The 57,671-nt window shown below is 35.8% G+C and carries 53 protein-coding genes (2 of these 53 only partly in view); 27 read left to right on the forward strand and 26 right to left on the reverse strand.

All coding sequences use genetic code 11. The features are described from left to right. Window positions 1-1,110, forward strand: the 3' portion of a protein-coding gene (locus DBR39_RS10620) for an ATP-dependent Clp protease ATP-binding subunit (protein ID WP_124532892.1). Its footprint begins 1,428 nt before the window's first position; only the last 1,110 of its 2,538 coding nucleotides appear in the window; the start codon falls outside the window, past its left edge; it ends in the stop codon at window positions 1,108-1,110. Window positions 1,111-1,255: 145 nt separating this feature from the next. On the opposite strand, the gene DBR39_RS10625 is transcribed toward DBR39_RS10620, so the two are convergent. Beyond that, window positions 1,256-1,783 (reverse strand): hypothetical protein, encoded by a 528-nt coding sequence (locus DBR39_RS10625; RefSeq protein WP_124532894.1) that lies wholly within the window; start codon window positions 1,781-1,783, stop codon window positions 1,256-1,258. A gap of 189 nt (window positions 1,784-1,972) precedes the next feature. Here DBR39_RS10625 and mnmA point away from each other — a divergent pair, with 189 nt between their 5' ends. Beyond that, window positions 1,973-3,160: a tRNA 2-thiouridine(34) synthase MnmA gene (gene mnmA, locus DBR39_RS10630; RefSeq protein ID WP_124532896.1), complete on the forward strand. Its 1,188-nt coding sequence runs from the start codon at window positions 1,973-1,975 to the stop codon at window positions 3,158-3,160. Between the two features lie 134 nt (window positions 3,161-3,294). After that, window positions 3,295-3,504: a hypothetical protein gene (locus DBR39_RS10635; protein WP_124532898.1), complete on the forward strand. Its 210-nt coding sequence runs from the start codon at window positions 3,295-3,297 to the stop codon at window positions 3,502-3,504. Window positions 3,505-3,566: 62 nt separating this feature from the next. On the opposite strand, the gene DBR39_RS10640 is transcribed toward DBR39_RS10635, so the two are convergent. From DBR39_RS10640 to DBR39_RS10650, 3 genes are all read right to left on the reverse strand, one after another. Further along, entirely contained in the window at window positions 3,567-3,917 is a 351-nt protein-coding gene (locus tag DBR39_RS10640) for a hypothetical protein (RefSeq protein ID WP_124532900.1), read from the reverse strand. Between the two features lie 13 nt (window positions 3,918-3,930). Further along, the gene (locus tag DBR39_RS10645) at window positions 3,931-4,668 is read right to left on the reverse strand and encodes a glycine-rich domain-containing protein (RefSeq protein WP_124532902.1); all 738 of its coding nucleotides are present in this window, start codon (window positions 4,666-4,668) and stop codon (window positions 3,931-3,933) included. A gap of 174 nt (window positions 4,669-4,842) precedes the next feature. Then, window positions 4,843-6,690, reverse strand: a complete 1,848-nt coding sequence (locus DBR39_RS10650) for an SPFH domain-containing protein (RefSeq protein ID WP_124532903.1) — start codon at window positions 6,688-6,690, stop codon at window positions 4,843-4,845. A gap of 112 nt (window positions 6,691-6,802) precedes the next feature. Between DBR39_RS10650 and DBR39_RS10655 the strand changes: the two genes are divergently transcribed. Both DBR39_RS10655 and DBR39_RS10660 read left to right on the forward strand, forming a co-directional pair. Then, window positions 6,803-7,699, forward strand: a complete 897-nt coding sequence (locus DBR39_RS10655; RefSeq protein ID WP_124532905.1) for a hypothetical protein — start codon at window positions 6,803-6,805, stop codon at window positions 7,697-7,699. A gap of 248 nt (window positions 7,700-7,947) precedes the next feature. Further along, window positions 7,948-9,174, forward strand: a complete 1,227-nt coding sequence (locus DBR39_RS10660) for a DUF6051 family protein (RefSeq protein ID WP_124532907.1) — start codon at window positions 7,948-7,950, stop codon at window positions 9,172-9,174. A 110-nt stretch (window positions 9,175-9,284) separates the two neighbouring features. Here the strand turns inward: DBR39_RS10660 and DBR39_RS10665 are convergent, their stop codons facing one another. From DBR39_RS10665 to DBR39_RS10710, 10 genes are all read right to left on the reverse strand, one after another. Then, window positions 9,285-10,028, reverse strand: coding sequence for a LytR/AlgR family response regulator transcription factor (locus DBR39_RS10665; RefSeq protein WP_124532909.1), 744 nt, complete (start codon window positions 10,026-10,028; stop codon window positions 9,285-9,287). Window positions 10,029-10,089: 61 nt separating this feature from the next. Then, complete coding sequence (locus DBR39_RS10670; RefSeq protein WP_124532911.1) at window positions 10,090-10,365, reverse strand: 2TM domain-containing protein; 276 nt, start codon at window positions 10,363-10,365, stop codon at window positions 10,090-10,092. 31 nt (window positions 10,366-10,396) lie between these two features. Then, entirely contained in the window at window positions 10,397-10,693 is a 297-nt protein-coding gene (locus DBR39_RS10675; RefSeq protein ID WP_124532913.1) for a 2TM domain-containing protein, read from the reverse strand. Between the two features lie 122 nt (window positions 10,694-10,815). Next, the gene (locus DBR39_RS10680) at window positions 10,816-11,385 is read right to left on the reverse strand and encodes a methyltransferase family protein (protein WP_124532916.1); all 570 of its coding nucleotides are present in this window, start codon (window positions 11,383-11,385) and stop codon (window positions 10,816-10,818) included. 64 nt (window positions 11,386-11,449) lie between these two features. Next, window positions 11,450-11,755, reverse strand: coding sequence for a 2TM domain-containing protein (locus tag DBR39_RS10685; protein ID WP_124532918.1), 306 nt, complete (start codon window positions 11,753-11,755; stop codon window positions 11,450-11,452). Window positions 11,756-11,759: 4 nt separating this feature from the next. Further along, on the reverse strand, window positions 11,760-13,073 hold the full coding sequence (locus DBR39_RS10690) for a 2TM domain-containing protein (RefSeq protein WP_124532920.1): 1,314 nt from the start codon (window positions 13,071-13,073) through the stop codon (window positions 11,760-11,762). Window positions 13,074-13,219: 146 nt separating this feature from the next. Next, window positions 13,220-13,879: a hypothetical protein gene (locus DBR39_RS10695; RefSeq protein ID WP_124532922.1), complete on the reverse strand. Its 660-nt coding sequence runs from the start codon at window positions 13,877-13,879 to the stop codon at window positions 13,220-13,222. A 51-nt stretch (window positions 13,880-13,930) separates the two neighbouring features. Then, window positions 13,931-16,177 (reverse strand): TonB-dependent receptor, encoded by a 2,247-nt coding sequence (locus DBR39_RS10700; RefSeq protein ID WP_124532924.1) that lies wholly within the window; start codon window positions 16,175-16,177, stop codon window positions 13,931-13,933. Between the two features lie 91 nt (window positions 16,178-16,268). Then, window positions 16,269-17,171: a GyrI-like domain-containing protein gene (locus DBR39_RS10705; protein ID WP_124532926.1), complete on the reverse strand. Its 903-nt coding sequence runs from the start codon at window positions 17,169-17,171 to the stop codon at window positions 16,269-16,271. Window positions 17,172-17,259: 88 nt separating this feature from the next. Beyond that, window positions 17,260-17,910 carry a 4'-phosphopantetheinyl transferase family protein gene (locus DBR39_RS10710; protein ID WP_124532927.1) on the reverse strand — a complete coding sequence of 217 codons (651 nt, stop codon included), beginning with the start codon at window positions 17,908-17,910 and terminating at the stop codon, window positions 17,260-17,262. Between the two features lie 239 nt (window positions 17,911-18,149). On the opposite strand from DBR39_RS10710, the gene DBR39_RS10715 reads away from it, so the two are divergent. Further along, on the forward strand, window positions 18,150-18,653 hold the full coding sequence (locus DBR39_RS10715; RefSeq protein WP_103231828.1) for a superoxide dismutase family protein: 504 nt from the start codon (window positions 18,150-18,152) through the stop codon (window positions 18,651-18,653). Between the two features lie 52 nt (window positions 18,654-18,705). On the opposite strand, the gene DBR39_RS10720 is transcribed toward DBR39_RS10715, so the two are convergent. Then, the gene (locus DBR39_RS10720) at window positions 18,706-20,835 is read right to left on the reverse strand and encodes a carboxy terminal-processing peptidase (RefSeq protein ID WP_124532929.1); all 2,130 of its coding nucleotides are present in this window, start codon (window positions 20,833-20,835) and stop codon (window positions 18,706-18,708) included. 345 nt (window positions 20,836-21,180) lie between these two features. Between DBR39_RS10720 and DBR39_RS10725 the strand changes: the two genes are divergently transcribed. The 3 genes from DBR39_RS10725 to DBR39_RS10735 all read left to right on the forward strand — a co-directional run bounded on the left by DBR39_RS10725 (window position 21,181) and on the right by DBR39_RS10735 (window position 23,760). Then, on the forward strand, window positions 21,181-21,351 hold the full coding sequence (locus DBR39_RS10725; RefSeq protein ID WP_103231853.1) for a lmo0937 family membrane protein: 171 nt from the start codon (window positions 21,181-21,183) through the stop codon (window positions 21,349-21,351). A 380-nt stretch (window positions 21,352-21,731) separates the two neighbouring features. Next, on the forward strand, window positions 21,732-22,520 hold the full coding sequence (surE, locus tag DBR39_RS10730) for a 5'/3'-nucleotidase SurE (protein ID WP_124532931.1): 789 nt from the start codon (window positions 21,732-21,734) through the stop codon (window positions 22,518-22,520). Window positions 22,521-22,719: 199 nt separating this feature from the next. Beyond that, the gene (locus tag DBR39_RS10735; protein ID WP_124532933.1) at window positions 22,720-23,760 is read left to right on the forward strand and encodes a GMP reductase; all 1,041 of its coding nucleotides are present in this window, start codon (window positions 22,720-22,722) and stop codon (window positions 23,758-23,760) included. Between the two features lie 39 nt (window positions 23,761-23,799). On the opposite strand, the gene DBR39_RS10740 is transcribed toward DBR39_RS10735, so the two are convergent. The 5 genes from DBR39_RS10740 to DBR39_RS10760 all read right to left on the reverse strand — a co-directional run bounded on the left by DBR39_RS10740 (window position 23,800) and on the right by DBR39_RS10760 (window position 29,712). After that, on the reverse strand, window positions 23,800-25,119 hold the full coding sequence (locus tag DBR39_RS10740; protein WP_124532935.1) for a DUF6056 family protein: 1,320 nt from the start codon (window positions 25,117-25,119) through the stop codon (window positions 23,800-23,802). Window positions 25,120-25,122: 3 nt separating this feature from the next. Further along, a complete protein-coding gene (gene fabG, locus DBR39_RS10745) occupies window positions 25,123-25,866 on the reverse strand; it encodes a 3-oxoacyl-[acyl-carrier-protein] reductase (protein WP_103233756.1) in 744 nt (247 codons plus the stop codon). Between the two features lie 172 nt (window positions 25,867-26,038). Next, on the reverse strand, window positions 26,039-27,550 hold the full coding sequence (locus DBR39_RS10750; RefSeq protein ID WP_124532937.1) for a WG repeat-containing protein: 1,512 nt from the start codon (window positions 27,548-27,550) through the stop codon (window positions 26,039-26,041). Window positions 27,551-27,556: 6 nt separating this feature from the next. Further along, window positions 27,557-28,231, reverse strand: a complete 675-nt coding sequence (gene rsmI / locus DBR39_RS10755; RefSeq protein ID WP_103233754.1) for a 16S rRNA (cytidine(1402)-2'-O)-methyltransferase — start codon at window positions 28,229-28,231, stop codon at window positions 27,557-27,559. Window positions 28,232-28,233: 2 nt separating this feature from the next. Next, window positions 28,234-29,712: a hypothetical protein gene (locus DBR39_RS10760; RefSeq protein WP_124532940.1), complete on the reverse strand. Its 1,479-nt coding sequence runs from the start codon at window positions 29,710-29,712 to the stop codon at window positions 28,234-28,236. A gap of 61 nt (window positions 29,713-29,773) precedes the next feature. Here DBR39_RS10760 and DBR39_RS10765 point away from each other — a divergent pair, with 61 nt between their 5' ends. The 6 genes from DBR39_RS10765 to DBR39_RS10790 all read left to right on the forward strand — a co-directional run bounded on the left by DBR39_RS10765 (window position 29,774) and on the right by DBR39_RS10790 (window position 38,529). After that, window positions 29,774-30,361 (forward strand): thymidine kinase, encoded by a 588-nt coding sequence (locus DBR39_RS10765; protein ID WP_124532942.1) that lies wholly within the window; start codon window positions 29,774-29,776, stop codon window positions 30,359-30,361. Between the two features lie 185 nt (window positions 30,362-30,546). Continuing rightward, window positions 30,547-32,994 (forward strand): bifunctional UDP-N-acetylmuramoyl-tripeptide:D-alanyl-D-alanine ligase/alanine racemase, encoded by a 2,448-nt coding sequence (locus DBR39_RS10770; RefSeq protein WP_124532944.1) that lies wholly within the window; start codon window positions 30,547-30,549, stop codon window positions 32,992-32,994. 2 nt (window positions 32,995-32,996) lie between these two features. Beyond that, a complete protein-coding gene (locus DBR39_RS10775; RefSeq protein WP_124532946.1) occupies window positions 32,997-35,156 on the forward strand; it encodes a patatin-like phospholipase family protein in 2,160 nt (719 codons plus the stop codon). A gap of 4 nt (window positions 35,157-35,160) precedes the next feature. Further along, on the forward strand, window positions 35,161-35,580 hold the full coding sequence (gene ybeY / locus DBR39_RS10780) for an rRNA maturation RNase YbeY (protein WP_124532948.1): 420 nt from the start codon (window positions 35,161-35,163) through the stop codon (window positions 35,578-35,580). Between the two features lie 147 nt (window positions 35,581-35,727). Then, the gene (gene mnmG, locus DBR39_RS10785) at window positions 35,728-37,590 is read left to right on the forward strand and encodes a tRNA uridine-5-carboxymethylaminomethyl(34) synthesis enzyme MnmG (protein WP_124532950.1); all 1,863 of its coding nucleotides are present in this window, start codon (window positions 35,728-35,730) and stop codon (window positions 37,588-37,590) included. A gap of 117 nt (window positions 37,591-37,707) precedes the next feature. Further along, window positions 37,708-38,529 (forward strand): class I SAM-dependent methyltransferase, encoded by an 822-nt coding sequence (locus DBR39_RS10790; RefSeq protein ID WP_124532952.1) that lies wholly within the window; start codon window positions 37,708-37,710, stop codon window positions 38,527-38,529. A gap of 499 nt (window positions 38,530-39,028) precedes the next feature. Here the strand turns inward: DBR39_RS10790 and DBR39_RS10795 are convergent, their stop codons facing one another. Continuing rightward, window positions 39,029-40,927, reverse strand: coding sequence for a hypothetical protein (locus tag DBR39_RS10795; protein ID WP_124532955.1), 1,899 nt, complete (start codon window positions 40,925-40,927; stop codon window positions 39,029-39,031). Window positions 40,928-41,192: 265 nt separating this feature from the next. Then, on the reverse strand, window positions 41,193-42,383 hold the full coding sequence (locus DBR39_RS10800) for a phosphoglycerate kinase (RefSeq protein WP_124532956.1): 1,191 nt from the start codon (window positions 42,381-42,383) through the stop codon (window positions 41,193-41,195). Between the two features lie 643 nt (window positions 42,384-43,026). On the opposite strand from DBR39_RS10800, the gene rpiB reads away from it, so the two are divergent. The 8 genes from rpiB (at window position 43,027) to tsaB (ending at window position 50,287) form a co-directional block, all read left to right on the forward strand. After that, complete coding sequence (gene rpiB, locus DBR39_RS10805; protein ID WP_103234702.1) at window positions 43,027-43,461, forward strand: ribose 5-phosphate isomerase B; 435 nt, start codon at window positions 43,027-43,029, stop codon at window positions 43,459-43,461. Window positions 43,462-43,796: 335 nt separating this feature from the next. After that, window positions 43,797-45,965, forward strand: a complete 2,169-nt coding sequence (rnr, locus tag DBR39_RS10810) for a ribonuclease R (protein WP_124532958.1) — start codon at window positions 43,797-43,799, stop codon at window positions 45,963-45,965. Then, a complete protein-coding gene (locus DBR39_RS10815) occupies window positions 45,949-46,461 on the forward strand; it encodes a hypothetical protein (RefSeq protein ID WP_124532960.1) in 513 nt (170 codons plus the stop codon). Before rnr ends, DBR39_RS10815 begins: the two co-directional genes overlap by 17 nt. A 282-nt stretch (window positions 46,462-46,743) precedes the next feature. After that, window positions 46,744-47,430, forward strand: a complete 687-nt coding sequence (locus DBR39_RS10820) for a LysE family translocator (RefSeq protein WP_103233417.1) — start codon at window positions 46,744-46,746, stop codon at window positions 47,428-47,430. Next, window positions 47,427-48,356 carry an LD-carboxypeptidase gene (locus DBR39_RS10825; RefSeq protein ID WP_124532962.1) on the forward strand — a complete coding sequence of 310 codons (930 nt, stop codon included), beginning with the start codon at window positions 47,427-47,429 and terminating at the stop codon, window positions 48,354-48,356. Before DBR39_RS10820 ends, DBR39_RS10825 begins: the two co-directional genes overlap by 4 nt. A gap of 42 nt (window positions 48,357-48,398) precedes the next feature. Beyond that, window positions 48,399-48,770 carry a YraN family protein gene (locus tag DBR39_RS10830; RefSeq protein WP_124532964.1) on the forward strand — a complete coding sequence of 124 codons (372 nt, stop codon included), beginning with the start codon at window positions 48,399-48,401 and terminating at the stop codon, window positions 48,768-48,770. Between the two features lie 12 nt (window positions 48,771-48,782). Further along, the gene (locus DBR39_RS10835; RefSeq protein WP_124532965.1) at window positions 48,783-49,532 is read left to right on the forward strand and encodes an SDR family NAD(P)-dependent oxidoreductase; all 750 of its coding nucleotides are present in this window, start codon (window positions 48,783-48,785) and stop codon (window positions 49,530-49,532) included. A gap of 80 nt (window positions 49,533-49,612) precedes the next feature. After that, complete coding sequence (gene tsaB, locus DBR39_RS10840; RefSeq protein ID WP_124532967.1) at window positions 49,613-50,287, forward strand: tRNA (adenosine(37)-N6)-threonylcarbamoyltransferase complex dimerization subunit type 1 TsaB; 675 nt, start codon at window positions 49,613-49,615, stop codon at window positions 50,285-50,287. Window positions 50,288-50,354: 67 nt separating this feature from the next. Here the strand turns inward: tsaB and DBR39_RS10845 are convergent, their stop codons facing one another. The 4 genes from DBR39_RS10845 to DBR39_RS10860 all read right to left on the reverse strand — a co-directional run bounded on the left by DBR39_RS10845 (window position 50,355) and on the right by DBR39_RS10860 (window position 54,910). Continuing rightward, on the reverse strand, window positions 50,355-52,934 hold the full coding sequence (locus DBR39_RS10845; protein ID WP_124532969.1) for a tetratricopeptide repeat protein: 2,580 nt from the start codon (window positions 52,932-52,934) through the stop codon (window positions 50,355-50,357). A 149-nt stretch (window positions 52,935-53,083) separates the two neighbouring features. Further along, a complete protein-coding gene (locus tag DBR39_RS10850; RefSeq protein ID WP_124532971.1) occupies window positions 53,084-53,647 on the reverse strand; it encodes a Maf family protein in 564 nt (187 codons plus the stop codon). A 5-nt stretch (window positions 53,648-53,652) separates the two neighbouring features. Beyond that, entirely contained in the window at window positions 53,653-54,171 is a 519-nt protein-coding gene (locus DBR39_RS10855) for a KdsC family phosphatase (RefSeq protein ID WP_109737871.1), read from the reverse strand. After that, window positions 54,161-54,910 (reverse strand): Rossmann-like and DUF2520 domain-containing protein, encoded by a 750-nt coding sequence (locus DBR39_RS10860; RefSeq protein ID WP_124532973.1) that lies wholly within the window; start codon window positions 54,908-54,910, stop codon window positions 54,161-54,163. Before DBR39_RS10860 ends, DBR39_RS10855 begins: the two co-directional genes overlap by 11 nt. Before the next feature lie 182 nt (window positions 54,911-55,092). On the opposite strand from DBR39_RS10860, the gene DBR39_RS10865 reads away from it, so the two are divergent. The 4 genes from DBR39_RS10865 to DBR39_RS10880 form a co-directional block, all read left to right on the forward strand. Continuing rightward, window positions 55,093-55,644, forward strand: coding sequence for an RNA polymerase sigma factor (locus DBR39_RS10865; protein WP_103233409.1), 552 nt, complete (start codon window positions 55,093-55,095; stop codon window positions 55,642-55,644). Between the two features lie 17 nt (window positions 55,645-55,661). Beyond that, window positions 55,662-56,204, forward strand: coding sequence for a hypothetical protein (locus DBR39_RS10870; protein WP_124532975.1), 543 nt, complete (start codon window positions 55,662-55,664; stop codon window positions 56,202-56,204). Between the two features lie 6 nt (window positions 56,205-56,210). After that, window positions 56,211-56,720: a hypothetical protein gene (locus DBR39_RS10875; protein WP_124532977.1), complete on the forward strand. Its 510-nt coding sequence runs from the start codon at window positions 56,211-56,213 to the stop codon at window positions 56,718-56,720. 100 nt (window positions 56,721-56,820) lie between these two features. Then, window positions 56,821-57,671, forward strand: the 5' portion of a protein-coding gene (locus DBR39_RS10880) for a hypothetical protein (protein WP_124532979.1). The gene runs 169 nt beyond the window's last position; the window shows 851 of its 1,020 coding nt (coding positions 1-851); it begins with the start codon at window positions 56,821-56,823; the stop codon falls past the right edge of the window.

The raw sequence follows: 57,671 nt of genomic DNA on the forward strand, positions 1-57,671 counted from the left end.
TCTGCTCAGGAAAAATGGGATAAGGATGTAAAAGAGAAAAAAGAAACCGTAACGGAAGAAAATGTAGCAGAAGTGGTTTCTATGATGAGTGGTGTTCCGGTAACGAAAGTTGGTAAGAACGAGCTTGACAAACTTGCCCAGATGGATGAAAAGCTGAACGGAAAAGTGATTGGTCAGGAAGATGCTGTGAAAAAAGTCGTTAAGGCTATTCAAAGAAACAGAGCAGGTCTTAAAGATCCGAACCGCCCGATTGGTACATTTATTTTCCTTGGAACGACCGGGGTTGGTAAGACGGAATTGGCTAAAGTAATGGCGAGAGAGCTTTTTGAATCCGATGAATCTCTGATCAGAATTGACATGAGTGAATACATGGAGAAATTTGCTGTTTCAAGATTAGTTGGTGCGCCTCCGGGATATGTAGGATACGAAGAAGGTGGCCAGTTGACGGAAGCGGTAAGAAGAAAACCTTATGCTGTAGTTCTTCTGGATGAGATTGAAAAAGCTCACCCTGACGTCTTCAATATTCTGTTGCAGATCCTTGATGAAGGACACGTTACGGACAGCTTAGGAAGAAAAATTGATTTTAGAAATACAATTATTATTCTTACTTCAAACATCGGAACAAGAGATCTTAAAGATTTTGGAGATGGTGTAGGATTTGGAACCTCAGCTAAAAAGACCAGTTCAGATACCAGAGCGAGAAGCACCATTGAAAGTGCCCTTAAGAAAGCATTTGCTCCTGAATTCTTGAACAGAATTGATGATATTGTAATCTTCAACTCTCTTGTACAGGATGATATCAAGAAAATCATTGATATTGAACTGAACAAGCTTTATGGCAGACTTGAAAAATTAGGATATAAAGTTGATCTTACTGAAGAGGCTAAGGACTTTATTTCTGAAAAAGGATGGGATAAAGATTTTGGGGCAAGACCATTGAAACGTGCGATCCAGAAATATATTGAAGACTTATTGGCAGAAATGCTGGTAAACAAGCAATTGAATGAAGGAGAAACCGTAGTTCTTGACCTTAATGAAGCAAAAGACGGACTGATTGGAAAAGCGCAGAAAACGAAAAAATCAGCGGCTGAGAAGTCTTCTCAATCTTAATTAAATAAATAATTTAATTTTCATAGAAAAGCCCTGGGAAATTTCCCGGGGCTTTTTGTTTTTATACATTTTCGCTGAAGCAAATAGCATTTTGAATATTGTATTGAACGGGCAAAGGGCCACTCCTGCTGATGAAATTATAAGATTAAAGCCCCACGACAAAACCGATATTAGGAACCAGACCGCTTGAAAACACACTGGAATTTTGTTTCCAAAGTACATTATACATGAGTCCCAGCTGCATAAAGGAATTATTCCCGATCCTCTGCATATACCCTCCTCCAAGAAACAGGGCATTTTCTTCTGTATTGTATTTATAATCAAAGTATTTATCCTTATAATCAACAAAATAGTGCTGATAGTTTGCTCCCACATAAAATGATCTGGCGAAATAGTAATTCATAAACGGTCCCACTCCAAACATCGTAGATTTATAATAATCCGAAGTCTGCCACGAAACGGTTCCTATTACTCCCCCTTCAAGATCATTGGTAAGCCTGTAGCCTACTCTGGGTGAAGCCGACAAATTAAAAGCGCTGTTGCTTCCGAAACCCACTCCAATCCCGCCACCGAAAGTCCATTTGCTGCCTTCCTGTGTTGGTGTACCCACAGAAACCTGGGAAAAGACGGATACTGAGCTCATGAGCATTAGAGAAATAATAAGCTTTTTCATATATAGATATTTTGTTTTTGTAATATTCTTTGCTTTCTCCACTTATTCTGGTGGATGATAGTGGTGGTTACGATTAACATCGTTTTTATCAATGTTTAAAATTATGGTTTTTTTACGAATGTTTTTAATTGTATTTTTGCCGCATCAAACTAAGAACTCCCGTTAAGAGTTTCGTAAAATTGAAATACAATGAAAATAGTAGTAGGCCTCTCTGGAGGTGTAGATTCCAGTGTTACAGCATATTTGCTACAACAACAAGGTCATGAAGTAGTGGCTTTGTTTATGAGAAACTGGAATGATGCTTCGGTAACATTAGAAGATGAATGTCCGTGGATCGAAGACAGTAATGATGCCCTTATGGTCGCCCAAAAACTGGGCATCCCATTTCAGGTAATAGACATGAGTGAACTGTACAAGGAACGTATCGTTGACTATATGTTTGCTGAATATCAAAAGGGAAGAACGCCAAACCCGGATGTATTGTGTAACAGAGAAGTAAAATTCGATGTTTTTATGAAGACCGCAATGTCATTGGGCGCGGATAAGGTGGCAACAGGACATTATGCAAGAGTAAATTCTACTTTTGATGAAAATGGGAAAGAAATTTTCCACCTTCTGGCAGGGAAAGACAACAATAAAGATCAGTCTTATTTTCTATGCCAGCTAAGCCAGGATCAGCTTTCAAAAGCTTTATTCCCCATTGGAGAACTGACAAAACCTCAGGTAAGAGAAATCGCTAAAGAAATTGGATTGGTAACTGCTGATAAAAAAGATTCTCAGGGATTATGTTTTATCGGAAAAGTAAGCCTTCCTCAATTTCTTCAACAGCAATTGAAACCCAATGAAGGTGAAATCGTAGAAATTTTCAAAGATTCACCTCTGTTTTCAGAAGAAAAACCTGAATTTTCATCTAAAGAGGAGGAACTTGAATTTTTATCTAGAAAAATCAATTATAAAAAAGCCGACGGAAAAGTAATCGGGAAACATCAGGGAGCCCAATTTTTCACGATCGGACAAAGTAAAGGTCTTGGAATAGGCGGTCATAAAGAAAGCTGTTTTATCATCTCAAGAGAAATGGAAAACAACATCATTTTTGTAGGAGAAGGAAGCCATTTCCCTGGACTTCACAAAAAAGCCCTGAAAATTGATAATTCTGAGCTGCATTGGGTGCGTGAAGACATGAAGCTTCAAAACGGAGAGTCTATGGAAGTACTGGCTAGATTCAGATACAGACAATCTTTGCAGAAAGCAACCATTTATCAGTTTGAAAATGCTTTTTATATTGAATTTGATGAGCTGCAGTCTGCGATTGCTGAAGGACAATTTGCTTCATGGTATATCGATGATGAGCTTATTGGAAGCGGGGTAATTGCATAAAAAGATTTGGAATTCAGTTTGCGGGAACGCTTTTTAAGGTTGTCTTTTTAAAAGAAAATAATTTTTTTGAAATTTTCTGTAACGTTTTTTAAGTTGTCATACTTACTGAGTAAATAACAATAAAAAATAGTACTATGAAAGCAACGACAAAAAACCAGTATGCCTATGCAAACAATTTCCTGATCTCAATTGTATCTGCTGTTTTTGGATATAACCTTTATCAGGCAATTGTACATCCGGAAAATTCAAATATTGCAATAAGCCTTATTTTGATAGTCCTGACCTCAATTATGGTTCGTAAGTATGGTTATCAACCCACAGAGGAAAAAAAGAAAGATATTTAATATCAAAAACTCATTATAAAACCCGGGACATTTTTGTTTCGGGTTTGTTTTTTGATTACTATTTACCTGATCTTTTTATTGACATGAGCCAACATAAAAAACACGGTAACAATACATTCTGCTATTAAAATCATGACCAAAAACCCGACAGGCTTTCCCAATAGCATTCCTCTTATCAGTTTTATAATTCCCAATAAAAAAATAAGACCTGCGAAATACAATGTTGTTTTCGGAATTGTTTCTGTCAGAGAATTTATCATAAAAACCGAAGCATAAAATCCAAGAAGCAGGATGATATAAAACTTCAGGAAATCCGGCCCTTTAAGAGTAAAAGGATTAAAGGTCTGACATGTTGCAAAAAGCCATATAAAGCTTATCACAACCGGAACTGAGTGAATGGTTATTTTTTTCATAATTATTCATTTTTTATCCACCGCAGCCTCCACATCCACCACCACAACCGCCTCCACAGCTTCCGCCTCCGCTGCAGCCTGAGCTGCCGCTACAACTACCTCCTCCATCAGGGCTTTGCTTATCCTTTTTACCAAAATCAGAAGTCTCCTGATCTCCCATTATTGACGTCATAGCTCCCAGGATAAAAATAATCACAAATACTACAGCCGTGATCAGCAATCCTGTAAACCCTGTTCCCTCTGTACAGGAATACAGCAGAAGTAAAATAAAGATCGGAGCAAAAAAAGCCATTCTTTTTATCCAGGACTGTGCTTTGGATTTTTTCTTCAGTTCTTTCCAGATCTCATCAGGTGCTTCCTGTTGAAATACCTTCCGATACTGTACCAATGTATCTTCGAACCAATTCTGGTGTTTCTCTTTCTCCGCAGTCCCTCCTTTAGAAGGATGATGATGAAGTGATCTCTTTAAAATATGGGGACAAAATTCTTCCCAATAATTCTGGGTATAAATGAGGTGCATATGCCATACCCTATCCACCGTTTCGCTTGGTGAAGCTCCATTAGGAAGGATACAGCAGAGATAGACAAACTTTTTATATTCTTCTATCGCTTTCTTCGCGAAATCCAGACTCCAGCGTTCTTCTTTTGCCAGTTTTTTCGAAAACGGAAATGCAGCGTCTGCTTTATCAATGGAAAAATCTGAGATTCTTTGCCATAACTCATTATCTGTTACTAATTTATTCGTATTCATCTTGTGATTATTTAATTGTTTTTTTTATTGATCATTTTTAATTTTTATGTCTTCATGTATGTATTAATCTTTACAATTTAATTGATGTCATTTTTAAAGTATTTAAATCTCTTTTTTAGGCTTGATTATGTTTGGTTTTAAATCATTAAACTTATTACTGAAGAGAATCAATGCTTAATCTTGAGTTGTATCATCAAAGTTTCTCTTTTCCACTTTTTTAACCGGCTTTTTGGCATCTATCTGCTCTAAAAGCTTCAGACCCAGCAATCCACTGATTCCCCCGTTTGCAGAGTCTCCTCCTCCGATAAGGATATCCGGCATTATTTTAACATTTTGATTGGCAATAGATTCCATTACTTTGAGTTGGGTAAAGTTGTCTTCTCCCATTGCGTCTACCGACAGCTTATAGGCTTCCGCATTAGATTTACCGATGGCCAGGATTTTTTCGGCTTCCGCATTCCCTATTAAAGAGATCTGTTCGGCATTGGCTTTGGCAAGCAATCTTGTTTTTTCAGCTTCCCCATTGGCTTTTTTCACAGCTGCTGCGGCAACACGTTCTGCAATCAATACTCCCTGATCGGCCGTTACTATTTCTTTTTGGATATCTGCAACTGCAGTTTCCTTCTCAAGGCTTTGGCGGGTTTCTTGTGCCAGTTTCTGGACCTCGAACGTTGTCTTTTGTTCTTCCGCGATCTTTCTGTCTGTGAGAGTTTTCATTAGTGTTTCAGGAGGAACAATATCTCCAATCAGCGTATCTACTGCGGAAACGTTATACTGTTCCAATACATTGCTGATATGCTCTCTTGCCGATTGCTGGCGCTCTTTTCGGCTTCCAAGGAAAGCAATCACATCGCTGTCCTGAGCAGAATTTCTAAAGTAATTCCCAATAGTAGGTTCTAAAACCTGCCCCACCAGATTCATCATATTCCCGAAGCGGGCGATGACTTTTGGAGCTTCATTGGATGGAATGTGAATGATCTGGGAAACATCAAGATTGAACGGGAAGCCGTCTTTACTTCGTACCGTGATCGTTGAAAGATTTTTATCCAGCTGATGGGATTCACTTCTTGCCGAGGCCCAGTTCAATACAAGGTTTGTCGTAGGAACCAGCTCTGTCTTCATAATGTATGGGTTGACAGGATATTTACCTGGTCCTAGTGCCTCTCCCCAGACTCCCTTGCAGCCTTTTTCCACAATATTTCCATGCTTAAATTCTATTCCGCTTAGATCTTTCCCTTCATTTCCCACATAACTTATAACAACCCCTACAGAGCCTATTGGAATTTCAGTCATTTTTACCATTTCCAGGATAACAAACCAGGGGTTTAAAAAATAAGAGCCGGCTAAAATAACCTGCTCCTGCAATCCTTTGTAGCCTCCATTATTCAAAAAAGAATCTACATCCTGAAACTTATTATGTTCTTCCACTATTTTCCCTGCGATCTTCCCTTCTTCCAAAGGTTTTCCTTCTAAAGTAGTAATAACTCCGACTGCGTTATCCGGAATCTGCGTCATATCCGTTAATGAAACTTCAAATAATAAAGTATTTATCCGGTATGATCCCGGTGCAATGACTGCAGTCTGCCTTCCCTTTCTTCCTCCGGTTTTTAGAAAAGCTTCTGCGTCTTGAAAGGAATCACACTCTACTTTTCTTGCCAGAATTCTTCCCGTTTCAAGCTCTCTCCCGTCCCTCGCTAAAATTAAACCGATCTTTCCTGTCGGAATAATTGTAAAAGGCTGAAAATGGATAGAATACTGCCATATCCATTTCCAAAAGTAGATCCCCGGAGCTAAAGTCTGGGCCTGAAATCCTGCTTCACCGTTTGTGGCTATAATTCTGCCCTCCGGTAATTCCTGCTTTCCAATTAATACAAATTTCTTAGTGACCAGTCCTATCTTATCTTCGGGAATAATGACCAATCCGAAGAATACTCGCAAAATGAATTTATAAAATAAGAGGCTTCCAATAATAACAACTGCTGGTATTAACCAAGCTGACTGTAAAATGTTTTCTATTTCCATGATGTTTATTTTGTTTGTATTCAAATATCATTGGATTTTAAAATATAAAAGTCTTGCAATAGTATTTTTTAGTCTGATAAAAATCTTAAATTAGTCTTGTAAAATAAACCCCATGAAAAAGGATGATATTCTGCATCTTGAGAAACTGATGAATTTCTTAAGCCGGCAATTTTTAAAGAAAAACCATTGGGAAGATGTTACCAAAACTGAGTGGTCTTATGTCTGTGCCGAGCTGAATGATCTCATTATCAATGATCTTTCAGAAAAAGGAATAAAAAAAGATCCTGATCTTCTGGGAACCAATTACATTTATGAGCACCTGATCATCAATAAACTGAAAAAATTCAGGCAGAATGAAAATGCTGTTCTGAGCAGACCCAATCTTGCCAAACTAAGTCAGATTGTCAAAGTTTTGGGGTATTCCAATTATATAGATTTCATTAATTCTAATACGGAATCATTCAATTTCAATGATCTCAGAATTGATATGAATAATATTAATCAGAATACTGCTCTTTTAGACCGTTTAGTGGGCTGCTGGTATTCTTACAACAGAAACCTACCCGACAACCCTTTGCTGGCAAAAGAAGACCGGATATGGCGTTCTGCAATGGAAATTTATAAATCTGAAACAACCGGAGAGTATTTTATTGAAAGAAGCGGTGGCGACCAGCATAAGTATTTTGGGAAGGTAACGGCCTATTCTGATTATGTTTTTATCATCATGAACAGCAATACTTTTATCCGGCAGAGACATTTTATTTCAAGAATAAAAGATATTAAAGAAAAACTTAAGAACCCAGACTATAAACTCCACGAAATCCACTTCATAAGCACCTGTATCAGTTTCAATCAGGAACCGATTGCCCTGTTTGAAATCTTCCGAAAAGCAGACAGAAAAAACTTTATTTCAGATTCTATCAGCTTCCCGATTGACAGTGACGAGATTCCTGAATCGATCATTAAACAGCTTGAAGACACTGAATCTAACAGAATAGATTACAGATAATTAAGAATTAAAAAGATTTTAGCATTTTTGAAAACTGTTGCAACGGATTTCGAACTTTCATCTCACTGGATCAATAACAATAAGAAACATCATTATCAATTCATATATACACCTCCCCGGAACAAAACTGCTCCGGGGATTACCATTTCTCCTATGCCTCGAATATATTTAACCTTTAAAAATCAATACATTACAGCAATATTTCTCTAAATTGAGAGTTCTAATTATGAATCCTCAATCCTCTTGCTATGGAATATTATGAATTGTATGAAGTTTTGAAAAGCCATTTTGATTCCGGAAAAGCGATGATTGAAATAAAGGAATTGAATGTTAGTATTGAATCAATATCTTTTGAGTCCAGGGCTTCTGAGCTCCTTTATGGTCCGGAACATCAACGTTGCAGTGAACATAATAAACAACTTGAAATTAACGAAAAAGAACATCATTTTCATGATCATCCAGCTGTAGACATCAACGATTTTGATATTGAATGCAATAAAAAGTTTGAATATTATATCCTTAAGAGATCTGATGTGGAAACAGCGAAAGGATGTATTTTTTTCTTCCATGGTTTGAATGAGAAGAAATGGGACAAATATTTGCCCTGGGCCTATGAACTGGCTCAAAAAACACATAAAGCCATCATCCTTTTTCCTATAGCCTTTCACATGGACCGGGCAGAACCTATCTGGAGTAACCGTCATCATATGATGGAAGTTGTAAGTTTTAGAAAGAAAAAATTTCCGGAAAATACGAATGACTCTTATGTGAATGCTGCGATAAGTTCCAGGCTGGAGGCTCATCCTCAGAGAATTTTTTGGTCCGGCCTTCAGACTTATTCGGATATTACGGAGGTGGTAAAAGATATTAAAAACAATAAAATAAAGAGTATTTCTCCTGACGCAGATCTGCATTTATTTGGATATTCTATAGGATCTTTCCTTTGTATGATCATCAAAATGGCGGATCCCAATCATTATTTCACCCAATCCAAAGTTTTCTGTTTTTGTGGAGGAATGACGATAGACCGGATGTTTCCGATATCCAAATACATTATGGACACACAGGCCACCATTAAAATGCAGTCAGTCTTTACTGAGCTTCTCAGCTCAGATTTCAAATCGGATGCCCGCCTGAAACATTATCAGAACGAAGATTTACATCCTCAGGAAAGCTGGTTCAAAAAGATGCTCCGCTATAATTATTTTCAAAAGGAAAGGGAAGAAAGAATGTATGAAATTCAGTCTCAGATAAAAGCGTATGTCTTGGAAAAAGACAGTGTTGCTCCTCCGATGGAAGCTCTAAATACTTTACAGGGAGGCTACAGGAATATTAATGTTGACGTTGAAATTAAAGATTTCCCGTATGAATATTCCCATATGGTTCCATTTCCTTTGGCTCATAAGCACAAGAAAGAGGTTACAGAAGCCTTTCATCAGTTTATAAAATCTGCCAGCGATTTTTATAATTCTTAGTTATTATTTATAAAAAAGAGACAGAAATAGTTTAAAAATCAATAATATAAGATCCATGGTGTTTGTTTTTTGAGTGATGAGGAAGCATGATCAAGCATCTTCCTTCTTTATCAGCTGACTAACCAGTCTTTGAAATCTTTCACGCGGTCCCTGCTTACCGTAATTTCTTCTTCGGGCTGAAACTCCATATCCACTTTATAATAAGGCGAAGTATGGATATTTTTGATATAATCTGAACTGATAATAAACTGTCTGTTGACGCGGAAAAATTTCTTTTCATCCAGAACATCTTCCAATTCATCAAGGGTAAAATCTGACGGATATATACGGTCTTCAGTCTGAAGATATACAATTTTATTCTCACTGAAAAAGCAACTTATTTCCGGTGTCTGTATAATTTTAAGGTTGTACCCTATTTTAACCAAAACCCTGGAAAGAGTAGATTTTTCTTTCCTGATCAGCTGTTTGATATCCTGAGAGCCATTCGTGTCATTGGCAGGAATGAATGATTTAAATTTCTCCACCGCTCCTTCAAGATCTTCATCAAGAATAGGTTTTAAAAGATAGTCAATGCTGTTCAGCTTAAATGCTTTCAGTGTGTACTGGTCAAAAGCTGTCGTATAGATAATGAATCCTTTGGTAGGAACTTTTTCAAAGATATCGAAAGACAATCCGTCACCCAGAACGATATCAGAAAAGATCAGCTGCGGGTGTTCATTTTCAGAAAACCAGGCAACGCCTTCTTCTACTGATTCTATTTTGGTAACCACTTCAATTTCAGGAAATTTACTCAGCATTCTTTCCAATTTCCTTGAAGCAGGTTTTTCGTCTTCTATAATGACAGTTTTGATCATCGATCTTTAATTTTGGTTTTTTAGATTTTAGAAAATAAAGTTAGATAAAAGTGGGCAGATTTTAATATGTTATCGGCTTTTTCTCTTTTTCAAGCTCTTTTTCGATCATATTCCTTTCCCATTCAGAATCAAAAAGAAACAGTTTTGATGCTTTTATAAGGATGATGAATCCCCAGATCCCAAGGATGGTATATCTGTCAAACAATTTGAAGCTGATAATCTTTTCGCCAAAAATATCATCGGGAATAATAAGAACTGCAAAAATTGCAAAAATGAAAAGACTTTTATAGAATCTTTTGATACTTCTTGTTCTTGTAGCAGCAGTTTCGTAATCCATGATTGTATAGGTTTTTAGTTATTTTATTCGTTTATAATGTTTTTATTTTCCCTTTTTCTTCTTTCTCCATCAGTTCTTTTATTTTTCTCTCTTCCCAGCCTTTTCCTATTCCGAATACCCCTACTGCATGAAATGCGATACCAATTCCCCAGCCCATTGCCGGCCATAAAAACCATAAATATCCCGGAGCAGTCAAAAGATTTAATATGGCTAAAAAGGGAATCACCAGGCAATAAGAAGTAAGGTTTCCATAGAATTCTTTCAGTTCTCTTACTCTTCTTGAAGCTCTTCTGTAAGCAATCGTTTCTTTATTTGGTAAAATTTCCATAATGTCTTGTTTTAAAGGTTAATTTGTTTTTTCTTGAGTCAAAGGTAGGTCAGGAAAAAGCTCAAATCAATTTTATATTACTGAATGGTAGAAAATGCTATCCGAATGGTAAAAGCCTGTCATTAATAGATAAACGGGATCAGTTTCTTTGTACTTTTCCTGTATTCTGTGTATTCATCACCGAACTTTTCCACCAAAGCCTGTTCTTCGATTTTAATCCTGTAAGCAAAAGCTAAAAACGGCGGTACAAAAGCGAAGAGCAATGACAGCCAGTTATTTAAATACAAACCAAGCCCAAGGGATGTCAACAAAGAAAAGGCGTAGGAAGGGTGTCTCAGAAATTTATAAAAGCCTTCTTTTTTGATCTGATGATCCTGTCTGATGGTAACATCTACTGTAAAATATTTTCCCAGTGATCTGATGATCATGTATCTGACAATAATCCCGATCAGAATAAAAAGCTCTCCCAGATAAAGAATCCAGCTGCCGTCCACCATCGGAAAATGAGTATACGTAGAGATGATGATTGAGGCTGCAATAGAAAAAGGGATGGCCAGCCATAGAATATTCAAGGTCGATTTATCCTTGTTCTTTTGGTCCTCTTTGCCAGATTTCAGCATATTTTTATAGAGAAATTCACTGAGAAACCAGGCGGCCATTGAAATGTAAAATAGTATTGATAAGGCGTTCATTTTCAGTTTTTTAAGGTTAAATTACGAAACAGCTTTATAAGGATTGCCTTTTACGATTTCGCTTCTAATGATTTTTCTGTTTATCCATCAGCTCTTTAATCTTCTTATCTTCCCATTTTCTGATAAAATTAATCTGAGGTACAAAGACCGTAACGGCATGTGCCACAAGCCCGATTCCCCAGAAAGTGGCTGTAAAGAAGTTTTTAAACTGAAAATAACTTTCACCGGGCTTCAGATGGTTATAATTATACAAAACGATCATTGCATTCACTGCCAAATAGGCAAATAGATGTCCGTAAAAGCCGCGTAGTTTTTCTACCTGTCTTTTGGCGCGTTGATATTCAATATCATTTTCGTCAAATGTTTCCATCCCTTTATTTTTTTTGTTTGTTCATTATTTCACGAATCTTTTTTTCCTGCCATGAATCTCCTACTCCAAACACCTGAAAGGCGTGGGAAGCGACCCCAATTCCCCATCCCAGAACAGGAAACCAGAACCATTGCGTTCTGCTGCTCGTGAAAAGATTGATAAAGATTAAAAAGGAGCAAACTGTACAGTATGAAATCAGGTTTTTATAAAATCCTTTAATCTCTTTAACCCTTTTCTGTGCTCTTTTGTAAGCCGCAGTTTCATCCTCCGGTTCTGAACTGGAAACATGAGGTTTAGCCAAAAGCATTGGAAGCTTCACTTTAAAATAATTTTCAGATTTTTCTATAAACACATTCCGGTCCGTAAGCAGGGAATAACGCTGTACAATATTAGCAAGACCAATTCCTGAGCTTTCTTTGATCTGTTCTCTCACCTGTAAGTTGTTCTCAATACAAAGCGTATTTCCGTCTGAAAAAATTCTGATGATCAAAGGTTTTGCTGATGTAGCAAAATTATGCTTGATACAATTTTCCAACAGCAGCTGCAGAGCCAGCGGAACAACATATTTCTGATAGTCTTCCTTTGGAACATCAAACGTAAAACCTACGCTGTCTTCAAACCTGGTTTTTAACAGTTCGCAATATGTTTTGGCAAATTCTATTTCATCTTCCACCGTTACCAGCTCTTTATCTTTTTGTTCAAGTACATACCGGTAAATCTTTGACATTGAAGCGGTAAACTTCTGAGCCTGTAGTGGGTTTTCATCAATCAGAGAACTTAAGACATTTAGAGAATTGAAAAGGAAATGAGGATCCAGCTGATTCTTTAAACTTTCAAACTGAGCGTTTGCTGACTTAGCGATAAGCTTCTGCTCCACCACTTCTTTGCGGGAAGTCTTCTTCAGTTCTTCCATGAAGCTTCTGGCATGAAGAAATGCTGATATCAACAATGCAATATTGATCGTAAACCAGTTGAGGAAATTATATTTCCCCCAGAAAAACTCTTCTGTAGTCGCTGCTTTTTGAATGAGTACAAAATTGACGTAATTGCAAAAATAGACGAGTACAAAATTGGCCACAATAATGGAAACAATACTTATAACTGCTCTTTTAGTAGTAGCTTCAGACCATGGAATTCTTTTATTCAGAAAGCTATTCAGCATTCCGTTTCCTCCTCCCAATACAAAAGAATAAATAAAAGAGATAAGTATAGTATAAAAAAAGTTTTCAAAATTCTTTTCTTCTGTAAAAACAAAAAAGAAAAACATCGAGACTGTAAGCGATACCCAGAATAGTATGATAAAATTTTTCCGTTTCATGATCTTTTTTCTTGACTCAAAATTAGCTTTTATTAAAGGTATCAAAAATTAATTCTTACTGAGAGGCTTATTTTCTTCTCCGAATGGTATAAAAAAACCTCCACGAATGAAGGTTGATTTTGTATGTGAAAAGTAGAGAAATAGAACTATTTTGCTTTTTCTGCCGGAAGGCTAATGAAATAATCTGCTTCTCCTTTTCCCCAATTGGGATCTAAAGCTGTTTTTGTTTTGTAAGCTTTAAATTTTGCCTGAGCATCTTTGAACATTTCCAATCCTTTGGTTTTACTTCCTCCGTACTGTTCAGGAGTAAAATAAACATCTTCTGCTTTGATAAGAGCAATTCTTGGATTCGCAGGCTCTAGTTTCTCTGCAATATTAAGTTCTTCAGCTGCTCTTGCACCGTCTGTCATATATCGCTGCTGAGGATTTACCATCATTCTAAGAGAGTAAGACATTTTTCTCAATAAGTGAATTTCGGCATTATCTGCTCCTGCAAGATTCTGAGCCATTGACAAATGTTTCTCGGCCTGATCTGCAATACCATCCAGTTCCTGCATTTTTCCGTCTCTCATCAATGTTCTTCCTTTCTGGATATAAGAAAATGCCGCGTAGTACGCCGGAAGCCATTTGGAGCTCTCTTTACTTCCTATTCTCTGGAAATCATTGGCCAGTGTTTGGAAATCTTCAGCCGTTTTGCAGGTTTCAATTTTCGCAATTTTCTCAGACATTATTTTGTCGTAATCGGCCTGTGCAAAAGCAGTTAAGCTCATAAAAGCTAAAGCAAAGCTTAAAAGGTATTTTTTCATGATATCAAATTTTAAAAGTTAGTTATGTTTGTTTGTCCTAAGTTATGTTTTTTATAAATTATTATTGATGGCATCATCAGTTTTATCCACCCCAAAGCTTATAAATGCTCCTATGAACACAAAAGTATTTACCGGAGGAACTACTGCAGAACTTCTGGATCCATCCGCAGAAAAGTTATAGCCATATATATTCTTTGATCCTAAAATATTGCTTACACTCAATACAAATACAGGAAAAGCCTTCGCATTTTTCTTACCAATATTAGGCAGGTAATTGATACTGAAGTTCAAAGCATTGTAATCTTTCATTCTACCTTCGTTTCGGGTATAATTAACTGCTGTTCCATTTTCAAATGTAGAAGCAATATCATAATAGGGACGCCCTTTTGCATACGTGTATGATAGATTTACCCCAAGTTTCCATTCCGGAATAAATCTTTTTGCGACAGCTGAAAGTGTATGTTCAGCAGCAAAACTTGGCTGAAGGCTGACCGGATAATTGAGAAAATCTCTTTTGGAATCCAGGAATGAATAGCTAATCCAATAGTCAATATTTTCAAATGTTTTTTTGTTGTCTCTCCAGAAAAATTCCACGCCTTTTGCATAGCCATACCCACTGTTATTCAAAGCTGTCTGGATCTGCTGATTCTGTTCTTTATTCGGAGTCACATTAAATGTTTTGATCAACTGGTCATACTTTTTATAAAATGCTTCCAAACGCAACGTTCTGCCTTCTGAAGCTCTTTGAACCTGAAAAATATAATGCTGTGATTTCTGGAAACCAAGATCTGCAGGACCATTGATATATTTACTTTCAGGATTCTGATAAAAAAGACCGTAAGCTAATGAAGTTGTCCAGTCTTTTGCCAGACGATAAGCGATAGCAAAACGCGGGGCAATATTGCTCTTTCCTAAGAAAGATGAATGCTCTGCTCTTACTCCGATTTTCGCAGATAAAGCATTGCTAAAGCCAAGGTCTGTTTCTACAAAAGCCGAAGAGATTAAATCTTTATAATTTTTCTGTACCGCTTCAAAGTTTAGGTTTTCATCTGTATTATTCAGTTCAAAACCTCCCCTTACAGCACTGATTTTGTTGATCTTTCTTTCCAGGACTGCTTTGAAATTCAAATAATTTCCATCGGTAAGAAGCTGACTTCTGTTGGATTCTACCTCATTCGTCTCTGTAGAAAAATGAAGATCTGATTTGTTGTAAGAATAAGATCCACCCACATTCAGAAGATATCTTCCAAATTTCTGTTTAAAAGACAGATTATGAAACGTATTTTTACCATTAAGCTTTACCAGGCTGAAATCATATCCGGGTTCAAGACTTTCTGATCTTACGCCCATTTTATTGGAATTGAACATCCCATAATATTTGAAAAAGCCTCCTGATTTTGTTTTGAATCTAAAATTCATATCCCCATTAAGCCCTTGTGGTGCTTCCACAAAATCGGTATTAAAATTCAGTACTTTCTGCATCAGGCTTAAAAGAGAATACCCTGCTGTAGCTCCGTAGGAATAGTTTTTATTGTCTCCCAGCTTCTGAAATCCGGCACTTAGGAAAATAGGCGATATTCCAAGGCTATACGAACTTTCATCCGGAAGATCAACACTTTCCAGCATCAAAGCACCTGAAAGCGCCTGCCCGTACAATGCGGAATAGCCACCACTTGAAAATATATTCCCTTTGAAAAGAGAAGTATTGAACTGATCCCTTCCTGCAATTCCCGGAACAGAGTTAGAAAAATAATTGTTGATAAGGCTTCCATCCATAAAAATCTTAGATTCCGTGCCTGTACCTCCACGAATAAACAACCCTTCAGTCCCTCCTACTTTCTGTACCCCAGGAAGATAGGTCAATGCTGAAGAAATCTGTCCGTCTGCACCCGCGGTGGTATAAATATCAATTGGGGAAAGCAGCGCAGTCGCTCTTTTCTTATCACTGGCTTCAATAGAGCCTGCAGAAACGACTACCGCATCAATCTCACTGATCTGTTCTTTAAGATCTACATTCAAAGAAACATCCTGGTTCTCAATAGTGATTGTTCTTTCTACGTTCTCATATTTCGGATGGGTAAAGGTTATTATATGAGATCCTTTTTCTGAGGTCTCGAAAGAAAAGTTTCCCTGAGCATCGGTAGTGGTACCATCATAAGTATCCTTCAGGGTTACATTTACTTCACTTACTCCTTTATTTTTAAAGGCTACTTTTCCTGAGATTTTCACTTGTGAATATCCCATTATGGAAGTGATAAGGAAAATCAGAAGCAGTAGATGTTGTCCTTTTGTTTTCATTGTTATTATTTTCTGAGTCAAAAATAGGATGAGAAATGCCTTTCTGGAAAAAATTTTGACCGAAAGGCATTCTTTTGTTACCGAATGGTAATTAATGGATTGGAATGCAAAAATCCACGATCATTTTTCCTTCCGGATGTTCTTTAAAGTTGGAATGATAGATTTCAAAAGGAAGGGTTCTTCTTACGCTGTATTTATTTTCATTCATCCATAAAAATAAAGAAACCCAGCATTGTTCAAAATCGTCAAGAGTAACTTCGCCACTTCCTACAATAAATCGCCCGGCATCTATGGTTTCGGCAAATACTTCTCCCTCCTGCTGTGCCAGTTTTTCATCCAAAAGCATACAGGCGTGAATCCTTACTTTATCCAGAGGTGTTATTTTGCAGCTGTCATGATACACTGAAATCATCTTGACATTTTCCTTTGGAAAAAGAGCTTTCTTACTTGCCCAGTCTATTAAAATATTGAAGGAAGGCTCCACATTTGCAATTCCCAGGCTCATTACTGCTGCCAGATTCATTTCCGGCATTTCTTTTACTTCGATTTTTAAATTCATGTTCGTCCAATTTAATAGGTTTTCGATATTGCAAATGTATTGGCTGAAAACTGTATCAATTTGTCCGTTCTTGCTTTGTGTTTGTAAAATCTTGTGAAATATTTTGGGAGCTGATTTACGGAATTCTGTGGGAGGCAGACCGTAATGTTTTTTGAATGTTTTGCAAAAGGCTGAGTGGTTTGAAAATCCAAGATTCCAATATATCTCTTTGATCTCCATATGTTTATACAGCGCCAGATGAAGAGCGCTTTTCTCTATTTTCTTCCTGATAATATAACTCTGGAGGGTTTCTCCTGTAATCTGCTTAAATATTCTGTGGAAATGAAACGGTGAATAGGCACTTATCTCTGAAACCTTTTCCAGAGACAAGTCCGCATCAATATGATTATCAATATATTGAATTGTCTTTACAATTCGCTTTTTATACTCTTCCAATTCAAAATTGTTAGTTTACAAAGATATTTTTCTGCTCAGGAATTCTGTTGTCTTTTATTGCTATTGTCAAGAGAACTTTTCATTTTTTTTAGTGAACAATATCCTCTTCAAAATGTTTAAAAAAAGGAATTACGTCTTTAATATTCGGATCTGAAGAGGCAATATAACTATGGTAGTCTTCATGAATAAAAATCTGTTTGGTAAAGAATTTTTCATCTTCAATGACGCATTCGTTATTAACTATTTCAAAAGAATCCAGGGGAAGCATCATCCCTGCTCCATGTGCTTTTATGACAGCCTCTTTTCGGGTCCAATAGGTAAAGAAACTTGCTGTTTTATCTTCAGACGTATCCATTTCCTGAAACTCATGAGCTGTCATTTGAAATGTAAAATCCAGATAGCTGGTCTTGGGATTATTGAATTCTACATCTATTCCCAAGGGATATTCTGCAATAGCACAAGCCACAAGATCTTTAGAATGCGAAATATTAAAATGAAGATTTTCGTCTTTTAAGTAGGGTTTTTTGTTCGGAAGTATGCCCGTTTCTGCTTCAGGGATATTATAATAAGTCCTCAATCCATATTGTAAAAGGACCTTTCCCAATAAAGAAAGCTGTGCATCCTGCCATCTGCTGTATCTCAGAATATCCTGTTTAGCTTCCTGAGAAAACGCAGGCAGATATTTGTCTAAAAGAGACTCATGTTTTTCTTCACTGATGAATGTATACAGAATAATCATTTTCTTTTTCCTGCCAGAGATACCGGATTTATAAATTGCTTTCTGACGACTAAAATAAGCTTTTTTTCATCTCTTTTTAAAGAAGTTAACCATCCTGTCCAAGTTTAAAAATTTAAGGTTAAAAGCAGCCGAATTACGGTTATTATTTACACTATCTTTTTAAAAAAGACCCGGATCATAAAGCGCTTTGGAAAATCTTTTATAAATTTATCGTAAAATCACTATAAATCATTTAAAAAATGAAAGTACAAACATTAGCACTATTGGCGGGATTTGCATTTTTAGCAGTTTCATGCGGAACAACAAAAATGTACTCCGTAAATGCCAAAAGCGGAACACAGACAGGAGGAACAGCGAAGTTTACCCAAAACGGAAATGGTGTAACCATGAAGCTTGATATCACGAATCTTACTCCTGGAATCCACGCAGTACACATTCATGAAAAAGGAGACTGCTCTGCAGCAGATGGGACTTCTACCGGAGGCCACTGGAATCCTTCCAAGAATGATCACGGTAAATGGGGTGCTGAACATTTCCACATGGGAGATATAGGAAACCTGGTTGCTGATCAGAGCGGAACTGCCACATTGACTTTCAAGACAGACAAATGGTGTCTGGGTTGTACAGATGAGTCTAAAAACATCATCGGAAAAGGTCTTATTGTACACGCAGCAGCAGATGACTTCCATACTCAGCCTACTGGAAATGCAGGAGGAAGAGTGGGATGCGTAGAAATTAAGTAATCTTTTTACTCAATAAAAAAACCGCTAATTTTCATTAGCGGTTTTTTTATGTTTAGGATTTAGCTCCCATATCTGATACAATATTCATTGCTTCCTGCAGGTAAAGATCTTTTTTCAGATTCTTGATCCACATTTCAGATTTTTTCTTGAAAGCTTCGTCTTTTTTCTCTCTTTCAATCTCACTTGGATACATCATAAACTGAAGTCCGTTCTCAAATTTAGTCAAAGCTTTGAACTTTTCAATCTGAGATTTTCTGTTCTTCATCAGCTCATTGAACTTATTTATATTCAAGGTGATATTTTCTTCTTTATCCAATCTTTCTCTCCATTGAGCAGACTCTAATAACAATTGATAATTGCTGTTTTTAGCCATTCTGTCTGCACTTGCTTTTTCCAGCGCCTGAATATTGAAATAGTTCAGTTTCTGGAATTTTGTAGAAGGAATTTTATCCCATGCTAAAGCATAATCGTCATATCGCTCTCCTACTTCAGCATACGTGAAGAAATCTTTCATCTGAATATCAGAAACAATTCCTTTTCTCTGCGTAGATTCTCCGGTGATTCTGTAGAACTTCTGGATCGTTAGTTTTAAAGATCCGAAATCATCTTCCGTGTTCAGGAATCTGTTTAGGTCTACAAAAGTCTGAACGGTACCTTTTCCGAAAGATTGTGGAGATCCTATAATCATTGCTCTTCCGTAATCCTGCATTACTCCTGCAAGGATTTCTGAAGCTGAAGCAGAAAGTTCATTTTGCATGATAACAAGAGGTCCTGTCCAGATAGGTGTTTCATTTTTATTCTTAAGGGTCTGTATTTTCCCGTTTCCGTCTTTCACCTGAACATAAGGTCCTGCTTCCATGAAAAGACCCATAATATCCCCTACTTCAGTTAAAGAACCACCTCCGTTATTTCTAAGGTCAAGAATGATTCCTTCAATATTCTGTTCTTTCAGTTTAATGATCTCATTTTTGATGTCATCAGAAGCATTTCTTCCTTTGGCGTTTTCAAAATCAGCATTGAAACTTGGAAGATTGATGAACCCATATTTCTTACCGTTTGCTTTATTTACAACAATACTTCTTGCAAAAGTGTCTTCAATAGCTACTTCCTCACGAATCATTGTTACATCCTTGGTAGTACCATCTTTTTTCTGAACAGTAAGCGTTACCGGTGTTCCTTTCTCTCCTCTGATCAATCGTACCGCTTCATCAGAAAGCATTCCTACAACATTTACAGCATCTTCTTTCGGTTTGGATCTTACTTTTAAGATTTTATCTCCTTCTGAAAGCTGTTTAGACTTCCATGCTGGTGCACCAATGGTAAGAGCCCCGAGATAAAGGTTTCCTTTTTTCTCCTGGATCAATGCTCCGATACCGATTACTTTTCCGGTAAACTGAGTATCAAAGTCTTCCTTATCTTTTGGAGAATAATAGTTGGTATGTGGATCGAATACTTCTGTATAAGCATTCATATACACTGTAAACCAATCCATTTTCTTTCTCTTTTTGAATCGGGTAAAGGTATCTTTTACAAGATCTTTTACTTCATCAGTCGCTTTTTTGATCTTTTCATCCTGAGTAAGAGGCTTAAACTTGATCGTATCTTTAAGCTTGTACTTCTGAACAGAGTCTTTCTTTTCTTTCTGAGCTTCTTCTTTGCTGTTCATCGATTCAACTTCCTGAAGGATATTGTATTTGATGAATTTTTTCCACTCATTATACTGTTCCTGCTTGTTGGCAGGTACTTTCTTCAATTTTGGCTCAAGGGTAAGCGCTTCATCTTCCTGAAGGTTGATCGGTTTGCTGAAGATGTCCTGAGTGATTTTATCGATCTCATCTACTCTCTGATACAATCTGTCGATTGTAAGTTTGTAGAAGGTCAGGTCTCCCTGCCCAATATAATCATCAAGCTTTGTTTCATGCTTGCTGAATTCATCCATATCAGATTGTACAAAATATCTTTTTGCAGGGTCTACCAATTCGAAATAATGCTTATAAACATCCTTAGAATAGGCATCATTGATAGATTTTGGGCTATAATGCAGATAAGAAAGTGTATTTTTTACGCTCACCATTATTGTTTGCATCTTTTCATCGTCATTCTTTGGCGAGTTGAAACAAAACATTAGACTGGTTAATGGAATAAGAAGTAAAAATTTATTCAGTTTGAAATTTTTCCACATAAACTGTCTTTAATTTATTAATTTTTAAAATAAGTATAATAATTAGTAGCAACAAGTTTGATACTGTTACAAACGATCAAATTTAATACCTTATTTACAAATATCGAACAGTTTTAATTATTTTTATTAAAAGAGGTTCATAAATAATAAAAGCAATCTCAGGTATTTACCATTATCAGGCTCTTTGATTCCAAAACGGACTCCTGATCTGTTTTTTTCCATAAATATACTGGCACTTTATTTTTTCATTGAAAATTAAAAAACAAGTACCACAAAATTCATTTTTAAGACATAAAGGCATAAAATATGCAGGAAACTAAGCAAATAACATTAAAATATAAAGTCATGAGAAGTCTACTATGGTTAGTTGCAGTCATCTGCATCGTTGTTTGGCTTTTGGGAATACTGGGAATTGTTCCGGGTATCAGCACAGGCTATTTAATTCACGTTTTATTGGTTATTGCCATTGTTGTTGTTCTTTATAACATTATTACGGGCAGAAAACCTCTCGATTAGTTTATTATTTTGTAAAATCACTTTAATTAAAACACCATCGGCTTTCACAGATTCTCTTCAGTTGAGTCATATATTAATTGAAAAAGTATCTGTGAAGGACTGAGGTGGAATTTGAAAATGCAGATCAAGTAAACATATTAACTTTTCTTCATTTCAGTTTCATTTTCTGAACCTTAGATTCTTCATCTTCTCTTTTTCCAGACTCATTTTTTGACTAAAATATCACTATTTCAAATCTGGATAAACAATACCTAATAATAGCCCTGCTGTTTTACCGCATCTTATTTTTGACTACATTTGATGTGTTGAAATTCTATTTGTTCAATTCTGAAAATGAACAAATTCACTCTATTTGAATAAAAAAATATTAAAGATAATTTATGGAAAGACCGCTTATTCTGGTTACTAATGATGATGGAATTACAGCTCCTGGTATCAGAAATCTTATCAGTTTTATGAATGAAATCGGAGAAGTTGTTGTTGTAGCCCCTAACTCTCCCCAAAGTGGAAAAGGCCACGCTATTACCATCAATTCTACCCTAAGCTACGAAGAAGTTACCCTGGATGGTCCACAGACTGATTTTTCATGCAGTGGAACTCCTGTAGACTGCGTAAAAATGGCTCTTGATAAGATTCTGACAAGAAGGCCTGATATTGTGGTTTCAGGAATCAATCACGGTGCGAATTCTTCAATCAATGTGATCTATTCAGGAACTATGTCTGCAGCTGTAGAAGCTGGTGTAGAAGGCATTCCTGCTATTGGGTTCTCATTATTGGATTTCAGCTGGGAAGCAGATTTTACTCAGGCAAAAGAATTTATTCAGAATATTGTAAGAAGAACGCTGGAACACCCGATGCCAAAAGGAGTTGTTCTGAATGTCAATATTCCGAAACTTCCTGCAGCAGAAATAAAAGGAATAAAAGTATGCAAACAAGCTAACGCAAAATGGGAAGAAAGCTTCGACGAAAGGATAAATCCACACGGTAAAAAATATTACTGGCTGACGGGTTATTTCAACAATATGGATGATTCTGAAGATGCTGATGAAACTGCATTGGCGAACGGATATATTTCCATAGTTCCTGTAAAGTTTGACATGACTGCCTATGAATACATGAAAACACTGGAAGAGGTAATGACTTTTGAAAATGTAAATGAGGTGAAATAATCTTATTAATCATTTGCTTATTAAACAGTATAAAAAACTTCACTTCAGCAGAGATCAGAAGTTGAAGTTTTAACAATAACACGGCATGAAATACCATTTTTCATGCCGTATTTTTATGTCATCTGTGACAAAATACATCCATTCAAAAAGCATCCGCTTCGGATTATTCACTACCTTTATTCTGACAAATAATTACAAAATGCGTATAGAATATGACATAAAATTAGGGTTCAAGGATGTAATGTTCCGCCCTAAACGTTCTACTTTAAAATCCCGGTCAGAAGTTGATTTACAAAGAGAATTTACCTTTAAACATACTAAGAAAAAATGGACAGGAGTTCCTATAATTGCCGCCAATATGGATACGGTAGGAACTTTTGAAATGGCCGTAGAACTGGCAAAAGAAAAAATCATTACAGCTGTTCACAAACATTATACTCCCGAAGAATGGAGCCGGTTTCTGGAAAGTCAGCCTGAAAGTATTCATCAATATATTGCCTTAAGCACAGGAACAGGAAAGGCCGATGAAGAAAAAATAAGACAGATCCTCGAAAAGCATCCAAAAATTGAGTTTCTCTGTATAGATGTAGCCAATGGCTATTCTGAGCATTTCGTTGGATTTGTGAAGAAAGCAAGAGCCAATTTTCCTGATAAAATTATCATCGCCGGAAATGTTGTGACCGGAGAAATGGTGGAAGAACTTCTTCTGGTAGGTGCAGATATTATAAAAGTAGGTATTGGGCCCGGATCTGTTTGTACGACCAGAGTAAAAACGGGGGTAGGCTATCCTCAGCTTTCTGCCATTATTGAATGTGCTGATGCCGCTCATGGGTTAGGAGGACATATCATCGCAGACGGTGGCTGTAAAGTCCCGGGAGATGTTGCCAAAGCCTTCGGTGGGGGTGCAGATTTCGTAATGCTTGGCGGTATGTTTGCAGGACACGACGAAAGCGGTGGAGAAATGATTGAAGAAAACGGTAAAAAATACCGCCTATTCTATGGAATGAGTTCCAAAACAGCTATGGATAAACATTCCGGAGGGGTAGCGGAATATCGTTCTTCCGAAGGAAAAACCGTGAAAGCAGCTTATAAAGGTCCGGTTTCAGAAACGGTAAAAGATATTTTGGGAGGAGTACGCTCTACCTGTACTTATGTAGGTGCTTCCAAACTTAAGGAACTTTCTAAGAGAACTACTTTTATTAGGGTTCAAGAGCAGGAAAATCAGGTCTTTAAAGACTAGAAATAAAACAAATAAAGGCTTTAGATAATTCTAAAGCCTTTATTCTTTTGTTCTTATATATTTTTTATTAAAATACTTTTGAAGCTGATCATTTACATAGGTTTCCTGTTCATGCTCTGAAGCCATTTCATCCATATACAAAATCCTCGGAACTTCTTTGATCTTATCAACGACAACAGAGTCTTTAGAAGAATTCCTGATGATATCTACTCTTTCATTCATCTCTTTTTCATATTCTTTAAGATCTGTCTTCATAATCTCCATCACTATGTTTTCTCCATTGAAATCAATGTTGAAATATGAATATTTTTCAGGGAATATTTTTAACTCAGGAAGAAAAATAATGAGAAGGGAAACCCACCAAAATTTTTTAACTTTTTCAAATTTAAAAAACATCAACACTGAAAAACTGATGAAAAAATAAAAGATGATACTTTCAAACTGCCTTGCAACAGAGTTGAGAATATAGCTTGTAAATAATAAAGGGAGTAAAGAAACTGACCAAAACAGAACCGCGTTTTTAAATGGTATTTTCGTACTGATATTTTTAAGTTCTTTCTCAAAAACTTTAATAAATAAGGGAAGCACCAATAAAACTTTAACGGCAACATACATCGTACTCGCACCAAAAAGAGCAATTCTCTTCAGCCACTTTATAATTCCACCTTCTGACTCTCCCATTCTGTTGAAGTTTCCCGGAGCCAAAAAGCTTATCAGTAAAAAGACACTTCCTATCAGTACCAAAGTCAGATTTCTCTTATTGCGTTTCTGATAATAAGATAGTAACAAAAGGCCTTCAACAATCAATGCCAGAATTTCATTGGACCCCATCAGAATGATTGTAAGCAAAACCGAAAGGTAAAACCATATTTTCTGCTGTGTATCCTCGCTTTTTTTAAAAAAATAGAGTAAAATACCTGCTAAAATAACAGGAACGAAATAGACATTGGAGCCTGTAATCCAAAAGTAATGCTCAGGAAGACTCACCAGAAGGATGGTATAAAAGAAAAACAGAAGAAGTCCTTTTTTGACGGATTCTTTTGGGGAATAATTGAAATATTCTTTAAAGTTTAACGCTGAAATTCCAATGAAGGAAAGTAGTAAGAAAACAGGATAGATCTTGGGAAGAATATTATTATTGTCATAAAAAACAGGATTAAACATATTGATAGAATATCCGAAATATCTTCCACCCCAGGTTGTATAAGTCTGAATAAAACTTTGTAACAACCCTATTTTTCTGGTCGTATAGGACCAGAAATAATCATCGGTCTGATATACATTAAACCAACTAATGTATGCCAGACCGACGCCTATTAAAATCGACAAGAATAATACTATATTCTGTACTTTTTTCATTTTCTAAGTTAACATTCCACCGTCAACGTTTAATGTTTGTCCGGTAATGTATCCTGACATATCGCTTCCAAAGAATACACATGCATTTGCGATATCTGCAGGCTGCCCTCCTCTTTTCATCGGAATCTCTTCTCTCCATCCCTGAACTGTTTTTTCGTCCAGAACAGCTGTCATTTCTGTTTCAATAAATCCAGGCGCAATTGCATTACATCTGATATTTCTTGAACCTAATTCCAATGCCACAGATTTTGTAAATCCGATAACTCCAGCTTTAGACGCTGCATAGTTGGCTTGTCCGGCATTTCCTTTCACCCCTACTACAGAAGTCATATTGATGATAGATCCTGATCTGGCCTTCATCATCGGCTTGATTACCGCTTTTGTAAGGTTAAAAACTGAATCTAAGTTTACCTTGATCACTTTATCCCAATCTTCTTTGGACATTCTCAATAACAGGTTATCTTTTGTAATCCCTGCATTGTTTACCAAAATATCAATCTGCCCGAACTCTGCCATTACATCCTCTACCAATTTCTGAGCAGCATCATAATCTGATGCGTCGGACTGATATCCCTTAATTTGGGTTACAGAACTTAAAGCTGCTTCTAATTCTTTTGCTTTGTCTACAGAACCGGCATAGGTAAATGCTACTTTTGCCCCTTGTTGAGCAAACATTTCAGCAATCCCTTTCCCGATTCCTCTTGTAGCTCCGGTAATTATTGCTACTTTTCCTTCTAATATTTTCATATCTATTGATAATTATTTTCTTTTATAACTCATTCAGCTTGTGACAGCTGACTCTTTTAGTTCTTATACTTTCCTTTCCGGAATTAAACGGTTTGCAAAGATATTATAAATTGTTATTCAACCCATTTAAATTGTTAAAATACTGCTTTTTTTAATGTTTATTTAGCTTTTATTAAAGCTGAACAGTATTATTTCTAAATCTGGTGAAATAAATGAAGTCTGTTTTTTTATCCTTATCTAGTTTCAGAACTTCTTTCTGCCAAAAATATTTATCATAAATAATTTCCTTTAGGAGTTCATTCTGGAAATTTGAAACTCCGAATTTCCCTTCCTTTCTTACCACAATTTCGTTTTCAGCATTCCCGAATGTTATGATGTCTTCGTAAACAAAAGGTACAATTTCTGTTCCTTTACCATCCAGAATGCCATAAAAACTGGCTGTATTTTTACATACCAAAGGTTTTGAATATTGATTAAGAGGATTAAAGTACTCAACATTCTCATTTTTTATCTGACTGATGTTTTTCAGTTCCTTCATCGAGTGATCTGCTACTGAAAAAATATAATACTTACCTTGTTTCTCAAGGATAAGACTCTCAGGATAGAAACCTAAAATTTGGACTCCATCTCCTACAATATTCTTGAGGTCTTTATCCAGAAATTGTTCTTCATTCTCTTTTTTAAGATAGATGAAATCTTTTCCGGAAATGGTAAAACTCCTGATGAAATCATATTCCTGCGGGAGAATTATATTCCCCTGAAGATCGATAATACCGGATTTTTTTACTTTATCATTGTAAACGCTGAAGAAGTTATTCAATAAAGGATTTAAATATTTAAAAGCCTGGGGATACAAATTCCTGTCTTTCTTACTGAAAACAGTTGTTTTTCCTTTTTTTTCGAGGTAGATATATTCTTTTCCGCCGAAATATTCCGGGGTGACATCACTAAAGATTTCTTCTGCAAGTGTATTTTCCTCAACATCGATTAAGCCATACTTACCTGTACTCTTATTCCTGGTAATCAGATAGGGATAAGCATTGATGTTCACAACCTGTTTCGAAAATTGATGTAAAGTCTGCCCATTATCTCCAATGATTTCACTTTCATTATTATCATTGATAATCAATGCTCTACCCCCTTCAAAATTATAATCTTCTTTAAATTCCCGGCTGCTGACCTGCTTTCCGTTGAGATCATATAGAAACCACTTGTTATCTTTTAAAACAAAAAATCTGTTCTTCCCTGAAAAACGGATCTTTTCTGAATAAGGAATGATTTCCTTTCCATTGTAATCATAAACTGCTTCTTTGTCTTGTTTTGAAGAAATAATACGTTCCTTACTCCACCATGGTGTATTAAACTCCTGATTATCCAAAGAGACCAGCTCTTTTCCTTTCTCATCAATAATGGCTGATTTTCTATTGTTTCCTTCCTCTGAATAAAGGATAAACCTGTTTTTAAAAACATGCAGAATTCCCCCTTTATAAGGAGATTTAAAGGTAATGGCTCCCAGAGAATCTACAATTCCCTGTTTTTTGGTCCCGGAGTCATATATTGTTCCATATCCGTCCGAATAGGAATTGACCTCCTTCCCTATCTTTTTTGACAGGATAACCTTCATATATTGGTTAGTCTGTGCTGTACAAACTACAGAACACAATACAAAAACTAATTTTTTCAAGGAAAATTAAATAGAATTATTGACTATAAGAACGATTTCTCCTTTTAAGGTTTTACTCTTGGAAAATTCAATTAACTCGTTGATTGTCCCTCGCTTAGTTTCTTCAAATTTTTTGGAGATTTCGCGGCTTAAACTTGCCTTGGTTTCTTCTCCAAAGAATTCTTTGATCTGCTCCAGAGTCGTATTGATTTTATGCGGGCTTTCGTAAAGAACTATCGTCTTTTTTTCTTCAGCAAGCTGTTTTAGCTTTGTCTGTCTTCCTTTTTTTTGTGGTAAAAATCCAGCGAATAAAAACTCATTATTGGGAAGTCCTGAAACTACAAGTGCCGGAATCAGGGCTGTCGCTCCCGGAAGACATATCATATCAATCTGATTATCTGCGCCTGCTTTTGCCAGTAAATATCCCGGATCCGAAATACCCGGTGTTCCGGCATCGGTAATAATAGCGATATTCTGACCGCTTTTAAGGTCTCCAATTACTTTCTCTGTTGCCTGGTGCTCATTGTGTAAATGATAAGATTTTAAAGGCTTGGAGATTTCAAAATGTTTTAAAAGTATTCCAGAAGTTCTGGTGTCTTCACATAAAATATAATCAACTTCTTTCAGGACTTTTACTGCCCTGAACGTCATATCTTCCAGGTTCCCAACGGGTGTGGGAACAAAATATAGGATTCCGCTCAAAATTATAAGAATTTATTTTCCACCAATATCCAAAGTCTCTGGGCATATTCATCCACTTTATTCCATTTTCTCTCATAGTACAGATCACTAAGATATTCTTTGGCTTCTTCCATCGTTTTGAATTGGTTCAGCTGGAATACGGCATCATTAAGATCGATCTGGCTTCCTTCAAACAGCATTTTTGAGAAAGCAATTCTGTCATTCAGATCCAGCTTAAACTCAGGTTTCTGCTTGTCAGCTTCCATAAAGTTCGTAGGAATATTAGATTTCAGAATGCTTCCTGTATCTTCTTTTACAACCGAAACAGGAGTTTCTTCCTTAGGAAATTCTCTTTCCAGGTGATCGTCATCAAAAAGTGACTGAACAGCCTTCATTCCTTTGATATTGGCTAATTTTATTTTTTTCTCCCGATGATATTCTTCTAAATTTTCGAAGCTTTCATCGGAAGGATGTTTATCTGTTTCTTCAGGAACAGGTTTGTCAATTTCTACAATTTTTCTTCTGTCATAGACTTCAGCAAGGATGCTTTCTTCCTTTGTATTTTCTTCAGAGTGGTCATTTTTGATTTCACTCAGAATATTTTCCACGTTGGAAGTTTCTGTAATCATCTCTCCTTCTTGTATTGAAATATTTGAGGCAACAAATTGTTCTTCGTTTTCCTCAATCAGTATTTCATCATCTAAAGTTTCAGTATCAAAAATACTAGGAATAATTTCTGTTACTGGTATTTTAGCATCATTTACAACAGCAGAATCTGTTTCTTTTTTGGTTTCTGATTCGGAGATTTCCTCTTCTGTATCATTTATTTCATTCAGCTGATTATTGAAAATAACTTCTTCCTCAGTCACTTCATCATAAAATAAATCTTCATTGAGGTCTTCATCAGAATCCGGTTTAGCATCCGCAAGAATTTTATCTTCGTCTACAAATTTCAGAACAGCTCTCTGCTCTTCAGAAATCTCATTTTCATCAATTTCATTCAACTGATTATTGAATACGGCTTCTTCTTCCAGAATTTCATGATTAGAAGCTTGTTCCTGAGTGTTTTCAGATGCTTTTTCTTCGTGATTTTCTTCTACAAAGCTTACAATATTCTCATGGAATTTATTTTCAACAATTTCATTCAATTGATTATTGAAAACGGCTTCCTCTTCTTCAGATCCGTCTGAAAAAATTTCATTTTCATCAATTTCGTTCAGCTCATTATTAAAAATAGCTTCCTCTTCCGTCACTTCATTCCCTGAATCATGATATTCCGTTTCTCCTGATACAAAAGAGAGGTGTTGATGAGCCGGATCATCAGCTACGAAATATTCAATATTTTTTTCCAGCAATTTCAAAAAAGAAATTCTGTTAGCAAGCTCATCTACAAGATCTTGCTTGGAAAGTAATTCGTCTATATTACTTATTTTGTCCAGATTATCAATGATATTCATGGATTCAAAAAAAATCTTTTCCCTTAAATCTTGGATATTCTGCATAATAAGATTCTTATTAAAATTGCTTACTTTTGATGTTAAAAATATACGGCTAATTTAACAAATGTTTTTAGAAAATACAATTAATCATTCCAAACAAAGTGGTTGGATGGAAGTAATTTGTGGCTCTATGTTTTCCGGTAAAACCGAAGAACTGATACGCAGATTGCGAAGGGCAGAGATGGCAGGACAGAACGTGGAAATTTTTAAACCCAAATTGGATGTACGATATTCTGAAGAGGATGTAGTTTCTCATAATCAGAATAAAATCCGTAGTACAGCAGTAGAAAACCCTAATGAAATTCTTCTGTTAGCTTCCAATTGTGATGTAGTAGGAATTGATGAAGCTCAGTTTTTCGATGAAAGTATTGTTGATATTGCCAACCAACTTGCCAATAGCGGTGTAAGAGTGGTCATTGCAGGATTGGATATGGACTTTTTAGGCCGTCCGTTCGGACCTATGCCCAATTTGATGGCTACAGCCGAATATGTTACAAAAGTGCATGCTATTTGTAAGAGAACAGGGAATCTTGCCAACTATTCTATGAGAACTTCCCAGGGAGATAATCTGGTAGAGTTGGGAGAAACCGAAAGCTATGAAGCAGTAAGCCGCCGCGTTTTTATTGACGAAGTACTTTTAAAAAGAAAATAAATTGCAAAACAGCAAAGGCTGAATGCACCAAAACATACATTATATTCACTAATATAAATGAAAAGCGAAAAAGCAGCATTGTGAAATTTCAAAAAGGAGAAGCTGGCTTATAAAAACTTTTTCTTCCTCTTTATTATTTTACCTTTTTGCCATTTCGCCTTAAAAATAAAGCAGAAAGGGTACCAATGGATTATACAGTACAACACATTGCAGAGATCGCCAATGCACAAATCATTGGAGACGGAAATTTATTGATCAAAAATATAGCATACGACAGCAGGATTATTTATTCTACCAAGAATACTGCATTTATCGCGATCAATACCTCTAAAAATTCTGGTGAAAAGTTTATAGAATCTGCAATAGACAGAGGGATCAATATTATTATTTCTGAGCATCATTATCCCGGGTTTGAAAATATAACCTGGATCATTGTTGAAAATTCTGTAGACTTTCTTCAAAAATTAGCAAAGTACCATTTCGAGAATTCTCACATACAATCTATCGGAATCACTGGTAGTAATGGTAAAACTATTTTAAAAGAATGGTTATATCAATGCCTGTGGAATGAATTTCCTACTGTAAAAAGTCCCAAAAGTTTCAATTCCCAGATTGGTCTTCCACTTTCTCTTCTTCAAATCAACAGCTCTTATCAGCTTGGAATTTTTGAAGTGGGAATTTCAAAACCTCATGAAATGGAAAAACTTGAAAATATTTTCCATCCTCAGATCGGATTGCTTACCCATATAGGAACGGCTCATGCTGCCAATTTTTCTTCCGAAGAAGAACTGATTGATGAAAAGATCAAACTTTTTAAGGATTCTGAAATCATCATCTATAATGGTGACCATTCTTTGGTAGATCAAAAAATTAATAATTCCTATTCTGATAAAAAATTAATTTCTTACGGTTTTAAAAAAGAGAATCAGGTTTTCATCAAAAACAATATTTCCAAGGATGAAAACATTATTGTTGAATATTTGGGGGAAGAAATCAGTTTTCCAGCCCACCAAAGAGACGAAGCGACATTAACCAATGCTATGGCGCTTATTACAGTCCTTAAGGAACTTCATATCGAAAATAAAAAGATCGTTGAAAAAATCAACCTTTTAAAAGCCGTTGAAATGAGGCTTGAAGCGATTGAAGGAAATAAGAGCAATATTGTTATCAACGATTCTTTTAATCTTGACCTCGATTCTCTGAAAACGGCCCTTCAGTTTTTGAATGAGTATAACAAACCTAAAAAATCTCTGGTCCTAACAGATATTGTAGGAGTGAACAGCAATTCTCAGGAATTGTATGAAGAAGTCTCCGAACTGGTCAATGAACAAAATTTTGATTCTGTATTTTTAATCGGGGATGAAATATCATTATTTAGTGAATTATTTAAAGCTAAAACTTATACTTTCATTGACACTAAAGAGTTAATTGAAAGTAAATATCTTACTGAATTAGAAAATCAGATCATTCTGCTGAAAGGTGCCAGAAAATTTGAGATCGAAAGGCTTAAAGATATTCTTGAACTTAGAAAACATGATACGGTACTGGAAGTAAACCTTAATGCAATTCTTCATAATATCAACTATCATAAATCTCTGCTGAAACCAGGAACCAAAATGATGGCAATGGTAAAAGCCAATGCTTATGGACTTGGAAGTTATGAGGTATCAGAATTTCTTCAGCATCATCATATAGATTACCTTGGAGTAGCTTACGTTGATGAGGGTGTAGAACTTCGTAAAAAAGGAATTACAACCCCCATTATTGTAATGAACCCTGAGCAGCACAGTTATCATACCATTATAGAATACAACCTTGAGCCTGAAATTTATAGTTTTAGAGTGTTGGAATTGTTCTATGAAGCTGTACAAAAGTCAGGGCATGATAAAAAATACCCGATCCATATCAAACTGGAAACAGGAATGCACCGTCTTGGTTTTAAAGATTTTGAGCTGGATCAGTTAAGCGAGACTTTAAGTCAAAAAAATCTAAAAGTCCAAAGTATGTTCAGCCATTTATCCTCTTCTGATATGCCTGAAGAGAAAGAATTTACTTTAAAGCAGCTTGCCGTTTTTGAGAAAAACTCCAGCTACCTAACTGAAAAACTAGGCTACACTCCTATCCGCCATATTCTGAATTCATCCGGGATAACGAGTTATACGGATCATCAGTATGACATGGTAAGAATTGGTATCGGTATGTTGGGAGAATCTCCCGATGACGAAATACAGAAGCAATTACAATCTGTGGTAAGCTTTAAAACCGTAATTTCACAGATATCAATGGTTGAGAACGGAGAATCTGTTGGTTACAGCAGAAAATATAAAGCGGATCACCCTACAAGAATTGCAACAATCCCTGTAGGATATGCAGACGGTATTCCAAGGCTGATAGGAAATCAGGTAGGAAGTTTAGGGGTCAACAAAACGCTTGCTCCTATTGTTGGAAATATCTGTATGGACATGATGATGATCAATGTAGACAATATTCCGAATGTAAAAGAAGGTGATACGGTAACTGTTTTCAATGCCAAACCAAGTTTAAAAGAATTCGCAGGATACTGCAAAACGATAACCTATGAAGTATTAACCTCCATTTCCCCTCGGGTGAAACGGATTTATATAAAAAATTAACTATGAGAAAACTCCTGATTCTGCTTTTCATATTCCCACTGCTATTGGTCCATTCTCAGGTAAAAAAAGATTTGGTGATTCCGAAAAATCCAAAGATAGGACTCTCCCTCGCCGGTGGTGGTGCCAAAGGCTTTTCACATGTCGGAGTTCTTAAAGTATTAGATTCATTGGGAGTAAAGGTGGATTATATTTCGGGAACAAGCATGGGAGCCATAGTTGGAGGACTCTATGCGGCAGGCTATTCCGGAAAAGAAATTGAAAAAATAGTCATGGATACAGATTTCTATTCCTTGATTATGGATCCGAAATCACGACAGGAAGCCAGCTTTTTCAACAAATCCGTAGACAAATACCTTTTATCCATTCCACTCAAAAATGGAAAAATCACACTTCCCTCTTCTATCAGTACCGGCCAGAGAAATGTTTATCTTCTGAAAGAACTTTTTAAAAACGTTTCCAATATCGAAGATTTTTCCAAAATGCCCATTCCTTTTCTTTGCGTTGCCACCAATCTGGAGAGTGGAAATATGCAGATTTTTGAAAAAGGAGATCTGGTACAGTCTATTATGGCGAGTTCTGCATTTCCATCTTTAATGGATCCTATTAAAATTGGCGACAGTATATATATTGATGGAGCAATGACGGTAAACTACCCTTCCAAGCCTTTAAAGGACAAAGGAATTGATATTGTCATCGGTGTGGACCTGAATCAGGACCTGTCAAAAAGAGAGGATTTAAACAACATTATATCCATCCTGAATCAGGTAATCGATTTTGGAATAAAAAAAGATACCCGAAAACAGTATAAATATACAGACATCAATATCAAACCCAACCTGAAAGGGATGTCAGCTACAAGCTATGATGATAAGAAGAAAATTCTGGACAGCGGATATGTAGAAGGACTGAAATATTCTCAGATACTGGATCAGTTACCAAAGCGGCCATTTGACCGCCTCAGACAGCGTATAAACCCTATTTATTCCAATGTATATAAGATCGACAGTATTTCTATAGAAGGAAGCAAGATATACGGTAAAAACTATACGCTTGGGAAAATGGGACTGCGTCTACCCTCTTTACAGACTTATGGTAGCATCAATAAAATGGTTGATAAATTGGTTGCTACAAACAACTATAGTTTTATCAATTATGATATCGTTCAGGAAAATGATGCCAACTATTTAAAGCTTTATGTAACCGAAGATGATACCCGTCATTTTTTAAAATTCGGATTGCATTATGACGAAGTTTTTAAGACCGGGCTTCTTTTGAATTATTCTGCAAAAAGACTTTTATTCAAAAACTCAAATCTTTCTTTTGATTTCGTTGTGGGAGATCGATTACGATATTACCTGAACTATTTTATAGATAACGGATATATTCCTGGATTTGGTATTTATTCCTCAGGAATGAGCTTTGACCTTAAAAATGTCGACAATTATGTTATCGACAGATGGGAATGGAGCAGAAATGAAGTTTATATACAGTCTATATGGAAGGATAAATTTGCCATTGGAGGAGGTATGAGCCACGATTACTTTAAGGCGGAAAACAGCAATGGAGACAACAGACGTTACAGCCGTTTTCTGAACCCTTATGTCTTCATAAAAACAGATACACAGGATGACAAAGAATTCCCTACCAAAGGGGTCTATTTTGCTGCTGAAGGGAAAGTTATAGACCTTTTAAAATCAGAAGTTGATAAAAGGATTATTCAAATCAAGGCAGATCTTAAAATCAATATTCCTCTTGGCAAACAATTCTCTTACCGTCTTAATCTATTTGGAGGAATTACACTTGGTGAACACCTTCCTGCTTATTATCAATACAGATTAGGAGGGATTTTCGAACAAAATATTATTAATTTCAAAAGCTTTGGAGGCTTTTATTTTGCCCAGCTTTATACGAATAATGTGATATTAGCGTCTAACGATATTCAATTTAAATTCAATAAAAACTATTTCATCAGTGGAAACTTCAGCTTTGCTAATTTATCAAACGATATCAAGTTTGAAGATGCAGTTAAAGTAAATTACAGCTCACTGGGATTAACGGCTGGTTACAAATCTCCTTTTGGACAGATTAAAGTAAACTTCAGCCACTCACTTAAAAATAACCAAAAAGGTATATTCAGTGTTATTTTAGGACACTGGTTTTAAAAAAATGATACAGTTCTTTTACGAAAACTTACCAGAGTCGGTAAGTACAGATTACAAAAAATGGCTGGAAGATCTTATTCTTTCAGAAGGAAAAAAAATAGGAGAAATCAATTATATTTTCTGTGATGATGAATATCTTCTTAAGATCAATCAGGACTATTTACAGCATGATTATTATACGGATATCATCACTTTTGATTATGTAAAAGGCAAGACAATAAGCGCTGAGATTTTTGTATCTTTGCAGCGCATTTCTGATAACGCCTCTACCCTTTCCCGAGATTATGAAGAAGAATTAAGAAGGGTTTTAGCCCACGGGATTTTACACCTTGCAGGCTACAAAGATAAGACGGAAGAGGAAGAAAAAGAGATGCGGAGAATGGAAGATTTGTACTTGACCAAGTATCGGGATTTAAAGATTTAAAATTAAACAATCACTTAAGGTCCGTTATATAAAGTGCTATATTCTAGCAGTAATATAAGCTTACCTAGAGTGCATTCTTCAAAAATGTTTCACGTGAAACATTGGTTATAAAGATAAGATTAAAAGCTTAAAACAAGCGAGATAAAAATGATTTCAGAAATATATGATGTGATCGTAGTAGGTGCCGGACACGCAGGTTGTGAAGCCGCTGCCGCAGCAGCCAACCTTGGTTCAAAAACACTACTCGTTACAATGAATATGCAGACCATCGGACAGATGAGTTGCAACCCGGCAATGGGCGGAATCGCAAAAGGACAGATCGTAAGAGAGATTGACGCAATGGGAGGATATTCCGGAATTATAGCAGACAAATCTGCTATTCAATTCAAAATGCTAAATCTTTCAAAAGGTCCCGCGATGTGGTCTCCGAGAACCCAAAATGACAGAATGCTTTTTGCCGAAGAATGGCGCTTAGCATTAGAGAATACTCCCAATCTTGATTTCTTTCAGGATATGGTGAAACAACTGATTGTTGAAAATAATAAAGTAACCGGAGTTGTTACTTCTTTAGGAATTGAGATCAAAGGAAAATCTGTTGTTCTTACTAACGGAACTTTTCTTAATGGATTAATTCACGTTGGAGATAAACAATTAGGCGGAGGAAGAATGGGTGAACCAAGAGCATTTGGAATTACAGAGCAATTGGTCACTTTAGGTTTTGAAGCAGGAAGAATGAAAACCGGTACTCCACCGAGAGTAGATGGAAGAAGTTTGGATTATTCAAAAATGGAAGAACAGAAAGGAGACGAAAATCCTCAAAAGTTCAGTTATCTTGATACTCCAAAATTAACAAAACAATTAAGCTGCCATATCGTATATACGAATGAAACGGTACATGATATTTTGAGAGAAGGTTTCGATAGAAGTCCAATGTTCAATGGTACGATTCAAAGTTTAGGTCCAAGATACTGTCCAAGTATTGAAGATAAAATTAATCGTTTTGCAGAAAGAAACAGACATCAGCTTTTCGTAGAACCGGAAGGATGGAAAACTGTGGAGATCTATGTAAACGGATTCAGCTCTTCACTTCCTGAAGATGTACAGATCAAAGCTATGAAACATATTCCAGGATTTGAAAACGTAAAAGTATTCCGTCCAGGTTATGCTATTGAATATGACTACTTCCCTCCTACCCAATTGAAGCATACCCTGGAAACAAAATTAATTGACAATTTATATTTCGCAGGACAGATCAATGGAACAACAGGATATGAAGAAGCAGCAGGTCAAGGTTTAATTGCCGGTATCAATGCCCATAATAAAGTTCATGAAAAAGGCGACTTTATTCTAAACAGAGATGAAGCTTATATTGGAGTATTAATTGATGACCTGATCACCAAAGGAACTGAAGAACCTTACAGAATGTTTACTTCACGTGCTGAATACAGGCTTCTCTTGAGACAGGATAATGCTGATATCAGGTTAACTGAAAAGGCATTCCAACTTGGATTGGCCAAAGAAGACAGATTAAGAAAAGTAGAAGCCAAAATATCTGACAGTCAACTACTTGAAGAGTTCCTTCGAGAAACTTCTTTAAAACCAGGTGTTATCAACCCTATTCTTGAATCTATAGAAAGTAATCCGGTAGATCAGGCTTACAGAGCTGCTCAAATATTGACCCGACCTAATATCACATTGAAAAAGTTGGATGAAATAGACTTTATCAAAGAGGTTTCTTCCCAATATAATGAGGAAGTAAGAGAACAGGCAGAGATCAATATCAAATATAAAGGCTATATTGAGAAAGAAAAAGAAAACGTAGCAAAATTAAACCGTCTGGAAAATATAAAAATCCCAGAAGATTTTGATTACACTAACCTTTCCAGCCTTTCTACAGAAGCAAAACAGAAGATGTCTAATGTACGTCCGAAGACAATTGCTCAGGCAGGAAGAATAAGCGGGGTGTCTCCAGCAGATATCAATGTCTTATTAGTATATTTAGGACGTTAAAAAGAAATGTTTCACGTGAAACATTAAAAAATAAAACAAGAATTAAGGTATTTTGAGTGTATAATAGCCTCTGAATATCTTAATTTTTTTGAATAGATAAAAAAGATACCGATTTCAATGAAAATAAAAGATCATTTTCTTTCACAGGAAATATTTGAAATAAAAGAAACAGAAACAAAAGGTGTATTTAAAACCACCCCTACTCCATCCAATATTTCCAGATATTACGAAAGCGAAGATTATATTTCTCACCACCAGGATTCCGGAAGTCTGAAAGAAAAACTTTACAAATTTCTACAGTCTTTTAATCTGCAGTACAAAAAAAATATTCTTATAGATAGAATTAAGAAAGGATCAAAAGTTTTGGATTACGGATGCGGAGCCGGAGAATTTGTAAAATATATAGAAAATGATTTTGAAACCTTCGGTTTTGAACCTGATGCCGACGCAAGAAAAGCTGCAAAAAGTAAAATAACAAAAGCTGTAATACTAGACGACATTAGTAAAATTGAAGATAAAAGTTTAGATGCGATTACACTCTGGCATGTTTTTGAGCATATCGAAAACCAAAATGAAATGCTAAACATTTTTCATAATAAACTAAAGGAAAAAGGAATTCTTATTATTGCAGTTCCCAACCCTACTTCTTATGATGCTAAACATTATAAAGAATATTGGGCAGCCTATGATGTACCAAGACACATCTACCATTTTTCTAAAAACGGTATGGAAAATTTAATTTCTAAAAAACCAGACTGGAAATTAAGAAAAATAAAACCTCTTGTACTAGATTCGTATTACATCTCAATGTTAAGCGAAAAATACAAAAAATCACCCCTATTTTGGGCAAAAGCGGTCATTCACGGAACAATTTCAAACGTAAAGGCACTTTTTTCAAACGAATTTTCAAGTTTGATATACATTATCGAAAAAAGATAGAAAATCGATTTTTGACCTGTTTATGAAGGTCAGTTTTCAGCATTTTCACTATAAAATTTAAAAAACTCAGGAAAAAATCCTGAGTTTTTTATTTCATCGAAATTAGTTTGTATCCATTTTAAGCTTTCTAAAAAAATCCTTCAGCTGCGATCGAAAAATTTCCAGATTGCTTTTCTCAATTTTTAAAACTTCTCCCCTACTCCATTTCATAGACAATCAAAAAATCAATGATCAATAATTCTCTTCTCTGATTTCTTAAAACTTTCGTCCTGCTTACAAAAATTAATTTTTTAAAAATTTTGCATAAAATTGATTGAAATGGAAAAAAATAGAATTTAAAAAACCAAATTCTTTCAGAATCATAATTAATTTCCCTTTAAATGTACTTAAAGGTGTTAATAATCGGAAAAGTATAATTTATTGATTTAAGAAGTATTTATGAAAGTCAATTTTATCACCTTAAAAACAAAAACCGGAATTGATCCGGTTTTTATGTTATTTATAAATCAACAATCAAGTTACTTAATAAGCTTGAATTTGCTGGAAAGGTAAAAGGAGTCATATTATCAACTTTAAATCTCACACTTAAAGGTGATGTCGTTCCAAAAGTATGCGCGTTAAAAAATAGTTCAGGAAAAGGGTACGTAGGTTGAATCGTATACATTGCGCCTACCCTTCTATGACTATTGGAAAGTACAGGGCTGATCAAAGCTGATGTCATTCCATTAATAGTAGGTACAGGAGTATTTATTTTAGATAAAATATATTTAGCTTTATTCGATGGATCTGCTAGAAATACAGCTGAAGGAGTAAATTCCACTTTAGGCTGATTAGAGATATACACATTATCTCTGATGGTAGTAGACTGAATAAAATCACTTGTAATACTGATTACGTCTTCTACCGTAGACACCGGTATAACTGATGCATTATCAGATACTAAACAATAATTCACTCGTTTAGCAACCATTGTTATTAGCTTCGAAATGGCTGTAAAATGATTTCTGGAAACCTTTATAAATGAATATTCTGCATATTGACTATTAATTTCGTCATGATCCTTATCAAATAAGAAACCAAGAGAATGGCCTACAAAGTGATTATCAGTGATTTCCAAGGACTCTGTGGAAGCTAAAACACCTGCGGCGTATCTGGAGTAGTCGCCCACTGTATAAAGAATATGTGAGGTGTTATTCGTCACTGTAACTCTCTCACATTTACCGCCTTTACCTTGAATAATAAATAAACACTGTCCTCCATTATACAACATTCCTTTTCCTTGTACATGAAGATGCTTAATGTTATTAGAAGTAATAAATACATTAGAGATTGTACAATTTTTATCCGGCCACAAGTATACACCTGAATTAACAATTTCAGCAATATTATCTGAGATTGAAATATTTGTAATATTACCCTTTTCAGTGTAAATTCCAGCCACAAAATTCATTCTAGTGTAATTGTATACCTTATTATTGGTAAAGGAAGAATTACTTCCGTGAATTTCGCAGGCACATCCAATTAATCTCGTTTGTTCATTACCTAAGAAGACATTATCATGCACCGATAAAAAATTAACATTTCCATAGATTGTAGAGTGATCATTATTAATAATTTCATTACTCTTAACCAAATCTTCGAAGATACAGTTTTGAATGGTGACTTTGCTGCCATTCTGAGACCAACCAACACTTATACAATTGGTTAGGTCACCATTAGTCCAATAAATTCCATCTATATCAACATTAGTACAATTGCCGCCTTCGAAGCCAATTCTACGCATGTATGAACTTCTCATTTGTGACAATTCACCATTAAAATCAACGACTCCCCTGCCCTTCATGGTAATATTATACAGAGGTTTAAACTTTGCACTGTCAGTATTATTAAAACCGGAGAACAGAACAAATGGCTTATCATCAAAAAAATAACCAACTTTTAGAACGCTATATTCTTCAAATTCAATATCCAGATAAGATCTTAGTTCTAAAATATTAGCGTGTGCAATAACTAATTCAGGCCTATCACTGTAAGAATTTATAAGAAAATGACCATTTGGAAAAACTAATTTCAATCCAAGCTTGGAACTAATATCAAAAGCTTTTTGAATGGCTGGTCTTTGATCTTCAGTATATGAAGACTTTACACCAAAAGTCGTTACATAGACTCTTTTAGAAGAAAAAACTACGGTATTTACATAGTAGTCATTCCCTCTGGATCGGTAAATAATTTCATCTTCCAGAACTTTGGGATCGTTAATAACGAGAATCGTTTCATCAATCCAGGTACTTACTTTTTGAAAAGTAACGCTTTCCCCTGTAAAGCTATCAATCAGCTGCACTAGATTGTCATTGGGAGCAGCATTTCCAACGGCGAAAAACTCATTTGTATACATCATAATATTTTAATTTGATACTGCAAATGTATTCGCTGGCAACGTCAAAACTTGACGTAAAAAAAATATAATCCGAACAAATAATTTTATTATTAAACCCAGAAAGAAAAAAAATCTATCTTAAAAGACATATACGCTACATATAACCTCAGGTTATATCTATAATCATTAAAAAACTTCGATCAATAAAGGATTTCCCTCCTGTTTCAGAAATAAAAAAGTCTGCTAATATAATTAGCAGACTTTAAAATATTTATTTTATTTTCTCTTAATTGTTGATGGCTGCTACCCCTGGCAGCTCAAGTCCTTCAAGACTTTCAAGCATTGCTCCACCTCCTGTAGAAACATAGCTTACCTGATCAGCATATCCAAATTGCTTAACAAAAGCTACACTGTCTCCTCCTCCAACTAAAGAGAAAGCTCCTAATCTTGTTGCTTCGGCAATACTTTCACCAAGGGCAATCGTTCCGCCGGCAAAATTTGACATTTCAAAAACTCCAATCGGACCATTCCAAAGAATCGTTCTTGAATTTAACAATACATCATTGAACTGATCTCTAGATTTATGGCCAGCATCAAGTCCCATCCATCCTTCTGGGATTGCATAGATATCAACCTCTTTTCTTTCCACCTCATTACTGAAGCTTTCTGCGATGATTGCATCAGATGGAAGATATACTTTTACTTTATGTTCTTTTGCTTTTCCTAAAATCTCAAGAGCTAAAGGAAGCTTATCCTCTTCTACTAAAGAGTTTCCGATTTTTCCACCCAGAGCCTTAATAAAAGTGAATGCCATACCTCCACCAATGATCAGATTATCTATTGCAGGAAGGATATTTTCTATAATGGTGATTTTAGTTGAAACTTTAGAACCTCCCAGGATAGCTGTAACAGGTCTTTCTCCACTCTTTAATACTTTATCGATTGCCTGAAGCTCATTAGCCATCAGTAAACCGAAATATTTAGTTGATTCGAAATACTGAGCAATCACTGCTGTAGAAGCATGAGCTCTGTGTGCAGTACCGAATGCATCATTTACATAAGCATCCCCTAACTTAGAAAGCTTCTCAGCAAAAGCAGCATCTCCTTTTTCTTCTTCATTATGAAAACGTACATTTTCTAATAATAAGATCTCCCCTGGTTTTAGTTCAGCAGCAGCTTGTTCTGCTTTTTCCCCAATACATTCATCCACGAACTTCACTTCCTGTCCTAGAACATTAGAAACTTCGCCAACAATATGTTTAAGAGAAAATTCATCTTTAACCTCCCCTTTAGGTCTCCCAAGGTGGGTAATTAAAATGACAGAACCACCATCATTAAGGATCTTCTCCACTGTTGGTTTTACAGCAACAATTCTTGTGTTGTCTGTCACCTTCAGCTGATCGTCCTGAGGAACATTGAAATCCACTCTTACCAGAGCCTTCTTGTCTTTAAAATTAAAATCATTGATTGTTTTCATAAGTAGATTTATTTTTTTCTAAGTTTCATGAAACCGCCGTGGTCAAAGTCCAGGGTTCATTCCGGAAAATCTCGCAACGATAATTTCATAAATCTTATTGAATTTCTGTTTCACAAATGTAAGGTTTTAAACTTTTTCAACACTTTCATTAAAATAAAAGTTTTCAAAAACTTTCCCCAAACCCAATCACCCATTAATCAACAATTTTATCTCTTTATAGAAAAAGAATAATGTAGTTGTTGTTGTATGTTGTTAGTTTAGGGGATAAGTTTTAGCTTAAAAGTTGGTAACACTCAACTTGTATTAAATTCATATTTAACTCACAATATAAACCCTTGTAAACCCGCTATTTCACATACTTATTAACAAATGTTGGTAACTTTGACAGGAATCAATTATTAGTTATTTTATTATGGAGAAATCTGGGGATAGCTGAAGAAAACATCTGGAAAGTTGTGGTGAAAATTTGCCGAAAGGTTTTCTATTACGAAATAAATTGATCTTTAAAAATAGAAAGTTGATAAAAGTTTTCCACAGTTATTAACATACCTTTTCACAATTAACTCACGGTTTACTAACACGAATTGTTATTATTCTTACCTTTGTAAGGAAATAGAATCTAATAAAGCTTAATAAGAGTATTATGAAAAGAAAAATTGCGATTGCAGCGGACCATGCAGGCTATGAATATAAGGAGATTGTTAAGAACTACCTTTCAGAACGTTTTGAAGTACAGGATTTTGGAACGTTTTCCACAAACAGTGTGGATTATCCGGACTTTGTACACCCTGCTGCAACCTCTGTGGAAAACGGAGAAAATGAGCTCGGAATTTTGATCTGCGGAAGCGGAAATGGGGTTCAGATCACGGCGAACAAACATCAGAAAATAAGATGCGCACTTTGCTGGATGCCGGAGATTGCAACACTGGCAAGACTGCATAATGATGCCAACATGATTTCAATGCCGGCAAGATTTATATCAAAGGAACTGGCTCTTGAAATTGTAGATAAATTTCTTTCAACAGACTTCGAAGGTGGAAGACACCAGAACAGAGTTGATAAAATTGCTGTTTGCTAAATATACTAAGGCTTGTAAATCGTATTACAAGCCTTATTTATTTTTTATTCGTACATTTGCACTGTCCAATAGAAATTACACTCTATTATTCTCCAAAGCCTTTCTTATATTTGAAATATATTTAATAGAAGGTTTTTCTCTTTTCTTCTCAAGAATTGTATTAAATTTATACAAAACTAAAGCTCCCGTTGTAAGTAAACTGAAAGATAAGTTCTGATGATTTTACACAAAGAATCTAATGATGAAATTGAATAACCTCTATAAGGAATAGAGAAGGAAGATTAGAAAAAGGTTTTATTTGAACTAAGACCAAAACATTTAAAAAGAAAATTAAAATGCCAAAAAAAAGAAAATATATAAGTCATAAAAATGATTTAAAAATGATGGAGATCGGAAGATTGATTCTCCGTTTTATGAATGCGAATGCATCTAAAATTTATAATTATAAGCAGATCTCCGACGGTATAGATTACAAAAATCCGAGACAAAGAGAACTTGTAATTCAGGCACTGCACAAACTTCAGGGATCCGAAAAGATCAAAGAAGTGGAAAAAGGAAAGTATATTGTGAACCTGAAAATAGCAGGAACCCTAACTGGAATTATTGACTTCAACCAAAGCGGAAATGCTTACGTAAAAGTGGAAGGATTGGAAGATGATGTCTTTGTACATGCCAAAAATGTGAAGGATGCTTTGCAGGGAGACAAGGTTCTTATTATAACTTATCATTATAAAGGAAAGAAACTGGAAGGTTCTGTTCTGGAAGTTTTGGAAAGAACCAGAACTGAGTTTGTAGGGATATTTCAGAAGGTGGCTCATAAGGATTTCGGCTTTGTTGTTTGTGATAAAAAATCAATCAACACAGATATCTTTATTTCAAAAGCAAAGTTCAACAATGCTGAAGATGGAGATAAGGTAATTGTAAAAATGACCGAATGGAGACCCGGAGATAAAAATCCAGAAGGTGAAATCATTCAGGTATTGGGTGCACCGGGAGAACATGAAACAGAGATCCACTCTATCCTTGCAGAATATGGTCTGCCTTATGAATTTCCACAGGAAGTGGAAGCAGATGCAGATAAAATTGACAGAAGTATTACTGACGAAGAAGCTGCAAAACGATGGGATATGCGTAACATCTGTACGTTTACCATTGACCCTAAGGACGCTAAAGACTTTGATGATGCATTGTCAATGAGAAAACTGGAAAATGGAAACTGGGAAATCGGTGTTCATATTGCAGATGTGTCCCATTATGTAGTTCCGGGGACTATCCTTGATGATGAAGCGTATAAGAGAGCCACTTCGGTTTATCTTGTAGACAGAGTGGTACCAATGCTTCCGGAAGTTTTGAGTAATGATGTTTGTTCCCTTCGTCCACACGAAGATAAATATACTTTTTCAGCTGTTTTTGAATTAAATGACAATGCAGAAATTCAGAAAGAGTGGTTTGGAAGAACAGTTATTCATTCAGACAGAAGATTTACCTATGAGGAAGCTCAGGAGCGCATAGAAAGCGGACAGGGAGATCTAGCTGAAGAAATCAATGTTCTTGACAGACTTGCGAAGATCATGCGTAATGAGCGTATCAGAAGAGGGGCTATTACTTTTGACAGAAGTGAAGTAAGATTCAATCTGGATGAAAATAATCAACCGATCGGCGTTTATTTTAAAATAAGCAAGGACTCTAATCACCTGATCGAGGAATTTATGCTTTTGGCCAATAAAAAAGTATCTGAGTTTGTATCCCTGACCAAAAAGAGAGAGATCACAAACAATACATTTATTTATAGGGTTCACGACGATCCGGATCCGGCAAAACTAGAGTCATTAAGAGACTTTGTAGCTACTTTCGGATATAAAATGGATCTTGCCAATACCAAGAAGGTTGCAGAATCTTTGAATAAGCTTCTTCATGATGTGAAAGGGAAAGGAGAAGAAAATATGATCGAAACACTGGCGATGAGAAGTATGAGTAAAGCGGTGTATTCTACAGAACCAATTGGCCACTATGGGTTAGGTTTTGAATACTATAGCCACTTCACCTCTCCTATCCGTCGTTACCCGGATTTGATTGCCCACCGTCTTCTTCAGCATTATCTGGATGGAGGAAAATCTCCGGCCAAACCTGAGCTGGAGGAAAAAGCTAAACATTGCAGTTCAATGGAAAGATTAGCAGCTGATGCAGAAAGAGATTCTATCAAGTATATGCAGGTGAAATTCATGGAAAAACATCTTGGAGAAACTTTCACGGGAGTAATTTCAGGGGTTGCAGAATTCGGATTCTGGGTAGAAATTCCAGAAAACGGTGCTGAAGGTCTGATCAAATTAAGAGACCTGGTAGATGACTCTTATATGTATGATGCCAAAACTCACGCTGTTTATGGGTCAAGACATGGAAATAAATATCAGTTGGGAGATCAGGTTCAGATCAAAGTAGTGAAAGCGAATTTGATTCAAAAGCAGCTTGACTTCAAGATTGTGGATAATGACCAGGATAGATAAGTATATTGTATTTAGTATCTTAAATGCAATATTATTGGTAACAGTCATTTTTAACACTGTTATCAATTTTTATCTGTTTTTGCTCGCTATGATCGTCCTTGTAGCCCTATGTAATATTTTAATCAAAAGGAATATTATTAATATTGATAAACAAGGGAAAAAGTACTTTTTTGGAGTTACATTTCCACAGATAATTAATGGATTCTTTTTGATCAATTATCTTACAGGAATGAATCCTACCAAAGAAACATATTGTTTCAGAAATATGATTTCAGAGGTTGGAAGTGTACGAAGCCATGAGAAAGGAAAGACAACTTACGTTTATTTGAGTGGAAATGCCTATGAATATTCTTATATGACGAGAAGTTTTCTCATTGATTATAAAAGAATGTTGTTTAAAAATCAGATTACTTATACCTTTGAACGAGGTATTTTTGGGCTTAAAATTAGAAAAGACTTCGAGTTTGCTTTTAATGAAAATTGCCTTGAAAAATAAATTTGTTGAGATCATCAGCAAAGTATAACGCAAAAGAGGTTGTTCCCAAAAAGAACAGCCTCTTTCTTTTTAAGAAGTTAAAAATTCATTCAAAATAATTTTAAGATCTGGTCACGTTTCAGGGCTTATCATTCTTACTCCTCTCCTATTTCCTTAAAAATTTCAGATTAAACTCTCCTTAAAATCCAGTTGATATATCACAACTTTATTGAATAATTAAATCATAAAGTATAACTTTGTATAAAACGAAATGAATTTTTATTCATTTTTAAATACCACTTAATGCTAGAACTTGTACTATCTGCCGTCATATTAGGATTTATGCTGAGCCTGGTTTTTATAGGACCTATATTTTTCCTGTTAATTGAAACCAGCTTTTCCAGAGGCCCAAAACATGCCTTATCACTGGATCTTGGCGTTATTACTGCAGATTTATTATGCATTGTAGCGGCGTATTATGCCAGTACAGATATTGTCTCTTTAATAGATAAGCATCCCGGGTTCTATAGAATCACTTCTATTCTAATTTTTATTTATGGGATTGTGATGCTGGTAACCAAGACCAAAATGCATATGCCGGGTGAAGAAAAGATTATTGGCCAAAATTATATTAAAACATTTTTCAATGGTTTTTTCTTTAATCTTTTAAATGTTGGAGTTATCCTTTTCTGGCTGGTAACGGTAATTTCCGTAAGGAATCAATACCCGGACACCAGCAGTTTTATTTTATACATAGGCATAGTATTGGCAACATACCTTTCTATAGATCTTGCCAAAATATTTCTTGCTAAACAATTTCACGATAAGCTTACACAGAAACTGGCCAACCGGATCAGAAGAGTTGTTGGCTGTATTCTTATTGTCTTCAGTTTCTTTATTTTCCTGCAGAGTTTCAAAAAGTTCAATCAGTTTGAAAGACAACTTGAAGAAGCAGAAAAGAAAGAAGTAAAATATCAAAAAACAAAATGAAAAAAATGATCTTTCCAAAGTCCCTTAAAAAAGGAGACAAAATAGCTGTTATTTCCCCTGCAGGAGCGGTAGATGCCACTCAACTGGAAAAGGGAATAGAAATGATTAAAAGTAGAGGTTTTGAACCCATTATCGGGGAACATCTCTACACCAAATTTTCAAACGGATATAATTATGCCGGAACAGAAAAGGAAAGAATAAAAGACATCAACTGGGCCTTAAATGACCATGAAGTTAAAGCGGTTTGGGCTTCCAGAGGAGGCTATGGATGCCAGCATCTGATTCAGCATCTTAAATTGAAAAACTTTATAGAAAATCCAAAATGGTACATTGGCTATTCCGATAATACAGTGATACAAAGTTATCTGTTGAAAAAAGGTTTTGTTTCGATCCATGGACAGACCATCAAAACATCAAGTTTTGGAGTTACCGACGAAAGCTATGACCTGATCTTTGATATTCTAAAAGGGAAAACGCCAAAATACACCCTTGAATCTCATCAATTGAATAAAGAAGGCAATATTGAAGGAGAATTGGTTGGAGGGAATTTAGCCCTTATCTATGCCCTTCTGGGAACCAAATATTCTTTCGACTTTAAAGATAAAATCCTATTTATTGAAGATATCGGAGAAAACTACTATGCACTGGACCGCATGATCATGAGTCTCGAGCTGGCGGGAGTCTTCAATAAGATCAAAGGACTTATCGTTGGTGGGATGACCAATATGGGTGATGAAAAAGAAAATAAAAACTATGAAGAAAGCTTTGATGAATTTGCCTATAAACTGATTTCTGAGAGAATTTCAAAGTATAAATTTCCTGTGGTTTTTGCTTTTCCAAATGGACATATTAAAGACAACAGACCACTTCTAATCGGAGGAAATGTTAAAATGAAAATCGGAGCTAAGGTAAAGATCGAATTTTAAAAGAGTACCACTCTCCTATCTCCAAATTCTTAAACACAAAATATGGCTGATCATAATGATTTTGGAAAAATAGCAGAAGATCTGGCTGCCGACTATCTTCAGAAAAACGGCTATAAAATTCTTATCAGAAATTTTCGTTTTCAGAAAGCTGAGATTGATATTATCGCTGAAAAAAATGACCTGATTATCATTACTGAGGTGAAGGCAAGATCTACAGATGCTTTTATGCTGCCCCATGAAGCAGTAACCAAAACAAAAATAAAATCAATTGTTTCTGCTGCCAATCATTATATGGAAGAATTTAATAAAGATAATGAAGTACGATTTGATATTATCTCCGTTCTTCCCGATGAAAATAAGAACTTAATTATTGACCATATCAAAGATGCTTTTCAGGCCTTTGATGCAAATTAATAAAACAATTTTATGAAGACAATATTAATCACCGGAGCGACGTCCGGTATAGGAAAAGCCACTGCTGAACTTCTTGCAAAACAGGGAAACAGAATTATTATTTGTGGAAGAAGAAGTGAAGTACTGGAGGCTGTGAAATCAGAGCTATCTCAATATACCGAAATATTTAGTTTATTGTTTGATGTAAGGAATCTTGAAGAAGTGGAGACCGCTGTTAATTCTCTTCCTGAAAACTGGAAAGATATTGATGTTCTGATTAATAATGCTGGGAATGCCCATGGGCTAGACCCTCTTTCGGCTGGTAAGACAGATGACTGGGATTCTATGATCGATGGAAATGTAAAGGGACTACTCTATGTTTCTAAAATGATCATCCCAAATATGAAAACTAAAAGTTTAGGTCATATAGTAAACATCAGCTCTGTGGCAGCAAGACAGACGTATGCGAATGGGGTAGTGTACTGTGCAACGAAGAAAGCAGTAGATGTTATTTCGGAAGGGATGAGACTAGAGCTTACCGAGTTTGGCATCAAAGTAACCAATATCCAGCCTGGAGCTGTAGAAACCGATTTCTCTTTGGTAAGATTCAAAGGAGATAATGAGAAAGCTTCAACGGTCTATGCAGGGTATGATGCTTTGAAAGCTGAAGATATTGCCGATGCCATTGCTTACTGTGTAAATGCCCCGAAACACGTTACCGTTTCAGATATGACCATCTATCCAAGTGCTCAGGCAGAACCGAGAACGATTTATAGAAAATAGTCCAAAATAATGGATTAAATTTGCAGAAAATTGAAAGCGATTTTGCTCTCGCAATTTTGCATTTAGCTTAAAACAAAAAAATGAAAATTCTATATCTGGAAACATCTTCCAAGAACTGTTCAGTAGCCGTATCAGACAACGAAAAGCTACTATGTCTGTGTGAAGAAGTTTCTGAAAACTACAAACAGTCTGAAAGTCTTCATAGCTACGTAGAATGGGCATTGGAAGGAGCAGGAATTTCAATTAAAGAAATTGAAGCCGTTTCTTTGGGAAAAGGTCCCGGATCTTATACCGGGTTGAGGATTGGTGCAGCATCTGCAAAAGGATTCTGTTACGGACTCAAAGTTCCTCTGATTGCTATCAATTCTCTTGAAAGCATGATAGAGCCCTTTTTAGGTGATAACTATGACTTTGTGGTGCCATTGATTGATGCGAGGAGAATGGAGGTGTATACGGCCGTTTATGACGGTAATACAGGAAAGGAATTATCTCAGACAGAAGCTAAAATTTTAGACGAGACTTCTTTTGAAGAATTCAAAGATAAAAAAGTTCTGTTTGTAGGGGATGGGGCTAAAAAAGCAAAAGAGATCCTGAATCTTCCTGATGCTGTTTTTAAAGACGATGTGTATCCTTCTTCGCAATATCTTATCAAGAAGACCCTGGAAAAGATAGAAAGCAATGAGTTTGAAGATATAGCTTATTTCGAGCCTTTTTATCTCAAAGATTTCCATGGAGTAAAGAAAAAGAATTCTTAAATTCTGTATAATCAGAATAAAGTAAACCCATAAAAAAAGCGAAGAGTATATCTTCGCTTTTTTGTTTTTATTGAGGTCTCGGTGGTGACTTTGACGCTGGTTTCGTTTCGTTTGATTTTTTTTGTTTTTGCTGGGCTGGATTTGATACCTGTGGAGTAGTATCCATATTCAGGTTTTGTATATTATCCAGTTTCTGCACTTTCCCGTTATTCATTTGTGGGATTCCCGTACCCTGGTTACTGGAAGTAGGCTGTGTAGGAGGTCCTCCCGGTTGTTGAGGTACAGCATTTCCTTTGTTGTCAGTAGCCTGGAAGCTGAGATCACTTTTCAGGTAATTCAGCATTTCTTTAGCCCTTATTCCTTCCGGTGTTTTAGAATAATTCAGAGCGATCTGTTCCAGCTGGAGAATCATTACTTCTTTTCCGCTGGATTTTCCTGCATTGAATGCATTTAACAGATATAATTTAGGGATAAGTGCATCCTTCGGGAATTTCAGAATAGTCTGATCGATGATATCCTTACTTTCCGCAAATTTTTCCGATTCGAATAAAGCGTATGCTTTTTTATACTCATTCTCAACTTCTTCCGTTGATTTTACGAAGGATTTGTTTTTAGGATTTCTCGCAAATTCAGCATAAGAAGTGTATGGATAATCCGCTAATAGAATTTGTTTTGCTTTTTCGGATGCCTGTGGATTTTTCTCATAATTCATGGCAAAAATCTCATACAATGCCTGCAGCATTACTTTTTCTTCCGGCTTTACATCCACAAGATCATACAGTGTTTTGGTCGCTAGGGGAGTATTGGTAAAATAGTTCTGATACATAATCCCTAAACCTAAAGATGCGGTATCTCTGTCCTTTTTTAGCTGAGATAGCTTACCTTGATCCGTAGGAATCTGCTCAATATAAAAAGCAGGCTCAAAACGTCTTGGATTAGGAGCTGAAGTTACCCCCAGCGCTTCATTCTTCATATCTTCAATAGAAGCCATTTTTTTGGAAAAACGCCAGTTATCAGCAAGAGCACGGTCTCCCCATACTTGCTTAAACGAAGATGTTCCTTTGCTTACTGTTCCTGTATTACTGAAATAAAATCCTTTGGTTGTCACTCCAAAATCCTCAAAAGCATTAGAACTGTTAGCGAAAATAGAGTTGGCACTATAGTCCCCGGTATCAAATCCTTTGCTTCTTTCTGCACGCCTTCTCTCTTGTTCTTCTCTTTCTTCTTTAACCTTTAATTTTTCAATATATTTTGTGAAATAGTCTGTTTTCTGAGTGTTATCCATCTTTGCCAGGGAAAGAATACTGTCATTCTTTTTGATCAGATAGTAGTTCTTGGATATCTTTTTAATATAGGCAGACTGATCTTTTAATAAAATCCTTGAAGGCTCATAAGTCATTACAGCCAGGGCAGAATCATAGTAACTTCCAGCTCCGATATAATCGTTCTTTTCCAGATAGCTTTTCCCTATTTCATAATAAGCCAGCCCACGGATCTGAGGGTCAGATACCTTTTCAAACAAGGATTTTCTGAAGAATTGCTGAGCTTCATCTTTCTTTCCTGCTTTGTTGGCCATCAAACCTAAAGCATAGTAAAATTCATTCTTTCTGGAGACATAAGTTCCTTTTTTACTGATTCCTTCCAGATAATTTTTTGCTCCTGCATAGTCTCCCTTACCGTTAAAAGTTTTGGCAATGGCGATCTGAGATTTTACTTCAAATTCAAAATCATTAGCATATTTGTACGCTGCAGTATAACTTTCTCTTGCTTTATCATTTTGGTTCAGGTTTTCAAGAACCTGTCCTCTCAGATAAGCAATTCTGCTCTTCAGTTTTCTATTGGAATTTAGTTCAAAAGCATTGTCAAGCTCTTGAGCCGCTTCCTCTTTTTTACCTGCATCAAGCAGAGACTCAGAATAATAGATGCTTAGCAGTTTTGCATAGCTTTTATTAATGTCTTCTCCTTTCAGTTTTGCAAAAGTTTCATGGGCTCTGTGATAATCCTTGATTTTATCATACGCAAGCCCCTGATAAATTCTTGCCAGTGCTATCCTTTTATCATCTTTCATGTGGGTGAAAACATAATTAAGGGCATCCAGCGCTTCCAGAGATTTGCCCCGATAGATTCTCGATTGTACAAGGATCATATAGGCATCAAAAATCGTCTTGTTTTTTTCCTCACCGTTTCTGGTTACAGAATATTTATTAATTGCTTTTAAAGCTTTTGCTTCCGCAATTTCAAGCGTTGTTGCTCCTTTACCTTGTTCGCCATCGGGTCTTGCAGGGCCATTTCCAGAAGATCCGCCAGGTCTGTTGGGTGCTCCGGAATCACCTCTTCCAGAAGGTCTGTTGGCTACTTCAGCCATCTTCATAGAATTCTCAGCAAAAGCTTCAGACTGACCGAGATCACTTCCCAAAGGCTGTTCTTCGTACGTCAGGATAGGAATATAAGGTGCATAGAAATTGTCTTTGTGCCCTTTGTCTCTGGTCGTAAATTCACTGTTTAATGCATCTTTCGCATTAAAAAGAGTGTTGTAATATGTGGAAAAACCTTTCAGTAGCTTTGATCGCTGCTCTGGCTTTTTTGTTTTGGTAGCACAGGATGCAATAAGGCATATGACTAAAAGGAATAATATATTCTTTTTCATTATTCAATATAACTTGCTAATCTGCTTTTTATTATCAGCAGGTTGATGATTTTGTAAAAATAATAAAATTTTATAATGAATAATATTTATATTTCTTGCGGAAATATTTATTTCTTCTTTAATGGAGGTCTGGAACCTTAATAATTTTTTTAAATCAGTGAGGTTTCTTTCAATATTTTGTAAACAAGATGAGTAGGGAGCCCCATAATCGTATAGAAACTTCCTGTGAGACTTGTGATCTTCGTCATTCCCAACCATTCCTGAATACCATAGCTTCCGGCTTTATCGAAAGGCTTATAATTTTGAATATAATACTTTATTTCCTCATCGGTAAGTACACTCAGGGTCACATCGGCTACATCTGTTTCTGTAAAAGATTGATCAGCTGTTTTGATGGTAATTCCGGTGTAAACCTGATGGGTTCTTCCTGAAAGGCTCTGAAGCATCTTAAAGGCATCCGCTTCATCTTTAGGTTTTCCAAGAATCTGATTGTCGATGGCAACCACCGTATCAGCGGTCAACAGGACTTCATCTGCCTCCAGGTTTCTGAAAGCAGCCGCTTTTAAATCAGAAAGATAAGCAGCCGCGGCTTCTATTCTGATGTGTTCCGGAAGAATTTCTTCACAGTCTATTTTTACCACTTCAAATTCAAAACCAAGGCTGGAAAGAAGTTCTTTTCTTCTTGGAGATTGTGATGCTAAAAGTAATTTCATACCGGTTATACAGATTGAGTGTTATCATCATGCCAGTTCCCCTGAACTTTCATCACCTGTTCGATCACGTCACGTACCGCTCCGGTTCCTCCTTTTTTCGGGGAAATATAATCGGAGATTCCTTTTACCTCAGGAACTGCATTTTCAGGACATGCTGCAATAGCTGAATTTTCCATGATATGAATATCCGGAAGATCATCACCCATGGTAAGAATTTCTTCATTTTTAAGATTATATTTTTTCTTAAAATCTTCAAAATCCTCAATTTTATTGTGAGACTTCGGGTAGTAATCCTGAATACCAAGATAATTGATTCTGTGTTTTACCATTTCATCATTTCCGCCCGTAATCACTCCTATTAAATAATTGTTTTTTAATGCTTTCACTACGGCATAACCGTCCAGGACATTCATCACTCTGCACATATTTCCACCCGGAAGCAGATAAACACTTCCGTCTGTGAAAACGCCGTCAACATCAAATACAAATGCCTTAATATCTTTTAATTTCTCTTTATAGCTCATACATTTTCTGAATAGAATGATTCATTGTTTTATAAATTTCAAGACTTTCATCTTTTAATAACTGTTCATGCAGCTGTAAAATTCTTACATCATTTCTTACTGCTGGACCGGTCTGCGCCATTTTTGGTTCAATTTCATAGATTTTCTGAACCGTTTCGTCAATTAATGGGAAGAAATAATCAAACGGAATTTCTTGTGAATCTGAAATTTCTTTAGCCCTTGAAAAAAGATGATTCACAAAATTGCACGCAAAAACTGCGGTCAGATGAATATATTTTCTTTTTTCATGGCTGCTTTCCATTACCTTTTCTGAAACCTGAGAAGCAAGGTCAAGCAATATTTTCTGATCCTCTTCATTCTCCGCCTCTACAAAAAACGGGATTTTTTCATATTCCAGTTCTTTGGATTTTGAAAAAGTCTGTAAAGGGTAGAAGCTGGCTTTCCTGTAGTCACCAGCCAGGACTTCTTTTGCAAGTGATCCTGATGTATGGGCAACCAGACAGTCTTTTCGGGTAATGATCTTTGAAACTTCCTCTACAGAATTATCGCTCACACAGATGATATAAAGATCTGCCTCTTCCAGATGATCTTTGGAATAGGGAATGTGTAATTCTTCAGAAATTTTACTTAATTCTTTTTCGTTCCTGCCAAAAATCTGGGCCAGGGGAATGCTTTTCAAAGTGAAAGCTTTTGCCATATGATAGGCAACATTTCCGGAACCGATGATTACAATTTGCATATAACAAATATAAGATTTTAAGCTGAGCCGGGAAAGGATGATGATTTCAGAAATGCGGTACCTCAATATAGGCACGTTTCTTGCGTAACTGTCTCATATTATTTTTAATATTTAAACTGAAAATTGAATTTTTAATTTAACTTTCAGTTACTTTTGTAATCCAAAACAGTGTAAGGCATCTTATGAAGATTAAGGACGCGGAGATTATTTCGTTGATGCAGAATCCACGGACCCAGGATAAAGGGGTCCGGGCCTTGATGGATGCCTATCAAAGCAGATTGTACTGGCACATAAGAAGAATTATTGTGGACGGAGATCTTGCACAGGATACTTTGCAGGATACTTTTATTAAAGCTTACCAGAATTTTCATCAGTTCAAAAATGATAGCCAGTTGTATACCTGGTTGTACAGAATCGCTACCAACGAAGCGCTGCAGCAGGTTAACAAAATGAAGAAAATGCAGAAGACGGATGAGGACCCGGAGTATCATATGCAGAATCTGGTAGCTGATAATGCGGGAGGAGATGCTGAAGAAATACAGATATTACTGCAGAACGCCATACAAAGCCTGCCCGAAAAGCAGAAACTGGTATTTATGATGCGGTATTATGATGATTTACCCTACGAAGAAATATCAAAAATTGTAGATATGTCTGTGGGAACATTGAAAACAAATTATCATTATGCCAAACAAAAAATAGAAGATTATATTAAAGAAAATTACGAAAAATAATTTTTGATTCAACAAAGATGAAAGAGTTCGACATAGAAAAACTAGAGCGTAAAAACATTTACACAGTTCCTGATAATATGTTTGATAATATTCAGGAGAACGTTATGAATGATATAAAGACAAGTAAAAAAGCACCTGTCTTTAAGCTGAACTGGATGTATGCAGCAGCGGCATCACTGGCTTTGATCTTTGGAGCAAACTATGTTTTCAATTCAAATAATGATTCCGTTGAACAAGAACTGAATTCTAAAACAGGATATGTTGCTCATCATGAAGAACCAAAAACAGAGAGCCAACTCGCTTATGAAACCTTAAAGTCTGATTTAACTTCTGTTGAAAACAACAATCAAACAGCTGAAAATCAAAGAAGTAACGATAGTTACGCTTTAAAAAATGATAATGAAACTGAAAAAGCAGCAGAGACACCAAAACCGGTGAAAGCTGTGAAGAAAAAAGAAGAAACCCGTATGAATGACTATCTGGACTCGTTTTCTAATTCTGAGATTGCAGAATTAGCAAGTAACTCGACTCAGGACGTTTATTTGGATATATATAACTAAAAGAAGATGAAAAAGATACTATTGACGTTTTTGATTATTTATGGCTTTGGCTTAAATGCCCAAAGGACAGATTATGATTGGAAAAAGATGGATCCAAAACAAAGGAAAGAGGTTATCAATAATCTTTCCCCGGAAGAGAGGAAAGATCTCCTGAAGAAATTTAGGAACAATATGATCATGGATAATCTGAATGTTGATCCTGGTGATAAAGCAGAATTTACACAATTGTATAACGAATATCTGGATAGCCAGAAGCAGATAAAAAGTCAGTTTAACTCAAGCTTTGACCCTGAAACTTTAACGGATGAAGAAGCGAAAGCTAAATTGCAGCAAAGCTTTGAATTAGGGCAGAAGCTTTTGGATAACAGAAAAAAATACGCTGATAAAATGCAGCTGGTTATTCCCTGTCAAAAAGTTCTGAAGCTGTTTCAATCCGAAAAGATGATGAGAGATAAAATGGATGAAAGAAAACCTCACGGAAACAATAACGCTTCGGGACCTAAGCAGAACCCATAATAGTTTATTTTTTTAATGTTGGACGGCTCTTACGGATATTTCTGTGAGAGCCGTTTAATTTTTACCACAAAAAAAATTACTTTTACCACAAAGTTTACCTATGAAAAAAGCACTTTTCTTTTTATTGTTTTCGATAGTATTATTGGGTCAGAAAATAGAAACAATTGATCTTTCAAAATCCATTAAAGACAGCAAAAATTCTATCAAAAGTCTTACGGTGATAGATCAAAGAGCCAATCAGGAAGTCGGAATGGTCATGTATCATAAGGATGAGGTAAAAATTATTTTTGAAAATAATGCCACTAAGGACATACAAGATTGGTTTTATAAATACAATCCGGTAAGAGGGAATAATGATATGGTTTTTTTGTTGGAAAATTTGAATATTTCAGAAGACAAAAAAGAAAAGTACTCTATTGGAAAGCTTGAATTAAGGGCAAGTATATTTATTAAGAAAGAGGATGGCTATCATCTTATGGATAGAAAAGATACGATAGCAACGGTTTCATCACGTACAACACCTTATTTAGGACAAAATCTAGCTAGAAAAACGACTTTGATCCTTACTGATCTGTTTAAAGAATCTTATAAAAAAACACCGTGGGAATTTAGTATTTCTGAAAATGATCTTCCTAACTATGCCGCTGTATTAAAAGAAAAACTTAGTATTTTAACAGCTGACGAATTAAAAGAAGGGGTTTACAAAGATTATTACAGCTTTTTTACTCACAATCCTGAACCCGGGTTTACGTTGCAGGCTAATGATAAAGGAATCGTTACAAAGGCAGTAAAAGGAGAGGAGAAAATGGGAATAAGACATTTTTATGCTTTTGTGTATAAGGGGATAGCATACAAGAATATCCCTTTTGGCTACACTGAGATTTTTAAAGATGAAAATGGTGTTTTTATTGAGGCAACAAAAGCAGAATTGTTTCCTGAAACGACTGTAAG

This window comes from Chryseobacterium sp. KBW03 (assembly GCF_003852415.1).
Lineage (GTDB): Bacteria > Bacteroidota > Bacteroidia > Flavobacteriales > Weeksellaceae > Chryseobacterium > Chryseobacterium viscerum.

Excerpts from the sequence above, each read along its gene's own strand:
- DBR39_RS10700 (WP_124532924.1), bottom strand. The coding sequence starts at position 16,177 with ATGAAAACAAAAGGACAACATCTACTGCTTCTGATTTTCCTTATCACT.
- DBR39_RS10765 (WP_124532942.1), top strand. The coding sequence starts at position 29,774 with ATGTTTTTAGAAAATACAATTAATCATTCCAAACAAAGTGGTTGGATG.
- ybeY (WP_124532948.1), top strand. The coding sequence starts at position 35,161 with ATGATACAGTTCTTTTACGAAAACTTACCAGAGTCGGTAAGTACAGAT.
- DBR39_RS10735 (WP_124532933.1), top strand. The coding sequence starts at position 22,720 with ATGCGTATAGAATATGACATAAAATTAGGGTTCAAGGATGTAATGTTC.
- DBR39_RS10695 (WP_124532922.1), bottom strand. The coding sequence starts at position 13,879 with ATGAAAAAATACCTTTTAAGCTTTGCTTTAGCTTTTATGAGCTTAACT.
- DBR39_RS10800 (WP_124532956.1), bottom strand. The coding sequence starts at position 42,383 with ATGAAAACAATCAATGATTTTAATTTTAAAGACAAGAAGGCTCTGGTA.
- DBR39_RS10860 (WP_124532973.1), bottom strand. The coding sequence starts at position 54,910 with ATGCAAATTGTAATCATCGGTTCCGGAAATGTTGCCTATCATATGGCA.
- DBR39_RS10685 (WP_124532918.1), bottom strand. The coding sequence starts at position 11,755 with ATGGAAACATTTGACGAAAATGATATTGAATATCAACGCGCCAAAAGA.
- DBR39_RS10690 (WP_124532920.1), bottom strand. The coding sequence starts at position 13,073 with ATGAAACGGAAAAATTTTATCATACTATTCTGGGTATCGCTTACAGTC.
- fabG (WP_103233756.1), bottom strand. The coding sequence starts at position 25,866 with ATGAAAATATTAGAAGGAAAAGTAGCAATAATTACCGGAGCTACAAGA.
- DBR39_RS10820 (WP_103233417.1), top strand. The coding sequence starts at position 46,744 with ATGCTAGAACTTGTACTATCTGCCGTCATATTAGGATTTATGCTGAGC.
- DBR39_RS10665 (WP_124532909.1), bottom strand. The coding sequence starts at position 10,028 with ATGATCAAAACTGTCATTATAGAAGACGAAAAACCTGCTTCAAGGAAA.
- rpiB (WP_103234702.1), top strand. The coding sequence starts at position 43,027 with ATGAAAAGAAAAATTGCGATTGCAGCGGACCATGCAGGCTATGAATAT.
- DBR39_RS10855 (WP_109737871.1), bottom strand. The coding sequence starts at position 54,171 with ATGAGCTATAAAGAGAAATTAAAAGATATTAAGGCATTTGTATTTGAT.
- DBR39_RS10795 (WP_124532955.1), bottom strand. The coding sequence starts at position 40,927 with ATGATGTATACAAATGAGTTTTTCGCCGTTGGAAATGCTGCTCCCAAT.
- surE (WP_124532931.1), top strand. The coding sequence starts at position 21,732 with ATGGAAAGACCGCTTATTCTGGTTACTAATGATGATGGAATTACAGCT.
- mnmG (WP_124532950.1), top strand. The coding sequence starts at position 35,728 with ATGATTTCAGAAATATATGATGTGATCGTAGTAGGTGCCGGACACGCA.
- DBR39_RS10680 (WP_124532916.1), bottom strand. The coding sequence starts at position 11,385 with ATGAACGCCTTATCAATACTATTTTACATTTCAATGGCCGCCTGGTTT.
- DBR39_RS10625 (WP_124532894.1), bottom strand. The coding sequence starts at position 1,783 with ATGAAAAAGCTTATTATTTCTCTAATGCTCATGAGCTCAGTATCCGTC.
- DBR39_RS10675 (WP_124532913.1), bottom strand. The coding sequence starts at position 10,693 with ATGGAAATTTTACCAAATAAAGAAACGATTGCTTACAGAAGAGCTTCA.
- DBR39_RS10825 (WP_124532962.1), top strand. The coding sequence starts at position 47,427 with ATGAAAAAAATGATCTTTCCAAAGTCCCTTAAAAAAGGAGACAAAATA.
- DBR39_RS10670 (WP_124532911.1), bottom strand. The coding sequence starts at position 10,365 with ATGGATTACGAAACTGCTGCTACAAGAACAAGAAGTATCAAAAGATTC.
- DBR39_RS10725 (WP_103231853.1), top strand. The coding sequence starts at position 21,181 with ATGAGAAGTCTACTATGGTTAGTTGCAGTCATCTGCATCGTTGTTTGG.
- DBR39_RS10835 (WP_124532965.1), top strand. The coding sequence starts at position 48,783 with ATGAAGACAATATTAATCACCGGAGCGACGTCCGGTATAGGAAAAGCC.
- DBR39_RS10770 (WP_124532944.1), top strand. The coding sequence starts at position 30,547 with ATGGATTATACAGTACAACACATTGCAGAGATCGCCAATGCACAAATC.
- DBR39_RS10635 (WP_124532898.1), top strand. The coding sequence starts at position 3,295 with ATGAAAGCAACGACAAAAAACCAGTATGCCTATGCAAACAATTTCCTG.
- DBR39_RS10720 (WP_124532929.1), bottom strand. The coding sequence starts at position 20,835 with ATGTGGAAAAATTTCAAACTGAATAAATTTTTACTTCTTATTCCATTA.
- DBR39_RS10715 (WP_103231828.1), top strand. The coding sequence starts at position 18,150 with ATGAAAGTACAAACATTAGCACTATTGGCGGGATTTGCATTTTTAGCA.
- DBR39_RS10845 (WP_124532969.1), bottom strand. The coding sequence starts at position 52,934 with ATGAAAAAGAATATATTATTCCTTTTAGTCATATGCCTTATTGCATCC.
- DBR39_RS10850 (WP_124532971.1), bottom strand. The coding sequence starts at position 53,647 with ATGAAATTACTTTTAGCATCACAATCTCCAAGAAGAAAAGAACTTCTT.
- DBR39_RS10790 (WP_124532952.1), top strand. The coding sequence starts at position 37,708 with ATGAAAATAAAAGATCATTTTCTTTCACAGGAAATATTTGAAATAAAA.
- DBR39_RS10760 (WP_124532940.1), bottom strand. The coding sequence starts at position 29,712 with ATGCAGAATATCCAAGATTTAAGGGAAAAGATTTTTTTTGAATCCATG.
- DBR39_RS10655 (WP_124532905.1), top strand. The coding sequence starts at position 6,803 with ATGAAAAAGGATGATATTCTGCATCTTGAGAAACTGATGAATTTCTTA.
- mnmA (WP_124532896.1), top strand. The coding sequence starts at position 1,973 with ATGAAAATAGTAGTAGGCCTCTCTGGAGGTGTAGATTCCAGTGTTACA.
- DBR39_RS10710 (WP_124532927.1), bottom strand. The coding sequence starts at position 17,910 with ATGATTATTCTGTATACATTCATCAGTGAAGAAAAACATGAGTCTCTT.
- DBR39_RS10775 (WP_124532946.1), top strand. The coding sequence starts at position 32,997 with ATGAGAAAACTCCTGATTCTGCTTTTCATATTCCCACTGCTATTGGTC.
- rnr (WP_124532958.1), top strand. The coding sequence starts at position 43,797 with ATGCCAAAAAAAAGAAAATATATAAGTCATAAAAATGATTTAAAAATG.
- DBR39_RS10640 (WP_124532900.1), bottom strand. The coding sequence starts at position 3,917 with ATGAAAAAAATAACCATTCACTCAGTTCCGGTTGTGATAAGCTTTATA.
- DBR39_RS10865 (WP_103233409.1), top strand. The coding sequence starts at position 55,093 with ATGAAGATTAAGGACGCGGAGATTATTTCGTTGATGCAGAATCCACGG.
- DBR39_RS10645 (WP_124532902.1), bottom strand. The coding sequence starts at position 4,668 with ATGAATACGAATAAATTAGTAACAGATAATGAGTTATGGCAAAGAATC.
- DBR39_RS10660 (WP_124532907.1), top strand. The coding sequence starts at position 7,948 with ATGGAATATTATGAATTGTATGAAGTTTTGAAAAGCCATTTTGATTCC.
- DBR39_RS10875 (WP_124532977.1), top strand. The coding sequence starts at position 56,211 with ATGAAAAAGATACTATTGACGTTTTTGATTATTTATGGCTTTGGCTTA.
- DBR39_RS10830 (WP_124532964.1), top strand. The coding sequence starts at position 48,399 with ATGGCTGATCATAATGATTTTGGAAAAATAGCAGAAGATCTGGCTGCC.
- DBR39_RS10650 (WP_124532903.1), bottom strand. The coding sequence starts at position 6,690 with ATGGAAATAGAAAACATTTTACAGTCAGCTTGGTTAATACCAGCAGTT.
- DBR39_RS10740 (WP_124532935.1), bottom strand. The coding sequence starts at position 25,119 with ATGAAAAAAGTACAGAATATAGTATTATTCTTGTCGATTTTAATAGGC.
- tsaB (WP_124532967.1), top strand. The coding sequence starts at position 49,613 with ATGAAAATTCTATATCTGGAAACATCTTCCAAGAACTGTTCAGTAGCC.
- DBR39_RS10870 (WP_124532975.1), top strand. The coding sequence starts at position 55,662 with ATGAAAGAGTTCGACATAGAAAAACTAGAGCGTAAAAACATTTACACA.
- DBR39_RS10815 (WP_124532960.1), top strand. The coding sequence starts at position 45,949 with ATGACCAGGATAGATAAGTATATTGTATTTAGTATCTTAAATGCAATA.